This window comes from Haemophilus sp. HMSC066A11 (assembly GCF_001811665.1).
Taxonomy (GTDB): Bacteria; Pseudomonadota; Gammaproteobacteria; order Enterobacterales; family Pasteurellaceae; genus Haemophilus; species Haemophilus influenzae.
On record NZ_KV805878.1, the window covers coordinates 1 to 54977 of the forward strand.

50 protein-coding genes are annotated in these 54977 nt (G+C 38.1%); 12 read left to right on the forward strand and 38 right to left on the reverse strand.

Features of this window, described 5'->3' with window-relative positions:
* Positions 1-120: 120 nt before the first annotated feature.
* From lldD to gmk, 6 genes are all read right to left on the reverse strand, one after another.
* A complete protein-coding gene (lldD, locus tag HMPREF2813_RS06830) occupies positions 121-1266 on the reverse strand; it encodes an FMN-dependent L-lactate dehydrogenase LldD (protein WP_011272772.1) in 1146 nt (381 codons plus the stop codon).
* A 213-nt stretch (positions 1267-1479) separates the two neighbouring features.
* A complete protein-coding gene (gene murI / locus HMPREF2813_RS06835; RefSeq protein WP_014550641.1) occupies positions 1480-2289 on the reverse strand; it encodes a glutamate racemase in 810 nt (269 codons plus the stop codon).
* Positions 2290-2318: 29 nt separating this feature from the next.
* On the reverse strand, positions 2319-4400 hold the full coding sequence (gene recG / locus HMPREF2813_RS06840; RefSeq protein ID WP_014550640.1) for an ATP-dependent DNA helicase RecG: 2082 nt from the start codon (positions 4398-4400) through the stop codon (positions 2319-2321).
* Positions 4397-6511, reverse strand: coding sequence for a bifunctional GTP diphosphokinase/guanosine-3',5'-bis pyrophosphate 3'-pyrophosphohydrolase (gene spoT, locus HMPREF2813_RS06845; RefSeq protein ID WP_014550639.1), 2115 nt, complete (start codon positions 6509-6511; stop codon positions 4397-4399). The genes recG and spoT overlap by 4 nt, the downstream gene beginning before the upstream one ends.
* 72 nt (positions 6512-6583) lie before the next feature.
* Positions 6584-6850: a DNA-directed RNA polymerase subunit omega gene (gene rpoZ / locus HMPREF2813_RS06850; RefSeq protein ID WP_005649900.1), complete on the reverse strand. Its 267-nt coding sequence runs from the start codon at positions 6848-6850 to the stop codon at positions 6584-6586.
* Positions 6851-6912: 62 nt separating this feature from the next.
* Entirely contained in the window at positions 6913-7539 is a 627-nt protein-coding gene (gene gmk / locus HMPREF2813_RS06855) for a guanylate kinase (protein WP_005649899.1), read from the reverse strand.
* A 250-nt stretch (positions 7540-7789) separates the two neighbouring features.
* Here gmk and gap point away from each other — a divergent pair, with 250 nt between their 5' ends.
* Positions 7790-8809, forward strand: coding sequence for a type I glyceraldehyde-3-phosphate dehydrogenase (gap, locus tag HMPREF2813_RS06860; RefSeq protein WP_005649897.1), 1020 nt, complete (start codon positions 7790-7792; stop codon positions 8807-8809).
* A 193-nt stretch (positions 8810-9002) separates the two neighbouring features.
* On the forward strand, positions 9003-10802 hold the full coding sequence (locus HMPREF2813_RS06865; protein WP_041174616.1) for an AMP-dependent synthetase/ligase: 1800 nt from the start codon (positions 9003-9005) through the stop codon (positions 10800-10802).
* 36 nt (positions 10803-10838) lie between these two features.
* Here the strand turns inward: HMPREF2813_RS06865 and HMPREF2813_RS06870 are convergent, their stop codons facing one another.
* The 3 genes from HMPREF2813_RS06870 to fdhD all read right to left on the reverse strand — a co-directional run bounded on the left by HMPREF2813_RS06870 (position 10839) and on the right by fdhD (position 13181).
* Complete coding sequence (locus HMPREF2813_RS06870; RefSeq protein ID WP_038440983.1) at positions 10839-11624, reverse strand: Cof-type HAD-IIB family hydrolase; 786 nt, start codon at positions 11622-11624, stop codon at positions 10839-10841.
* Positions 11625-11642: 18 nt separating this feature from the next.
* Positions 11643-12107 carry an rRNA maturation RNase YbeY gene (ybeY, locus tag HMPREF2813_RS06875; protein WP_011271775.1) on the reverse strand — a complete coding sequence of 155 codons (465 nt, stop codon included), beginning with the start codon at positions 12105-12107 and terminating at the stop codon, positions 11643-11645.
* A gap of 261 nt (positions 12108-12368) precedes the next feature.
* Positions 12369-13181 (reverse strand): formate dehydrogenase accessory sulfurtransferase FdhD, encoded by an 813-nt coding sequence (fdhD, locus tag HMPREF2813_RS06880; RefSeq protein WP_014550637.1) that lies wholly within the window; start codon positions 13179-13181, stop codon positions 12369-12371.
* 270 nt (positions 13182-13451) lie between these two features.
* Here fdhD and fdnG point away from each other — a divergent pair, with 270 nt between their 5' ends.
* The 4 genes from fdnG (at position 13452) to fdhE (ending at position 19170) form a co-directional block, all read left to right on the forward strand.
* Positions 13452-16538 (forward strand): formate dehydrogenase-N subunit alpha, encoded by a 3087-nt coding sequence (fdnG, locus tag HMPREF2813_RS06890; protein WP_014550636.1) that lies wholly within the window; start codon positions 13452-13454, stop codon positions 16536-16538.
* 1 nt (position 16539) lies between these two features.
* Complete coding sequence (fdxH, locus tag HMPREF2813_RS06895; RefSeq protein ID WP_005687445.1) at positions 16540-17478, forward strand: formate dehydrogenase subunit beta; 939 nt, start codon at positions 16540-16542, stop codon at positions 17476-17478.
* Entirely contained in the window at positions 17471-18190 is a 720-nt protein-coding gene (locus HMPREF2813_RS06900) for a formate dehydrogenase subunit gamma (protein WP_005630324.1), read from the forward strand. The genes fdxH and HMPREF2813_RS06900 overlap by 8 nt, the downstream gene beginning before the upstream one ends.
* 71 nt (positions 18191-18261) lie before the next feature.
* A complete protein-coding gene (fdhE, locus tag HMPREF2813_RS06905) occupies positions 18262-19170 on the forward strand; it encodes a formate dehydrogenase accessory protein FdhE (RefSeq protein ID WP_014550635.1) in 909 nt (302 codons plus the stop codon).
* 45 nt (positions 19171-19215) lie between these two features.
* Here the strand turns inward: fdhE and rimI are convergent, their stop codons facing one another.
* Together rimI and holD are read right to left on the reverse strand one after the other, a co-directional pair.
* The gene (gene rimI, locus HMPREF2813_RS06910; protein ID WP_014550634.1) at positions 19216-19656 is read right to left on the reverse strand and encodes a ribosomal protein S18-alanine N-acetyltransferase; all 441 of its coding nucleotides are present in this window, start codon (positions 19654-19656) and stop codon (positions 19216-19218) included.
* Positions 19657-19658: 2 nt separating this feature from the next.
* The gene (holD, locus tag HMPREF2813_RS06915; protein WP_014550633.1) at positions 19659-20063 is read right to left on the reverse strand and encodes a DNA polymerase III subunit psi; all 405 of its coding nucleotides are present in this window, start codon (positions 20061-20063) and stop codon (positions 19659-19661) included.
* 105 nt (positions 20064-20168) lie between these two features.
* Between holD and rsmC the strand changes: the two genes are divergently transcribed.
* Positions 20169-21161, forward strand: a complete 993-nt coding sequence (gene rsmC, locus HMPREF2813_RS06920; protein WP_014550632.1) for a 16S rRNA (guanine(1207)-N(2))-methyltransferase RsmC — start codon at positions 20169-20171, stop codon at positions 21159-21161.
* A 67-nt stretch (positions 21162-21228) separates the two neighbouring features.
* Here rsmC and era read toward each other — a convergent pair whose 3' ends face one another.
* The 5 genes from era to grcA form a co-directional block, all read right to left on the reverse strand.
* The gene (gene era / locus HMPREF2813_RS06925; protein WP_014550631.1) at positions 21229-22137 is read right to left on the reverse strand and encodes a GTPase Era; all 909 of its coding nucleotides are present in this window, start codon (positions 22135-22137) and stop codon (positions 21229-21231) included.
* Positions 22134-22817, reverse strand: a complete 684-nt coding sequence (rnc, locus tag HMPREF2813_RS06930) for a ribonuclease III (RefSeq protein ID WP_014550630.1) — start codon at positions 22815-22817, stop codon at positions 22134-22136. Before rnc ends, era begins: the two co-directional genes overlap by 4 nt.
* Before the next feature lies 1 nt (position 22818).
* Positions 22819-23868, reverse strand: coding sequence for a signal peptidase I (gene lepB, locus HMPREF2813_RS06935; protein WP_014550629.1), 1050 nt, complete (start codon positions 23866-23868; stop codon positions 22819-22821).
* 8 nt (positions 23869-23876) lie between these two features.
* On the reverse strand, positions 23877-25673 hold the full coding sequence (lepA, locus tag HMPREF2813_RS06940) for a translation elongation factor 4 (protein ID WP_014550628.1): 1797 nt from the start codon (positions 25671-25673) through the stop codon (positions 23877-23879).
* A 167-nt stretch (positions 25674-25840) separates the two neighbouring features.
* On the reverse strand, positions 25841-26224 hold the full coding sequence (gene grcA, locus HMPREF2813_RS06945) for an autonomous glycyl radical cofactor GrcA (RefSeq protein ID WP_005628746.1): 384 nt from the start codon (positions 26222-26224) through the stop codon (positions 25841-25843).
* A 254-nt stretch (positions 26225-26478) separates the two neighbouring features.
* On the opposite strand from grcA, the gene ung reads away from it, so the two are divergent.
* Positions 26479-27138, forward strand: a complete 660-nt coding sequence (gene ung, locus HMPREF2813_RS06950; RefSeq protein WP_014550627.1) for a uracil-DNA glycosylase — start codon at positions 26479-26481, stop codon at positions 27136-27138.
* A 69-nt stretch (positions 27139-27207) separates the two neighbouring features.
* On the opposite strand, the gene miaB is transcribed toward ung, so the two are convergent.
* The 17 genes from miaB to HMPREF2813_RS07035 form a co-directional block, all read right to left on the reverse strand.
* Positions 27208-28632, reverse strand: a complete 1425-nt coding sequence (miaB, locus tag HMPREF2813_RS06955; RefSeq protein WP_014550626.1) for a tRNA (N6-isopentenyl adenosine(37)-C2)-methylthiotransferase MiaB — start codon at positions 28630-28632, stop codon at positions 27208-27210.
* 419 nt (positions 28633-29051) lie between these two features.
* Positions 29052-30491, reverse strand: coding sequence for an anion permease (locus HMPREF2813_RS06960; RefSeq protein WP_005652640.1), 1440 nt, complete (start codon positions 30489-30491; stop codon positions 29052-29054).
* Position 30492: 1 nt separating this feature from the next.
* The gene (gene citG / locus HMPREF2813_RS06965) at positions 30493-31890 is read right to left on the reverse strand and encodes a triphosphoribosyl-dephospho-CoA synthase CitG (RefSeq protein WP_005663296.1); all 1398 of its coding nucleotides are present in this window, start codon (positions 31888-31890) and stop codon (positions 30493-30495) included.
* A 180-nt stretch (positions 31891-32070) separates the two neighbouring features.
* The gene (citF, locus tag HMPREF2813_RS06970) at positions 32071-33573 is read right to left on the reverse strand and encodes a citrate lyase subunit alpha (RefSeq protein ID WP_014550625.1); all 1503 of its coding nucleotides are present in this window, start codon (positions 33571-33573) and stop codon (positions 32071-32073) included.
* 14 nt (positions 33574-33587) lie between these two features.
* A complete protein-coding gene (gene citE, locus HMPREF2813_RS06975) occupies positions 33588-34463 on the reverse strand; it encodes a citrate (pro-3S)-lyase subunit beta (RefSeq protein WP_011961846.1) in 876 nt (291 codons plus the stop codon).
* A complete protein-coding gene (gene citD / locus HMPREF2813_RS06980; protein ID WP_011961845.1) occupies positions 34460-34747 on the reverse strand; it encodes a citrate lyase acyl carrier protein in 288 nt (95 codons plus the stop codon). Before citD ends, citE begins: the two co-directional genes overlap by 4 nt.
* A gap of 37 nt (positions 34748-34784) precedes the next feature.
* A complete protein-coding gene (gene citC, locus HMPREF2813_RS06985; RefSeq protein WP_011961844.1) occupies positions 34785-35792 on the reverse strand; it encodes a [citrate (pro-3S)-lyase] ligase in 1008 nt (335 codons plus the stop codon).
* A gap of 250 nt (positions 35793-36042) precedes the next feature.
* Positions 36043-37005 carry a lipoyl synthase gene (gene lipA / locus HMPREF2813_RS06990; protein WP_011961843.1) on the reverse strand — a complete coding sequence of 321 codons (963 nt, stop codon included), beginning with the start codon at positions 37003-37005 and terminating at the stop codon, positions 36043-36045.
* 53 nt (positions 37006-37058) lie between these two features.
* Positions 37059-37697: a lipoyl(octanoyl) transferase LipB gene (lipB, locus tag HMPREF2813_RS06995; protein ID WP_005649858.1), complete on the reverse strand. Its 639-nt coding sequence runs from the start codon at positions 37695-37697 to the stop codon at positions 37059-37061.
* A gap of 1 nt (position 37698) precedes the next feature.
* Positions 37699-37977, reverse strand: a complete 279-nt coding sequence (ybeD, locus tag HMPREF2813_RS07000; RefSeq protein ID WP_005649857.1) for a DUF493 family protein YbeD — start codon at positions 37975-37977, stop codon at positions 37699-37701.
* Between the two features lie 55 nt (positions 37978-38032).
* The gene (locus HMPREF2813_RS07005; protein ID WP_014550623.1) at positions 38033-39214 is read right to left on the reverse strand and encodes a D-alanyl-D-alanine carboxypeptidase family protein; all 1182 of its coding nucleotides are present in this window, start codon (positions 39212-39214) and stop codon (positions 38033-38035) included.
* A gap of 15 nt (positions 39215-39229) precedes the next feature.
* Entirely contained in the window at positions 39230-40093 is an 864-nt protein-coding gene (locus tag HMPREF2813_RS07010) for a septal ring lytic transglycosylase RlpA family protein (protein WP_014550622.1), read from the reverse strand.
* 52 nt (positions 40094-40145) lie between these two features.
* On the reverse strand, positions 40146-41261 hold the full coding sequence (rodA, locus tag HMPREF2813_RS07015) for a rod shape-determining protein RodA (RefSeq protein ID WP_005687466.1): 1116 nt from the start codon (positions 41259-41261) through the stop codon (positions 40146-40148).
* Entirely contained in the window at positions 41251-43206 is a 1956-nt protein-coding gene (mrdA, locus tag HMPREF2813_RS07020) for a penicillin-binding protein 2 (RefSeq protein ID WP_005649850.1), read from the reverse strand. The genes rodA and mrdA overlap by 11 nt, the downstream gene beginning before the upstream one ends.
* 20 nt (positions 43207-43226) lie before the next feature.
* Entirely contained in the window at positions 43227-43694 is a 468-nt protein-coding gene (gene rlmH / locus HMPREF2813_RS07025; RefSeq protein WP_005649848.1) for a 23S rRNA (pseudouridine(1915)-N(3))-methyltransferase RlmH, read from the reverse strand.
* A gap of 53 nt (positions 43695-43747) precedes the next feature.
* Positions 43748-44056, reverse strand: a complete 309-nt coding sequence (rsfS, locus tag HMPREF2813_RS07030) for a ribosome silencing factor (RefSeq protein ID WP_005635481.1) — start codon at positions 44054-44056, stop codon at positions 43748-43750.
* Between the two features lie 124 nt (positions 44057-44180).
* The gene (locus HMPREF2813_RS07035; protein WP_014550621.1) at positions 44181-45836 is read right to left on the reverse strand and encodes a putative transporter; all 1656 of its coding nucleotides are present in this window, start codon (positions 45834-45836) and stop codon (positions 44181-44183) included.
* A gap of 205 nt (positions 45837-46041) precedes the next feature.
* Between HMPREF2813_RS07035 and HMPREF2813_RS07040 the strand changes: the two genes are divergently transcribed.
* From HMPREF2813_RS07040 to mreD, 4 genes are all read left to right on the forward strand, one after another.
* Positions 46042-47820, forward strand: coding sequence for an ABC transporter ATP-binding protein/permease (locus HMPREF2813_RS07040; protein ID WP_011961840.1), 1779 nt, complete (start codon positions 46042-46044; stop codon positions 47818-47820).
* Between the two features lie 129 nt (positions 47821-47949).
* Complete coding sequence (locus HMPREF2813_RS07045) at positions 47950-49005, forward strand: rod shape-determining protein (protein WP_005657804.1); 1056 nt, start codon at positions 47950-47952, stop codon at positions 49003-49005.
* 79 nt (positions 49006-49084) lie between these two features.
* On the forward strand, positions 49085-50140 hold the full coding sequence (gene mreC, locus HMPREF2813_RS07050; RefSeq protein WP_014550620.1) for a rod shape-determining protein MreC: 1056 nt from the start codon (positions 49085-49087) through the stop codon (positions 50138-50140).
* Complete coding sequence (mreD, locus tag HMPREF2813_RS07055; protein WP_005657800.1) at positions 50140-50628, forward strand: rod shape-determining protein MreD; 489 nt, start codon at positions 50140-50142, stop codon at positions 50626-50628. The genes mreC and mreD overlap by 1 nt, the downstream gene beginning before the upstream one ends.
* 50 nt (positions 50629-50678) lie before the next feature.
* Here mreD and HMPREF2813_RS07060 read toward each other — a convergent pair whose 3' ends face one another.
* From HMPREF2813_RS07060 to HMPREF2813_RS07080, 5 genes are read right to left on the reverse strand one after another with little or no spacing between them, the layout of a single operon-like run.
* Entirely contained in the window at positions 50679-51455 is a 777-nt protein-coding gene (locus HMPREF2813_RS07060; RefSeq protein ID WP_005649835.1) for a TIGR01619 family protein, read from the reverse strand.
* 9 nt (positions 51456-51464) lie between these two features.
* Positions 51465-52268 carry an exodeoxyribonuclease III gene (gene xthA, locus HMPREF2813_RS07065; protein WP_005657796.1) on the reverse strand — a complete coding sequence of 268 codons (804 nt, stop codon included), beginning with the start codon at positions 52266-52268 and terminating at the stop codon, positions 51465-51467.
* A gap of 47 nt (positions 52269-52315) precedes the next feature.
* The gene (locus HMPREF2813_RS07070; RefSeq protein ID WP_005687482.1) at positions 52316-52990 is read right to left on the reverse strand and encodes a TIGR01621 family pseudouridine synthase; all 675 of its coding nucleotides are present in this window, start codon (positions 52988-52990) and stop codon (positions 52316-52318) included.
* Positions 52990-54051 (reverse strand): YcjF family protein, encoded by a 1062-nt coding sequence (locus HMPREF2813_RS07075; RefSeq protein WP_014550619.1) that lies wholly within the window; start codon positions 54049-54051, stop codon positions 52990-52992. Before HMPREF2813_RS07075 ends, HMPREF2813_RS07070 begins: the two co-directional genes overlap by 1 nt.
* A 59-nt stretch (positions 54052-54110) precedes the next feature.
* On the reverse strand, positions 54111-54773 hold the full coding sequence (locus HMPREF2813_RS07080) for a Bax inhibitor-1 family protein (protein WP_005687486.1): 663 nt from the start codon (positions 54771-54773) through the stop codon (positions 54111-54113).
* Between the last annotated feature and the right edge of the window lie 204 nt (positions 54774-54977).

Consider the following 54977-nt stretch of genomic DNA (forward strand, 5'->3'; position numbering starts at 1 on the left):
AAATCCCTTGCAAGTACTTTTTGCAAAAATTTTTGAAAAGCTCGACCGTTTGTTGAAAATACATACGTAAAATACATAATTCCGCCAACAAACGGTTGATTTTTGATCTCAATTTATAAATTAAAGTTTACTTAGATCAACCAAAGCCTCTGGTTTAATATCGACAATAGTACGATTGCTGGTTAATGTCATCGCTACGCGCATCTCTTTTTTGAAAATGTCGAGCATATTTTCAACACCTTGACGACCTGCTGCCCCTAAAGCATAAACAAATGCTCGACCTAACATTGTTGCATCTGCCCCTAATGCCAACATACGGACTATATCTAAACCATTGCGAATACCTGAATCGGCAATAATTTTAATATCCCCTTTCACTGCATCGGCAATCGGTGGCAACGCTCTTGCACTTGAAAGCACGCCATCTAACTGACGGCCACCGTGATTTGAAACGACAATTCCATCAGCACCGAAACGCACCGCATCTTTCGCATCTTCAGGGTCGAGAATGCCTTTAATGACCATTGGACCTTCCCAAAACTCACGGATCCACTCTAAATCTTTCCACGAAATTGATGGATCAAAGTTTTCTGTTAGCCAGCCAATATAGTCATCTAAACCTATTTGTCTACCCATATAAGTTGAAACATTACCCAAGGTGTGCGGTTTGCCTTTGATACCCACATCATACGCCCAGAATGGGTGTGTAAAGCCTTGTAATACACGGCGAATTTCTTTGTAAGGCCCACTCATACCTGAGTGCATATCACGATAACGCGCACCTGGAGTAGGCATATCGACCGTAAACACTAAAGTAGAACAGCCTGCTGCTTTCGCACGCTCAAGCGCGTTTTTCATAAAACCACGATCTTTTAACACATAAAGCTGAAACCACATTGGACGCTTAATCGCAGGGGCGACTTCTTCAATTGGACAGATCGATACTGTTGAAAGAGTAAACGGCACACCTTTATTGTCCGCCGCTTGTGCTGCTTGCACTTCTCCACGACGCGCATACATTCCGCACGCCCCAACTGGTGCAAGAATAGTTGGCATTGAAAGTTTTTCACCAAATAATTCTATACTAGTATCCAATTCAGACATATCTTTTAAGACACGTTGTCTTAAAGCAATATTTTCCAAATCACTCACATTACGCGCAAGTGTTTGCTCGGCATAAGAACCGCCATCGGCATAATGGAACATAAAGGGAGGAACACGGCGGCGCGCCGCTTCACGATAATCGCTAGCTGATGAAATAATCATTTTTACCTCTTTTATTCAATAAAATAGTGAGAAACCTGAGAGGCATTATAACACTATTTTAACAAATTCAATAAAAATCATAATTATTTTGAGAACTAGATCACAATTTATTTTAAAAAAGTGACATATAGAAATGATATAAGTAGAAAAATCACCTATAAAATTAGGAAAAATTGTGAATTTATCAATATCACACAATTAATCTATTAACTTTTAATCTATTTTGATTACTTCCAAAGATTCAAATCCCCATAGATGTAAAGCTTTTTTAAATTGAGATTCTTCGGGAAAATGTGCGGTGCAAAACATTTGATTATATTTTTCATTTTGCACTTGTAGATTTTTATCATCAAGTAAATATTTGATCCGTTTAGCAATTGCTGCACTCGGATCCATAAAATATTTAACTTGTGGCAAGCACAACTGAATTTCATCTTTGATGAGAGGAAAGTGAGTACAACCTAAAACTAATGTATCCAAATCTGCCATGCCTGCCCACGGAGATAATTCATCTTTTAAGCTAATTAGATCAACGGAATGACCACGAATTTTTTGCTCCGCAATTTCGACTAATTTTGTCGTTCCCAGTCTCTCAACAATACAATCTTGCGCAAATTTATCAATCAACTCATCGATATAATGACGTTTTACAGTCCCCTTTGTAGCTAATAAACCAATATGTTTTGTCTTTGTTATTTCTGATGCAGGTTTAATAGCGGGTACAGTCCCAATGATAGGAATATCAAAAGCAGCTCGCAAAGGCGGAAGCACAACTGTACTCGCTGTATTGCAAGCTATCACGATTGCATCTAATGGATAACGTTGATTAATAATCTGACACGCCGCTAAAGTGCGGTGAATAATACTTTCTTCTTTGCGTTCTGAATAAGGGAAACCGGCATTATCAAAACAATAGAGATAACGCCAATTTGGTAATAGTTTTTTGGCTTCACGGTATACGCTAAACCCACCCACTCCAGAGTCAAAAAAAAGTACAGTTGGGCGTTTTTCTTTTTTATCCATTTAAAACTCTTTGAAAATTGACCGCACTTTTAAGCGTTCGAGTAGATTTCTTTATTATTGAGCCAGCGACGGATTAGGCTTTCTGCCACATCAGGGTATTTTTGGATAAGTGATTTCGCATAATGTTGCACCGTTGGTATCATTTTTCTATCTCGCATTAAATTTGCTACTCGCAATTCAGCAATTCCCGTTTGTTTCGTTCCAAGTACTTCACCTGGCCCACGAATTTCTAAATCTTTTTCCGAAATAACAAACCCATCTTGGCTATCTCGTAGCACTTGCAAACGTTTTTGCGAAACTTTGCCGAGCGGAGGTTTATACATTAGTACACAAAAAGAAGCCGTGCTGCCTCGACCAACGCGCCCTCGTAACTGATGAAGCTGCGATAAACCTAAACGTTCTGCATTTTCGATAATCATCAAACTTGCATTCGGAACATCAACCCCCACTTCGATAACTGTCGTCGCCACCAATAAATCCAATTCTGCATTTTTAAAACGCATCATGACATCTTGTTTTTCTTGGGGTTTCATGCGCCCGTGCACTAAACCAATATTTAACATCGGTAACGCTTTCGTTAAATCTTCCCAAATCGCTTCAGCTGCTTGAGCTTCTAACACCTCTGATTCATCAATTAACGTACACACCCAATAGGCTTGACGTTTTTCATTAACACAAGCGTTTTTTACACGCATCACAATTTCAGTGCGACGTTCTTCAGAAACCACTACGGTTGTTATCGGCGTACGGCCTGGAGGCAATTCATCAATAATTGATGTATCCAAATCTGCATAGACGGTCATTGCCAACGTTCTTGGAATCGGTGTTGCCGTCATAATTAACTGATGGGGATAAAATCCTGCTTTTTCGCCTTTTTTACGCAACATTAATCGTTGATGCACCCCAAAACGATGTTGTTCATCAATAATCACTAATGCTAAGTCGGAAAACTCGACTTCTTCTTGGAATAAAGCATGCGTCCCCACCACCATTTGCACCGCACCAGTTTTGATTTTTTCAAGCTCTGCTTGTCTTGATTTTCCTTTTACTTTACCTGCCAACCAGCCAACTTCAATACCGAAAGGCTCAAACCACCGTCTAAAATTATTCGCATGCTGTTCTGCAAGAATTTCTGTTGGCGCCATTAAGGCGACTTGTTTGCCGTTATCAATTGCAGTTAAAGCAGCCAATGCGGCAACCAATGTTTTTCCCGAGCCCACATCCCCTTGCACTAAGCGCATCATCGGATAATCTTTGATAAGATCTTGTTCAATATCGGACACTACTCGCTTTTGCGCATTAGTGGGTTGAAATGGCAAGGTGGCTAAAAATCGCTGTTTTAAATCTGTTTGATAATGTAGCGGTAAGGCAGAAAATTGTTGCGTTCCTAACCGCACTTTTTGCATAGCTAAATTATGTGCTAGAAGCTCTTCAAAAATTAATCGTTGTTGTGCAGGATGCTTACCTTGCTCTAACATTTCTAATGAAATATCTGGCGGCGGACGATGCAATAATCCCAATGCCTCTTTTAAGCTATATTGATGTGGATTAAATTCATTAGGCAAAATTTCTGCAATCTGAACTTTGTCGAGTAATGCCAAAGCCTGATCCGTTAATTTTCGTAATGAATTTTGTTTTAGCCCTTCCGTTGTGGAATAAATCGGCGTTAGGGTTTCTTCCAATACTATGGGCGCATTATCTCGCACAATTTGATATTCTGGATGATGAATTTCTGGCATGTGACGCCCACGTTTTACCTCTCCAAAGGCCTTTACTCGCACGCCAACTTGAAAACTATTACGCATTCCCACATTAAAATTGAAAAAACGTAACATAATTTTCGATGTGCCGTCTGACAAACTTACCGATAAAATCGGGCGGCGGCCAAAAGCGACTTCACAGGTTTGTACAATTCCCTCTATAGTAAAATATTGTTCAGGGCGAAGATTAGCGATTGGCGTAATTCGCGTACGATCTTCATAGCGAATAGGTAAATGAAAGAGTAAATCCTGCAGGTTATGAATGCCGATTTTAGCCAGTTTATTAGAAATGGCAGCCCCCACACCAGAAAGGCTGGTCAAAGGCACGGCATCGAGAAGTTCAAGGCTCATAGCTCATTAATATTGCGTTTGACATTAACGACGCCAGTGATACCTTTAATGCGATGAACGATATTGGCAAGGTGTTTGATATCTTTTACACAAACCTGCAAAATCACAAGCAATAAATTGTTCTCTAATTCTTCCGTCCAAATATTTTGGAGACTGCTTTCGCTAGCTGAAATTGCGGTCATTAAACTAAGCAAGGCATTCTGCTCATTCAATATTTCTATTTGTAATTCAGCCTCAAAATTCACCGCACTTTGAACGTTATCCCATTTAGCCAACGATTGACGACAAGCATTTTTCAAACTTGCACAATGTTGATGGTGTACCACAACTGTATTTTTTTCTGTACAACATCCCACAATAGGATCGCCTAGGATTGGATGGCAACATTGCGCAAATTGTGTTTTACCCACTTGCATTGGTGCAATAGTGAGTATTTTTGATTCAAATTCGAGATTCTTAGTATTAGCAGATTCTAACGGCACGCCCACAAATTGATGCGCAATCATGGAGGCTGACTGATTACCTAAACCAATTTCTCGTAATAATTCATCTAAAGAAGAAAGGGCTAAAGCATCTAATACAGTGCTAATTTGTTGAATAGAAAAATCACCTAAATTATGCGGCTGTAATGCTACATTAAGCTCAACTTCGCCTAATTTCACCGCATCCTCTTCACAACGCTGTTTGAGATAATGGCGAATCCGTGTTTTCGCACGAGCCGTTACCACAAAATTTAACCATGCGACTTCAGGATGCGCATTTGGATCAGTAATGATATTGACTGTTTGCCCTGATTCAAGGGCTTTTGAAAGTGGATAAGGTTTATGCTCAACAGTCACGCCAACACAAGTATTCCCCACATCTGAATGCACAGCATAAGCGAAATCTACTGCTGTTGCGCCCATTGGTAATTCAACAATTCGACCTTTTGGCGTAAAAACATAAATTTCTTTCGGGAAAAACTCTGATTTTACATTCTCAATAAACTCAAACGAATTACCTACACTTTGTTGAATTTCGACCAAACTTTGCAACCAGCGTTGTACGCGGATTTGTGCGGTTGTACTGTCGTTTTTACCATTTTCTTTATAAACCCAATGCGCAGTAATGCCCATTTCAGCGACTTGTTCCATATCCTCAGTATGGATATGAACTTCTACGGGAACTCCTTTCGGCCCAATCATTGAAGTTTGCAAAGATTGATAGCCATTTGCTTTAGGTACCGCGATATAATCCTTAACTCGGCCTGGACGTGGCTTATAAAGATTATGCATTTGCCCCAAAACGCGATAACAATCATCAACATTTTTCACAATCACACGGAACGCATAAATATCCATAATAGAGTGGAATTCTTGATCCTTTATGCGCATTTTTTGATAGATCTTGTAAAGATGTTTTTCACGTCCCCACACTCGGGCAAAAATGCCTGCGTTTTCTAACCGCACTTTAATCTCTTGTGAAATACGTTCGATTAAATCTTGTCGATTACTCCGCGCCACATCAACGAGTTTTTTTAATACCTCATAACGATGTGGATGCATTGCTTGAAAAGATAAGTCTTCTAATTCATTTTTGATATGCTCAATACCTAAACGATGAGCAAGCGGACAATAGATTTCAAGCGTTTCTTTCGCAATACGGCGACGTTTATCTGGTCGTAACGAACCAAGCGTGCGCATATTATGCGTGCGGTCAGCAAGCTTGATTAACACAACGCGAATATCACGCGTCATCGCCAAAATCATTTTGCGAAAATTCTCGACTTGTGCTTCTTGGCGAGTACGAAATTTCAACTTATCGAGTTTTGATACACCGTCCACAATTTCAGCTACACTGGCACCGAACTCTTCTTTCAGTTGTTCTTCCGTATAAGGTGTATCTTCAATAACATCGTGCAAAAGCGCAGCCATTACCGCTTCGTGATCTAAGTGAAGTTGAGCAATAATGGAGGCTACCGCCACAGGATGGGTAATGTAAGGTTCGCCGCTGGAGCGAAATTGTCCTTCGTGCGCATCTCTTGCAATCAAAAACGCACGCTTGATGAGTTCAATTTTATCTGCGGGCAAATACCCTTGAATAATTCGATCTAAATCCGCAAACAGTTCCAAAGGAGACCTACTTATCGTTGAAAGAGAAAGTGCAGTTAAAATATCGTGATTTTTTACCGCACTTTTAAAATATTATTCTGTAATTAATGCAACAGCTGCTTCTTCCGTTTCTTGCACTTTCGCCATTTTTTGGAATTCTTGTGCATCCATAATATCTTGATTAATCAAACCTTTTTCGATTTCACGTAATGCGATTACTGTTGGTTTGTCATTATCTTCTGGCACTAACGGCACACTTTGGTTAAGTTGTAATTGTCTTGCACGACGTGCAGCCGTTAAAATTAAATCAAAACGGTTACCAATTTTTTCTACTGCATCTTGCACAGTAACACGAGCCATAATTTACTCCGATTTGTCAAAAATTACTCTATTGAAAGGGCGTTATAATACTCAATTTCGCCCTATTTTGCTAGTAGCTGTTGAATTAACATTGCATTTTGTTTTTGTTGATAATCTTTAGTTAAGCGTTCCGATTGCAAAATACTTTGTAAATCTTTTAATGTTTTCTCAAAATCATCATTCACAATGACATAATCATATTCGTCATAATGCGAAATTTCACTTATCGCTTTTGACATTCGTTCGGCAATAACCTCTTCACTATCTTGCCCACGACCAATTAAACGACGCTCTAATTCAGGCAATGAAGGCGGTAAAATAAAAATGCTTTTTACTGAAGGCACTTTTTTACGGATTTGTTGGGCACCCTGCCAATCAATATCTAAAAATACATCAATGCCTTTTGCTAAATTTTCTTCAATCGCAGGTAAAGAGGTTCCATAATAATTGCCACCAAAAACTTTGGCATATTCTAGAAATAAATCTTGTTCAATGAGTGATTCAAACTCTTCTTTTGATACAAAATAATAGTGTACGCCTTCAACTTCACCTGGGCGTGGGGCACGGGTCGTATGTGACACAGAAACCATTTTTTGAGTTGAACTATCTGATGCCAATAACGCAGAAATTAATGAAGATTTTCCTGCGCCACTTGGTGCAGATAAAATATAAAGATTACCTTGAGACATAGAATATTTAACCTTCTCTAACAACTTCAGTCTATTATGCAGATTTCTCTATAAAAAATCATCAAAAGTGCGGTGATTTTTTACGGTACTTTTTCATTCTAATGATGATTTGATATAGATCACAAAAAAGTAGTAGGGTTTATAGTTTTATAAAAATGCTCGTGCTATACTCTGTGCGTTGTCTTACTGAGTGAGCAGTATTACTCAAAGCAAACAGATTTGTTTAACTTAAATAAAAGGTGAAAATCTTATGGCAATTAAAATTGGTATCAATGGTTTTGGTCGTATCGGCCGTATCGTATTCCGTGCAGCACAACATCGTGATGACATTGAAGTTGTAGGTATTAACGACTTAATCGACGTTGAATACATGGCTTATATGTTGAAATATGATTCAACTCACGGTCGTTTCGACGGCACTGTTGAAGTGAAAGATGGTAACTTAGTGGTTAATGGTAAAACTATCCGTGTCACTGCAGAACGTGATCCAGCAAACTTAAACTGGGGTGCAATCGGTGTTGATATCGCTGTTGAAGCGACTGGTTTATTCTTAACTGATGAAACTGCTCGTAAACATATCACTGCAGGCGCAAAAAAAGTTGTATTAACTGGCCCATCTAAAGATGCAACCCCTATGTTCGTTCGTGGTGTAAACTTCAACGCATACGCAGGTCAAGATATCGTTTCTAACGCATCTTGTACAACAAACTGTTTAGCTCCTTTAGCACGTGTTGTTCATGAAACTTTCGGTATCAAAGATGGTTTAATGACCACTGTTCACGCAACGACTGCAACTCAAAAAACTGTGGATGGTCCATCAGCTAAAGACTGGCGCGGCGGCCGCGGTGCATCACAAAACATCATTCCATCTTCAACAGGTGCAGCGAAAGCAGTAGGTAAAGTATTACCTGCATTAAACGGTAAATTAACTGGTATGGCTTTCCGTGTTCCAACGCCAAACGTATCTGTTGTTGATTTAACAGTTAATCTTGAAAAACCAGCTTCTTATGATGCAATCAAACAAGCAATCAAAGATGCAGCGGAAGGTAAAACGTTCAATGGCGAATTAAAAGGCGTATTAGGTTACACTGAAGATGCTGTTGTTTCTACTGACTTCAACGGTTGTGCTTTAACTTCTGTATTTGATGCAGAAGCAGGTATCGCATTAACAGATTCTTTCGTTAAATTGGTATCTTGGTACGATAACGAAACGGGTTACTCAAACAAAGTATTAGACTTAGTAGCTCATATCTACAACTACAAAGGCTAGTTAAAACTTTGAAAAAATTAACCGCTCTTCAGAGCGGTTTTTTATTATCTAGAATTTAGTTTACGCTCTAAAAATGAACAAGGGATCACTAAAAATAATTTAAAACAATCAATATTCTTCTAGCTTTTATTCCTATTTAAGATTATATTAGCGCACAACTGTTCGCTCAATGAAATCAAAAAATAGGGTTAATATGAATCTCGATCTCCATTTTGTTCATCGTATTCAACAACAAGCCAAGACTCGTGCAAATATGACCGCACTTCGCTATAAAGAACACGGCTTGTGGCGAGACATTTCTTGGAAAAATTTTCAAGAGCAACTCAATCAACTTTCTCGAGCATTGCTTACTCACAATATTGACGTACAAGATAAAATCGCCATTTTTGCCCATAATATGGAACGTTGGACAATCGCTGACATTGCAACCTTACAAATTCGAGCAATCACAGTGCCTATTTACTCAACCAATACAGCCCAGCAAGCAGAATTTATCCTAAATCACGCCGATGTAAAAATTCTCTTCGTCGGCGATCAAGAGCAATACGATCAAGCATTGGAAATTGCTCATCATTATCCAAAATTACAAAAAATTGTGGCAATGAAATCTACAATTCAATTACAACAAGATCCTCTTTCTTGCACTTGGGAAAGTTTTATTGAAACAGGTTCAAACGCCCAACAAGATGAACTGACTCAACGCTTAAACCAAAAACAATTATCGGATTTATTTACGATTATTTATACCTCAGGCACAACGGGAGAGCCTAAAGGTGTCATGTTAGATTACGCTAATCTCGCGCATCAATTAGAAACGCACGATCTTTCACTTAATGTGACAGATCAGGATATTTCACTTTCTTTTTTACCATTCTCTCATATTTTTGAACGGGCATGGGCGGCTTATATTCTTCATAGAGGCGCAATACTTTGCTATTTAGAAGACACCAATCAAGTACGGTCAGCTTTAACGGAAATTCGCCCAACTTTAATGTGTGCCGTCCCACGTTTTTACGAAAAAATTTATGCAGCCGTGCTGGATAAAGTTCAAAAAGCACCAAAACTTCGCCAAATAATGTTCCATTGGACAATTTCTGTAGGACAAAAACATTTTGATTTACGTGCGAATAACAAAGCTATTCCGTTCTTATTGAAGAAACAATTTGCTTTAGCGGATAAATTAGTACTCTCAAAACTTCGCCAATTATTGGGTGGGCGTATAAAAATGATGCCTTGCGGAGGAGCAAAATTAGAACCGGCTATTGGGTTATTTTTCCACGCCATTGGTATCAACATCAAATTAGGCTATGGCATGACAGAAACAACCGCAACCGTTTCTTGCTGGCATGATTTCCAATTTAACCCAAATTCAATCGGCACACTCATGCCAAAAGCGGAAGTTAAAATTGGGGAAAATAATGAAATCCTCGTGCGTGGCAAAATGGTAATGAAAGGCTATTACAAGAAGCCAGAAGAAACGGCTCAAGCCTTCACAAAAGATGGTTTCTTAAAAACTGGCGATGCGGGAGAGTTTGACGAACAAGGAAATTTATTTATTACCGATCGTATCAAAGAATTAATGAAAACCTCAAACGGTAAATATATCGCGCCACAATATATCGAAAGCAAAATCGGTAAAGATAAATTTATCGAACAAATTGCAATCATCGCAGATGCGAAAAAATATGTGTCCGCACTGATTGTGCCTTGCTTTGATAGTTTGGAAGAGTACGCTAAACAGATCAATATTAAATATCATGACCGTTTAGAATTATTAAAAAATTCTGACATTCTGAAAATGTTTGAGCAACGTATTAATGCGGTGCAAAAAGAATTGGCTCACTTTGAGCAAGTAAAGAAATTCACGCTACTCTCTCAAGCATTCAGCATTAAATTAGGCGAAATTACACCAACATTAAAATTGCGTAGAAAAGTGATTTTGGAACGTTATCGCAAGCAAATTGAAGCAATGTATCATTCACAAGAAGCATAACCAAAAGGCTCTCAATTGAGAGCCTTTCTTTTCTAATTATTCAGGAAACTTTTCTTCTAAAATCAATGCAAGTCCATCTTCATTATTGGTTGCCGTAATCACATTTGCCGCTTGTTTAATTTCATCTGGCGCATTTCCCATTGCCACCCCAAGTCCTGCGTGTTGTAGCATATCCAAATCATTAAAATTATCGCCAAATGCAATCACTTCATTGGTTTGTACGCCAAAATAATCTTCCAAAAAACGCACCGCACTTCCTTTGGTTGCATTCTTGTGCATTACCTCTAAAAAATTAGCGTGGGAACGGCAAATACTTAAATGTGGAAATTTTTTCTTTAAAAGAACTTCAATCTCAATGATTTCTTCTGCTTCCCCAATAATTTGAATTTTATGTGGCGAACTTGTCGCTACTTCATCAAAAGGATGAATCTCAATTTTGGTCACGCTGCATTCATAAATCACCCATTTATTTTCTACGTCACGAGCATGGCAATCATTATTTGTATAATAATTCACGCCAAGCAAAGGATGTTCCGCCAAAACGGTATTAATCTCTAAAATATCTTTTGGATCGATTTGTACGCTATAAATTGGTTCGAGATTTTGGTTCAAAATAAGCGCGCCACTAAATGCAACAAGCACATTATTCGTTTCAAGCTGTTTCCAATAAGGCAAAATACCTAGAGGAGAACGCGCCGAAATTGGCACAAAAGGAATGCCATTCGCCGTTAAACGCTTAATTACCGCAACAGTTCGAGGGGAAATGGTATGTTGAGAGGTTAATAAGGTGCCATCAAAATCACTAAATACTGCTTTATACATCATTACTCCGAATAAAGATTATTTCTCTGCTAAATAAGGATCATCAAAGCCTAATCCTTGCATAATTTGGGTTTCTAAACTTTCCATTTCTTCCGCTTCATCGTCTTCAATATGATCATAACCGAGTAAATGTAAACAACCATGCACGACCATATGCGCCCAATGCGCCATTAATGGTTTCTCTTGTTCTGCAGCTTCTCGCTCCACGACTTGACGACAAATAACGAGATCCCCTAACAATGGCAACTCCACCTCATCGGGGCATTCAAATGGAAATGAAAGCACGTTAGTCGGGCGATCCTTTCCACGATAAGTTAAATTTAATTCATGGCTTTCGGCTTCATCCACAATACGCACCGTCATTTCGACTTCATTCCCTTCTGGTTGAACAGCACCTGTTGCCCACTGCACAATCTGCTCTTCTGTTGGCAAACCCTCTATATTTTCTGTGGCAATTTGCAAATCAACCAATACACTTCCCATTCTATTCTCCTAAATTCTTTTCAATTTCTAACCGCACTTTTGCACTTATTGAATACATATAACAAACGGGTGGGCTTATGACCACTTTTGTATGTATAAAAATGAGGGGAATTATACAATAATAAACCCACCAATCCCCTAAATTTAGATTACATAATTTATGTTTACCGCTAATTTACTCTATTTTTAACATACAAAGAGACAAATCACGCTATTTCCTTAATCAACACAAAACCTCAAATCTCTCGCTCTTAGTTGGGGTTAATTGTGAAGTCGTGGATGTCCGCTATAAATATTTCCTTTTCCTTCCCTAGCAAAACCAATTAAAGTCAAATTATGTTTTTCTGCCATTGTTACTGCTAAATCCGTTGCGGCGGAAATCGTGACTAACATTTCCACCCCGCAAGCCACTGTTTTTTGCACCATTTCATAACTCGCTCGACTGGAGGCTAAAATAAAACCTCTAGGCTTACCCGATTTTGCGTGCCAACCAAGCAATTTATCTAACGCAACGTGGCGACCTACATCTTCGTAAATAGCTAACATATTTCCATATAAATCGAAAAATGCACAAGCATGGGTAGCACCAGTTTTACATCCAAGTAATTGATTTTTTTGAAGATCAATAAGACAACTATCTAGCAAATCTAAATCAAATTGAAAAGTACAGTCTAATTTTGGAAAAGTTTTATATACTTGATTCAATTGTTCTGTACCACAAATACCACAGCCTGTACGCCCCGTAAGATTACGACGATGCTCTTTTAATGCCATAAATTTACGGCTGGAAAGTTCAATTTGCACTTCAATACCATTGCAAACTTCTACAACATCAATGCCATAAATATCTTCTGGTTTATCAATAATTCCCTCTGTTATAGAAAAGCCTAAAGCAAAATCCTCTAAATTGTTTGGGGAACACATCATAACTGCGTGAGAAATCCCGTTATATACTAAAGAAACTGGCATCTCAACAGCCAGTATGTCCTCTTTTTGTTGCAAAAGTGCGGTCAATTTTTCTGTATTTTTTGTCTTTCTAAAAAAGTTGATAGTTTGTAGAACCCAGCACTGCATTTATTACCCGTCCATTAGTTAAATGTGAAAAATCTGTTAAATTATTTTTATATTTATGATCTAGATCACAATATTTGTTGAAGCTAATGTCATTTGATTATGGATTTATCGTTAAAAAATCATTATCCTAGCTACCCAATAAATCAGCGTTTTTTCGATGATTTATATACTAGAGAGTGTTATTTTAACGAAATCAACATAATCTAGCTACTAAACGAATTTTATTACTATCTATAATATCTCAACAACTTGTTGTTGAAAGGAGTGATTATGCAGGTCTCAAGAAGAAAATTCTTCAAGATCTGTGCAGGAGGTATGGCGGGAACGTCAGCTGCAATGTTGGGCTTTGCTCCAGCAAATGTATTAGCTGCACCACGCGAATATAAATTATTACGTGCGTTTGAATCCCGTAACACCTGTACATACTGCGCTGTAAGTTGCGGTATGTTGTTATATAGCACAGGCAAACCTTACAATTCATTAAGCAGCCATACTGGCACAAATACTCGTTCAAAACTCTTTCATATTGAAGGCGATCCAGATCACCCAGTCAGTCGAGGTGCACTTTGCCCGAAAGGTGCTGGCGCACTCGATTATGTCAATAGTGAAAGCCGTTCTTTATATCCTCAATATCGTGCGCCCGGTTCTGATAAATGGGAACGAATTTCTTGGAAAGATGCCATTAAACGTATTGCTCGTTTAATGAAAGATGACCGAGATGCCAACTTTGTTGAAAAAGATGCAAGTGGAAAAACGGTTAATCGTTGGGCAACGACAGGAATTATGACTGCATCAGCAATGAGCAATGAAGCTGCGTTATTAACGCAAAAGTGGATTCGAATGCTCGGTATGGTGCCAGTATGTAACCAAGCGAATACTTGACACGGACCAACGGTAGCAAGTCTTGCTCCATCATTTGGTCGCGGTGCCATGACAAATAACTGGGTTGATATTAAAAATGCCAACTTAATCATCGTTCAAGGCGGTAACCCTGCTGAAGCCCATCCTGTTGGCTTCCGTTGGGCAATTGAAGCGAAGAAAAACGGTGCGAAAATCATCGTTATTGATCCGCGTTTTAACCGTACAGCATCCGTTGCAGATTTACACGCGCCAATTCGTTCTGGTTCTGATATTACGTTCTTAATGGGCGTGATCCGTTACCTATTGGAAACAAATCAAATTCAACACGAATATGTTAAACACTATACCAATGCTTCATTCTTAATTGATGAAGGTTTCAAATTTGAAGACGGTTTATTTGTAGGTTACAACGAAGAAAAACGTAACTACGATAAATCTAAATGGAACTACCAATTTGATGAAAATGGTCACGCTAAACGTGATATGACATTACAACATCCTCGTTGTGTCATTAACATCTTAAAAGAGCACGTTTCTCGTTATACCCCAGAAATGGTTGAGCGTATTACAGGTGTAAAACAAAAACTCTTCTTACAAATCTGTGAAGAAATTGGTAAAACCTCAGTACCAAATAAAACGATGACGCATCTATATGCATTAGGTTTTACAGAGCATTCAATCGGTACACAAAATATTCGCTCAATGGCGATAATCCAATTACTTTTAGGTAATATGGGGATGCCAGGTGGCGGTATTAACGCATTACGTGGACACTCCAATGTTCAAGGTACGACAGATATGGGCTTATTGCCAATGTCTTTACCAGGTTATATGCGTTTGCCAAACGATAAAGATACCTCTTACGATCAATACATTAACGCAATTACACCAAAAGATATCGTTCCAAACCAAGTGAACTATTATCGTCATACTTCAAAATTCTTTGTCAGTATGATGAAAACTTTCTACGGAGATAATGCCACTAAGGAAAATGGCTGGGGATTCGATTTCTTACCAAAAGCAGATCGCTTATATGATCCGATTACTCACGTTAAATTGATGAATGAAGGCAAATTACACGGTTGGATTTTACAAGGTTTTAACGTATTAAATGCACTGCCAAATAAAAATAAAACGTTATCTAGTATGAGTAAACTGAAATACTTAGTCGTTATGGATCCATTACAAACTGAATCATCAGAATTTTGGAGAAATTTTGGTGAGTCAAATGATGTAAATCCTGCGGAAATTCAAACAGAAGTTTTCCGTTTACCAACTACTTGTTTCGCAGAAGAAGACGGATCAATCGTTAATTCTGGTCGCTGGGCTCAATGGCACTGGAAAGGTTGCGATCAACCGGGAGAAGCCTTACCTGATGTTGATATTCTTTCTATGCTACGCGAAGAAATGCACGAACTTTATAAAAAAGAGGGTGGTCAAGGCATTAAATCTTTTGAAGCAATGACTTGGAATTATGCTCAACCACACTCACCAAGTGCGGTTGAATTAGCCAAAGAATTAAATGGTTATGCACTTGAAGATCTTTATGATCCAAACGGTAACTTGATGTACAAGAAAGGTCAATTACTCAATGGATTTGCACATTTACGTGATGATGGTACAACAACATCAGGTAACTGGTTATATGTTGGTCAATGGACTGAAAAAGGCAACCAAACTGCTAATCGCGATAATTCAGATCCATCGGGTTTAGGTTGTACTATTGGCTGGGGCTTTGCATGGCCTGCAAACCGCCGCGTACTTTATAGCCGTGCATCATTAGATATCAATGGTAATCCTTGGGATAAAAACCGCCAATTAATCAAATGGAACGGTAAAAACTGGAACTGGTTTGATATTGCTGACTACGGTACGCAACCACCAGGTTCTGATACTGGGCCGTTCATTATGTCCGCAGAAGGCGTAGGACGTTTATTTGCCGTTGATAAAATTGCAAATGGCCCAATGCCAGAACACTATGAACCAGTTGAAAGCCCAATTGATACAAACCCATTTCATCCAAATGTAGTAACCGATCCAACTTTACGTATCTATAAAGAAGATCGTGAATTTATTGGTTCAAATAAAGAGTATCCATTTGTAGCAACAACTTATCGTTTAACCGAGCATTTCCACAGCTGGACTGCACAATCTGCATTAAATATCGTCGCACAACCACAACAATTTGTGGAAATTGGCGAAAAATTAGCGGCAGAAAAAGGCATCCAAAAAGGCGATATGGTAAAAATTACTTCTCGTCGTGGCTATATTAAAGCGGTCGCCGTGGTTACAAAACGTCTTAAAGATCTCGAAATTGATGGACGTGTCGTACACCATATAGGTCTTCCAATTCACTGGAATATGAAGGCATTAAATGGCAAAGGTAACCGTGGATTCTCTACGAATACCTTAACACCATCTTGGGGTGAGGCAATCACGCAAACACCAGAATACAAAACATTCTTGGTAAATATTGAAAAAGTTGGGGAGGCATAATATGGCTGGAACTGCTCAAGGCGTTCAAACGCAAGACGTTATTAAAATCTCCGCAACATCTGGTTTAACACCAGCACCACAAGCGAGAGCTCATAAAGTTGAAGTCGCAAAATTAATTGATGTTTCAACTTGTATAGGATGTAAAGCCTGTCAAGTGGGTTGTTCAGAGTGGAATGATATTCGCTCTGATATCAATGCACAATGTGTTGGGGTTTATGACAATCCAGTTGATCTTGATGCAAAAGCATGGACGGTGATGCGTTTTAACGAAGTTGAAGAAAACGATCGTTTAGAATGGCTGATTCGTAAAGATGGCTGTATGCACTGCACAGAACCTGGTTGTTTAAAGGCTTGTCCTGCACCCGGTGCAATCATTCAATATGCTAACGGTATTGTAGATTTCCAATCCGATAAATGTATTGGTTGTGGTTATTGTATTGCAGGCTGTCCATTCAATATTCCACGAATGAATCCTGAAGACAATCGTGTATACAAATGTACTCTTTGTGTGGATCGTGTTTCTGTGGGACAAGAGCCAGCTTGCGTGAAAACCTGTCCAACAGGTGCTATTCGTTTCGGCTCTAAAGAAGAAATGAAAATTTACGCAGAACAACGCGTGGCAGATTTAAAATCCCGTGGTTATGAAAACGCAGGACTTTACGATCCTCCAGGTGTAGGCGGTACACACGTAATGTATGTGTTGCATCACGCAGATAAACCTGAGCTTTACAATGGTCTTCCAAAAGATCCTCAAATTGATTTGAGTGTGACCTTATGGAAAGATGTATTGAAACCAGTCGCTGCAGTTGCAATGGGTGGTCTAGCTCTAGCAGAAGTTGCGCACTACTTAACCGTTGGCCCAAATGTAGAAGAAGATGTGGAAGATCATCATCACGAATTTGAAGAAAATAAACCATCCAAGGGGGAAAATAATGAGTAAAATTGAAATTAGCAACGATACTCGCGTTATCCGCCATAGAACCCCAGCACGTATCAGTCACTGGATGTTGGTTATTTGCTTTTTTATGACGATGTTCACTGGTGTTGCATTTTTCTTCCCTGACTTTGCTTGGCTCACAGAAATTTTGGGTACACCACAAATTGCACGCGCCATTCATCCATTTACAGGGATTTTAATGTTCTTCGCTTTCATCTACTTAGCGTTATTGTACTGGGATCACAATATTCCAGAAAAAAACGATATTCGCTGGGCAAAAGGTGTTATTGAAGTTCTTAAAGGGAATGAACACGCGGTTGCTGATAATGGCAAATATAACCTTGGTCAAAAAATGCTCTTTTGGACATTAAACTTGGCAATGGTAACGTTATTAGTCACTGGCATCATTATGTGGCGTCAATATTTTTCACATTACTTCTCAATCCCAGTATTGCGAATTGCTATTTTACTCCACTCTGCAAGTGCTTTTATGTTATTCACTGGTATCTTAGTGCATATATATATGGCATTTTGGGTTAAAGGATCAATTCGCGGTATTGTTGAAGGTTGGGTTACTGTTCGTTGGGCGAAAAAACATCACCCAAGATGGTATCGTGAAGAAGTTTTATCAAAACTTGAAGAAGATTTACTCAACGAGCAATCTGGCAAAAAAGTAGGTAAAACCAAAGTCTTATTTAAAGGATTTGGCAAATAAGCTCAAATCCTGAAAAAGAAAAAAGTGCGGTTAAAATTGACCGCACTTTTTATTATAAAAGTGAGAAGAATATGAGTATCAAAATCTTATCTGAATCAGAAATTAAACAAGTGGCAAATACATATCAAGCCCCAGCGATTTTATTTGCCAATCCTAAAAATCTTTACCTACGCAGAGCAAAACGTTTAAGAGACTTAGCACAAAATCATCCTCTATCTGATTATTTATTATTTGCCGCAGACATAGTTGAAAGCCAACTTTCCACGTTAGAAAAAAATCCTTTACCGCCACAACAGTTTGAACAGCTAAATGATATCAAGCCACTAAATGCAAAAACCTTTAAAAGAAACAGCATCTGGCGTGAATACTTAACTGAAATTCTTGATGAAATTAAACCAAAGGCTAATGAGCAAGTCGCTGCGACAATTGAATTTCTTGAAAAAGCATCCTCTGCCGACTTAGAAGAAATGGCAAATAAACTCTTAGCACAAGAATTTAATTTAGTTAGCAGTGATAAAGCCGTCTTTATTTGGGCTGCACTTTCTCTTTATTGGCTACAGCTCGCCCAGCAAATTCCCCATAATAGCCAAGTTGAGAACGCCGAAAATTTACATCACTGCCCTGTTTGTGGTTCTTTACCTGTGGCAAGTATGGTACAAATTGGTACATCACAAGGGTTACGCTACTTACATTGTAATTTATGTGAAAGTGAATGGAATTTAGTACGCGCACAATGCACCAATTGTAATAGCCACGACAAACTCGAAATGTGGTCGTTAGATGAAGAACTTGCACTTGTTCGTGCTGAAACCTGTGGTAGCTGTGAAAGTTACTTAAAAATGATGTTCCAGGAAAAAGATCCTTACGTAGAAGCTGTAGCCGATGATTTGGCCTCCATTTTCTTAGATATTGAAATGGAAGAAAAGGGTTTCGCACGCAGCGGATTAAATCCATTTGTTTTTCCTGCAGAAGAAGCATAAAAAAATATAGCCTAGGATAAACATTCTAGGCTATATCATTTGTATCTATAAATAACAGGCCATTACTACAGCATTTTCTCGTCCACCACTGGGTTTCGGATAATAATTTTTTCGAATATCGACTTCATTAAAACCAATTTTTTCATACAAGAAACGAGCAGGGTTAGACTCTCTGACTTCTAGCCATAAAGTCTGTACACCTCTTTCCTTTAATTGAAAGATTAATTCGCCTAACAATAATTTGCCAAATCCACAACCTTGATAATTAGGCAAAATCGCAATATTAAACAAATTCGCTTCATCTAATACGGTTTGGCAAATCGCAAAACCGATAATCTGATTATTCTCAATTAATTTTAAATTGAGATAACGCTCCCCTTGATTATTTTTTAACGTCCCCAGCGACCAAGGCACCAGATGTGCTTGCTGTTCGATTTCATACAATCGCTCGAAATCACAGGCTTCAATTTGAGAAATAATAGACATAATTAAGACTGCTGAATTTGTTGCCATAACGCTCGTTTGGCTTGATGATTAGATTGAAATTGCTGCCAACTTGGCGAGCGATAAACCTGCTCTGCCTGCACACAAAATGCTAAAGTGCGGTCAATTTGGTCGCTATTTTCTGATAGTAACCAATAACGAATAGGCTGCTTACATTCCATATGCTGGATTTGATCGTAATTCAAACATAAGCAATTTTCTTTTTTAAGATCAAGGCTTAACAGCACATCAGCCAACAAAGGCGAGCTACTGATATTCTCATCGGAAACAGTGATAAAGCGAATATTCTCTGCCACACTAATTCCTACGGAACCTTGCAGCACCTCGGGGCGATATAATGTCCACTGGGAAATCCCCATTTCTTGTAAAAGAAGATCGCGTCTGTTCATAAGTGAATTTTTAAAAACGTTGCTTGAAAAATAGTGTTAATTTCTTTTATTAATCTTTGCTAAAATGACGCATAATTTTAACTAATAACCCACAGGATTCAAAGCGTGATTTATCTAGAGAGCCAAGTTTTAGAACGCCATCTTTCATTTTTTGATGGTAAATCGGTATTATTTGCTGGCGGTATTTCTGATAATTTTCCTCAAACATTAGCCTCTAAATGCTCATCAATCCAAATTTGGAGTTGCTATTTTGACTATGCAAGAACACAAAGTGCGGTCAATTTTTCCGTTGAATTTCAAGGTCAAGCCGATTTAATCGTTTATTATTGGACTAAAAACAAACAAGAAGTCAATTTCCAACTGATTCAACTATTAGCTCAAGCATCTATTGGTCAAGAAATATTAATTATTGGTGAAAACCGTTGTGGCGTGCGTTCAGTAGAAAAAACATTAGCACCCTATGGAGAAATAGCAAAAATTGACTCTGCTCGTCGTTGCGGTTTATATCATTTTTCACTCCAAAATAAACCGCACTTTGAACTTAAAAATTTCTGGAAAACCTACCAACATCCTACGATACAAGACTTAACTATATATAGTTTACCTGGTGTATTTAGTGCAGCGGAATTAGATACGGGCACAGAACTGTTACTTTCAACCATTGATAATAAAATAAAAGGAAAAGTACTCGATCTTGGCTGTGGGGCGGGAGTAATTGGCTCTGTGATAAAAAAAAGCTCTACTAACGCACAAATTACCATGACTGATATTCATGCGATGGCGTTAGAATCAGCGCATAAAACACTTTCTGAAAATCAATTACAAGGCGAGGTTTACGCCAGTGATGTCTTTTCTGATATAGAAGGAAAATTTGATTTGATCATTTCAAATCCACCATTCCATGATGGTATTGATACTGCCTACCGAGCAGTGACAGAACTCATCACTCAAGCAAAATGGCACCTCAATCAAGGTGGAGAATTACGCATTGTCGCCAATGCATTTTTGCCTTATCCCGAATTACTTAGACAACATTTCGGTGATTACGAAATTCTTGCTCAAACAGGAAAATTTAAAGTGTATTCAGTGAAAAATTAGAAACAAAAAAATCCCCATCGCAATAATGGGGATTTTTCTATTTATTACTTATGGATTTCACCGCACTTTATTCATCCATATATCCTAAACTACGCAATGCACGTTCATCATCTGCCCAACCTGACTTCACTTTCACCCAAAGTTCGAGGTGAACTTTGTTATCAAATAAACGTTCCATATCAGCACGCGCTTCCATACCAATAGTTTTAATTTTTTGACCGCCCGCACCAATTACCATTTTTTTCTGACCTTCACGTTCAACGAGAATTAAGCCATTGATTTCATAAGTGCCACGTTCATTCACTTTAAATTGTTCAATTTCAACAGTAACAGAGTAAGGCAATTCTTCACCGGTAAAACGCATTAATTTTTCACGGATTATTTCCGATGCCATAAAACGTTGCGAACGGTCTGTGACATAATCTTCTGGAAAATGATGCACACCTTCGCGTAAAGATTGGCGTACAATTTTCTCTAATTCATGAATATTATTACCACGCTGTGCAGAAATTGGCACAATGTGAGCAAAGTTAAATTTACCGCTAAGATCTGTAATAAACGGTAACAAATCATCTTTATTTTTGATGTTATCTACTTTGTTGATAGCAAGCACAACGGGTGCTTTTGCATTACGTAGTTTGTTTAGCACCATCTCATCATCTGCATTCCAATGTGTACCATCTACGACAAAAATAATTAAATCAACATCGCCGATAGCACTACTTGCTGCACGGTTCATTAAACGGTTAATCGCACGCTTCTCTTCAATATGAAGTCCTGGAGTATCCACATAGATTTCTTGATACGCACCTTCAGTTTTAATCCCAACAATGCGGTGACGGGTGGTTTGTGCTTTACGTGATGTAATTGAAATTTTTTGTCCTAAAATTTTATTTAAGAGCGTTGATTTACCCACATTTGGGCGACCTACGATAGCAATAAAGCCGCAATAGGTTTTGTCGAATTGTTCGGTCATTTGATGTCCAGTTCTTTTAAAATTTGTTCTGCTGCCGCTTGTTCAGCTTTACGACGGCTAGATCCTTTTGCCACAAAAGTGCGGTCAATTTTCTCCGCACTTTTCACTTTGCATTCAACAGTGAAAATTTGGCAATGGGCTTCCCCTTGAATATTTACCACTTCATAAGTTGGCAATGGCAAATGTTTGCCTTGTAAATATTCTTGTAAACGCGTTTTCGCATCTTTTTGATTATCGCCTGGTTTAATTTCTGCCAATAACTGTTGATACCAATTTCGTATCACTTGGGTCGTCACAGCCAATCCTTGATCCAAAGACATTGCGCCAATAATCGCTTCTACACAATCGGCAAGAATAGATTCACGGCGAAAACCACCGTTCTTTAGCTCGCCAGAACCAAGCGACATATAATCGCCTAATTCAAATTGGCGCGCTAAAATCGCTAAAGTGGGTTCGCGTACCAAAGTAGCACGCATACGGCTCAGTTCTCCTTCATTACAACGTGGAAACTGATGATAAAGTGCTTCAGCGATAGTGAAATTAAGAATGGAATCGCCTAGGAATTCTAGGCGTTCATTATGTTGAGTTGCCGCACTTCGATGCGTAAGTGCCAGCTTTAAGAGCGCAATATCATTAAAACGATAGCCGATTTTACGCTCAAGTCGATCTAAATGATTCATCTTATTTTATTGCTGTAAAGAAACGATCAAAACGGAAACCTGTTGGCCATTCATTCGCTTCTTTTTCTAAGCTCATCCAAATATAAGTGGCTTTCCCCACAATATTTTTTTCAGGCACAAAGCCCCAGAAACGACTATCATCGCTGTGATCGCGATGATCCCCCATCACAAAATACTGCCCCTCTGGCACAAGCCATTCTGCAGTTTGCATTCCCTCTTGTGGGAAAAATTCAGGGCCTGAATAACGACGATATTCACTAATTAGCACGTTATGTGTTACATCGCCTTTTTCAGTCAATTCTAATTCATTAGGAAAAGCAGGATTTGTTGGATTTTGTGAATATTCAAACGCCTTGGTCTCGCAATCAATTTCACAAGGTTTACCTTCTTTACCATATACAATTTTTAATGTTTTTTGTTCCACATCAAAAATTATGCGGTCTCCGCCCTTTCCAACAATACGTTTAATATAATCAACACCAGACATATTATCTTTTGAACTTAACGCTAAATTTTCTGCAAAAGCCGCTCGTGTTGCACCAAGACCAGTACGAATTAACGCTTGTTGTGGTGCTTTAAACACAATCACATCGCCACGTTGTGGTTTTTCGCCTGCAATAATGGTGTTTTGGAAAATCGGATCTTTCACACCATAAGCATATTTATTCACAACTAAAAAATCGCCAACACGTAAGGTGGATTCCATTGAGCCAGAGGGAATTTGAAACGGTTCAAACAAAAAAGAACGAACCAAAAATACCACTGCAAGCACAGGAAAGAGTGAAGATAAAAATTCTGAAGCCTCAGAAATCGGCTCAATTTTGGCTTTATCTTCCTCACTTAAGGTTTTACCAGAACGTTGTTCTGCACGTGCGACTTGACGATGACGTTTTGGCAGCACCACAAAACGATGATAACACCATAATACGCCAGAAAGTGCGGTCAAAATTAGTAACAAAATACTAAAAGTATTTGGCAGCTGAAAATAATCTAATACTTTCCACACACCAAAACCCACAGCCAATAAAATCACAAAAAATAAATTTGACATAATTTTCCTTATTTATCTTTTCCTACGTGTAAAATTGCTAAAAACGCCTCTTGCGGCACTTCTACGTTACCTAAAGACTTCATACGTTTTTTCCCTTCTTTCTGCTTCTGTAAGAGTTTTTTCTTACGGCTCACGTCACCACCATAACATTTTGCTAATACGTTTTTACGTAATTGTTTTACGGTTGAACGCACAATAATGTGGTTACCAATCGCTGCTTGAATCGCGATATCAAATTGCTGACGAGGAATTAATTCACGCATTTTTTCAACCAATTCACGACCACGATATTGTGCATTATCTTTATGAACGATTAAAGCCAACGCATCCACTCGCTCGCTGTTAATCATAATATCCACGCGAACCATATCTGCCGCTTGGAAACGTTTAAAACCGTAATCTAACGAAGCATAACCACGCGATGTTGATTTTAAACGGTCAAAGAAGTCTAAAACCACTTCGCCCATTGGAATTTCATAAGTCAGTGCGATCTGATTACCGTGATATACCATATTGGTTTGCACGCCACGTTTTTCAACGCAAAGGGTAATAACGTTACCTAAATATTCTTGCGGCACCAGCATATTACATTCTGCGATTGGCTCGCGAATTTCAGCAATATTATTAAGTGGAGGCAATTTTGCAGGACTATCCACATAAACAACCTCGCCATTCGTTAATTGCACTTCGTAAATTACCGTTGGCGCAGTTGTGATAAGATCTAAATCATACTCACGCTCTAGACGCTCTTGAATGATTTCCATATGTAGAAGTCCAAGGAAACCACAACGGAAACCAAAACCAAGTGCGGTCGAAGTTTCTGGTTCATAGAAAAGTGATGCATCGTTTAAACTTAATTTGCCAAGCGCATCACGAAACGCTTCATAATCATCAGAACTTACAGGAAAAAGCCCAGCATAAACCTGTGGTTTTACTTTTTTAAAGCCCGGCAACACTTCAGTTGCAGAATTATGTTGATGGGTTAAGGTATCGCCCACTGGCGCACCTAGAATATCTTTAATTGCACAGACAACCCAACCTACTTCGCCAGTATTTAATACTGTCGTATCCACTTGTTTTGGCGTGAAAATCCCTAAACGATCTACATTGTAAGCTTGTCCTGTGGACATCACTTTAATTTTATCGCCTTTACGTAATACCCCGTTTTTAATACGCACTAAAGATACCACGCCCAAATAGTTATCGAACCAAGAATCAATAATCAATGCTTGTAATGGCGCATTAGGATCGCCTTCTGGTGCAGGAATTTTTGCCACGATTTCTTCTAATACATCTTCGATACCGACACCTGTTTTAGCAGAGCATCGAACCGCTTCCATCGCATCAATTCCAACAATATCTTCAATTTCTTCCGCTACGCGTTCAGGATCTGCAGCAGGCAAGTCGATTTTATTTAAAATCGGTACTACTTCTAAATCCATTTCGATTGCAGTATAACAGTTTGCCAGAGTTTGGGCTTCGACTCCTTGTCCTGCATCCACAACTAACAATGCCCCTTCACAAGCAGCAAGAGAGCGAGACACTTCATAAGAAAAGTCCACGTGTCCTGGGGTATCGATAAAGTTTAATTGATAAGTTTCGCCATCTTTGGCTTTATAATTTAAGGTAACACTTTGTGCTTTGATGGTAATTCCACGCTCACGCTCAAGATCCATTGAATCTAGCACTTGCGCTTCCATTTCACGATCCGAAAGGCCACCACAAGTTTGAATCAAACGGTCAGAAAGGGTCGATTTACCGTGGTCAATATGGGCAATAATAGAAAAGTTACGAATATTCTTCATAAAAGATAGTTTTTCTCAAAAATCATTAAATTTAACTGGCGGATTCTACCTGAAAAGCATGTAAATCGCTATAGATGAAAAGGAAAAGTGCGGTCAAATTTTCAAACTTTTTAGATAAAACAAAACCCCGAATGACTTCGGGGTTTCTTTTTTCATTCAAAATGAAATTATAAGCTTTCAGTAAAAGTACGAGTGATAACGTCGCGTTGTTGTTCTGGCGTTAAAGAGTTGAAACGTACTGCGTAACCAGAAACACGGATAGTTAATTGTGGATATTTATCTGGATTGTTTACCGCATCTTCTAACGTTTCACGACGTAATACGTTCACGTTTAAATGTTGGCCACCTTCAACTTTAACAGTTGGTGCGACGTTTACTGGTAATTCACGATATTCGATTTGACCTAATTCGCTCACTGCAACAACTTGGTCTTCAGCAAATTCGCCTTTTGCACATAAGCAACGCGCTTCATTTTTTTCGCTGTCTAATAACCAGAATGAATTAAGCAAATTGTCATTTGCCGCTTGAGTAATTTGAATACCTTTAATCATAATAGCCTCCTAATTGGCACGAAAATAATAAAACTGTACAAATTTTATCAAATCATTTTAATATTTCAAATTATTTTAGATTTATTTGATAAAGAGCAGGTTATTTTTTTAATTAATTTTTATAAATTTGATCTAAATTAAAATTTATTAATTTTTAAATAAAATTTATATCAATAATTTAACATTAATTTAACTTTTTATTGAATGAGTGTTTTTGTTTATAATGAATAAAAACTTATTAATAGGATAGAATAATGAAAAACTGGACAGACGTTATCGGAAAAGAAAAAGAACAACCTTACTTTCAACACGCTCTACAACAAGTTCATCTTGCAAGAGCAAACGGGAAAACAATTTATCCACCACAAGAAGAGGTATTTAATGCATTCAAATATACCGCTTTTGAAGATGTAAAAGTGGTGATTTTAGGTCAGGATCCTTATCATGGACCAAACCAAGCTCATGGATTGGCTTTTTCAGTAAAACCTGAAGTAGCAATTCCCCCTTCCCTATTAAATATGTATAAAGAACTCACACAAGATATTTCGGGATTCCAAATGCCATCAAATGGTTATTTAGTCAAATGGGCAGAACAAGGGGTATTGCTACTTAACACAGTGCTTACCGTGGAACGAGGTATGGCACATTCACACGCCAATTTAGGTTGGGAAAGGTTTACAGATAAAGTTATTGCAGTGCTTAATGAACATCGTGAAAAACTGGTGTTTTTACTTTGGGGCAGTCACGCACAAAAAAAAGGACAAATTATTGACCGCACTCGTCACCTTGTTTTAACGGCTCCGCACCCTTCCCCACTTTCAGCCCATCGAGGTTTCTTTGGCTGTCATCATTTTTCCAAAACAAATTCATATTTGAAAAGCAATGGAATGAAACCAATTGATTGGCAAATCTAAACCATATATCTCTAAAAAATAACCGCACTTTAATCTCTCAAAGTGCGGTTGAATATTTCAGCATTTTAATTAGCCGTGATAACGCCCTACGCCTAATTCATCTTCTTTACGCGTGCGATTCATCACTTCTTGTGGCGATTGTGCAATACGTAATCCCATTTCATCTTCAGTACGCACCACTTCGCCGCGTAGAGAATTGGTATAAACATCAGTAATTTTTACATCCACAAACTTACCGATCATTTCTGGAGAACCTTGGAAATTAACAATACGATTTGTTTCAGTGCGTCCTGTTAATTCCATAATATCCTTCTTCGATGGCCCTTCAACTAACACGCGCTGCTCTGTGCCAAGCATACGACGACTAAATTGTGCGGCTTGTTGATTAATACGCTCTTGTAGCACATAAAGACGCTGTTTCTTTTCATCTTCCGTCACATCATCTGGCATATCTGCAGCAGGCGTACCTGGTCGGGCAGAATACACAAAACTGAAGCTCATATCAAAGTTCACTTGTGCAATCAAATTCATAGTTTGCTCAAAATCTTCCGCAGTTTCCCCTGGGAAACCAACAATAAAGTCAGAGCTGATTTGAATATCTGGACGCACAGCACGAAGTTTACGAATAATAGATTTATATTCTAATGCGGTATGACCACGTTTCATCATCGTTAATACACGGTCAGATCCTGCTTGCACTGGAAGATGCAAGAAACTCACTAATTCAGGCGTGTCACGATACACATCAATGATATCATTTGTAAATTCTATTGGATGACTGGTTGTGAAACGTAAACGGTCAATACCATCAATTGATGCAACAAGACGAAGCAGTTCAGCAAAGCTACAAATTTGACCATCGTGCGTTGGGCCACGATAAGCATTCACGTTTTGACCAAGCAAATTAACCTCTCGCACACCTTGATCCGCAAGTTGTGCGATTTCAAATAACACATCATCTACAGGACGACTAACTTCTTCCCCTCGAGTATAAGGCACAACACAGAAAGTACAGTATTTATTACAACCCTCCATAATGGAAACAAATGCCGTTGGGCCTTCTGCGCGAGGTTCAGGTAAGCGGTCAAATTTCTCAATTTCAGGGAAACTCACATCAACCACAGAACTTTTACCACCACGAATTTGATTAATCATTTCAGGCAGACGATGTAAAGTTTGTGGGCCAAAAATAATATCCACATAAGGCGCACGATGGCGAATATGTTCCCCTTCTTGAGAAGCCACACAGCCGCCCACGCCAATCACTAAATTTGGATTATTTTTCTTTAATTCTTTCCAACGTCCAAGTTGATGAAACACTTTTTCTTGTGCTTTTTCACGAATAGAACAGGTATTCAATAATAATACGTCTGCTTCTTCAGGTGCTTCCGTGAGTTCTAATCCGTGGGTGCTTAATAAAAGATCGGCCATTTTAGATGAATCGTATTCGTTCATCTGGCAGCCCCAAGTTTTAATATGTAATTTTTGAGTCATTTTCTACAATATCGTTAGGTGTTATAAATAATTAGTTAAATAAAGCAATGGGCTATTCTACAGGCTTGCGCTAATTCTGGCTAGTGAATATTCGGTGAAAGACACTAAACAGAATATTTTGATAAGCTAGAAAGGCTTGTAAATCATTAAAAAAATAAGATATTCATAAATATACTCAAGATATAATGCAGTATGAGGTAAATATTAGTTCATAAAATTAAAGGAAATACTAGCTTATCGCGATTACAACGATGTGTATATTCAAGGTAAACCAAAAGGATTAAGCCCTGTAGATTACAGGACTTAATCCTTAAATTAAATAGAGCTCACTTTTTAGTGAAAACGCAAGCATATATTTATAATCAACTACTTTGTCTACTACACCGTCAAAATAGCAGTTAAATTTAAAAAAGATTAGCTTATAACCAGCCTAAACTCATTAATAATTTCCACCATGCCATACCGATAGTTAGATGGATAATTAAACTACCAAAAGCAATGATCGCGCCAGTAATCCACCAAGATTTTATATCATTATAACCAGCACCGAATGCAATTGGACCTGGTCCGCCTCCGTAGTGAGTTACTGAACCACCATAAGAATTAGCAAAGACTAAGCCTAGAGCAAGCAATTCAGTAGGAGCGCCTGTTACATGTCCGACTGTTGCAAATACGGGTACCATTGCAGCTACATATGCACCGCCTGATGCGAATAAATAACGTACAGAGACACTTAAGGTAAGAATCACTATTAACGCCATCATACCATGCCCCTCAAACTGAAGTATGGTACTTAAGGTGTTTGCTAACCATTTGAAAAAGCCAGATTTTTCAAGCAAGCCAGACATACCGATGATACCACCATACCATACTAGGGTATTCCATGCGCCTTTGCTTTTTAAGATATCGTCCCAGGTGACGATACTTAATACAATACAAAGCACCATTACAATGATTGCAACAATGGTAGCATTGATATGAAGTGAATTAGAGAAAATCCAGCCGAATAATGCAATTACGAATAACACGCTGAGTGCTTTTTCACGAAAAGACATTGGACCTAATTCTTCTAAGCCTTTTTTCGCAATGGCTTTATTATCCACTTTTTTCAATTCTGGTGGAGATACCCAATAACAAATTAACGGAATTAAGAATAAGCAGAGTAAGCCGGGTACGGATGCAGCTAAGAACCATTTGATCCAAGTGGTTTCAAAACCAAGAATTGGTGCCATTAATGAAAGAGCTAAGGCATTAGGAGCCATTGCGGTTAAGAAAATATAAGAGGTAGTTTTAACCACCATATATACGTTCATCATCAAATAACGCCCTGCTTTTTTCGGGCTTTTTTCTGGATCTGAACCAAGAGCAACCACTACGCTATTAATGATTGGAAAGATAATCCCACCTGAACGCGCGGTGTTAGAGGGCGTTGCTGGCGAGAGTAAAAGATCTAAGAACATGGTAACATAGCCTAAGCGTAGGGTTGTGCTACCCATTGCACCGATCATATGATAGGCGATACGTTTACCTAGACCTGTGATTACAAATGCTGAACTCAAAGTGAATGCGGTAAAAATAAGCCATGTTGTGCCAGATTTATAACCATCCAACATATTGCCGACTTTAACCAATTCTTTCGCCCCTTCAGTATTACCGATGATAACGCCAGAAACTGCAATTGCAGCCAATAAGATAACGGGCTCGCCATAAGGTTTAAGCACAAGCCCAACGATAGTGGCGATATAAACACCAAGTAATCGCCAAGCAATCAAAGAAAGCCCATCAGGAGCAGGTAGTAAGAAAGTGATCAATGGGATAGCCATTAAAATCACCAGTTTTGTATTTTTGGATAATGCCATATTAATTACCTCTAAATGATAAAAAGAAAATTGTTAGTGCTAATAAATCAGCACTACCGCCCGAACTTAAATTACGTTCAATGCAGGCGGTATCAAATTTCATTAATGCTTGTGTCAGTGCTGTTTTATCTGTCACAAGGTGTTGATCTGTAAGCAGATCCTGTGCTGTTTGCTGTATGAAATGCAATCCCGCTAAACCACCTCGATGAACCACGTTAGTGTCGGAGTTAATTGCCATTAAATTCAATAACAAAATCAGTAAACGATGTTCCCATTCTAACTGATGGTACTCATCAAATTGTGGCAACAACGTTTGAATGAGATTAAAACCATTTTCTGCTTCGCCACGGACACCTGTTAAGCCATATTTTTGGAATAAACGCACTCCAGCCGTACTAGGCAAGTGTTCAGGATAATTTTTCAGTTCATCCGTTAAACCTTGAGTAAATTGTGCAACAAGTGAGCAGATTAATTTAACATCAAAATCTACCGCACTTTGAACCAAACTTTTTTGTGCCAATAATCGTCCAATTGCCGTACACACTAAACCAAAAGAAAAAATAGCACCTTTGTGGGTGTTTACGCCATCAGTAACTTTAAACATTGCTTTTTCTGCTAATAAACCTAAAGGACGAATTTCAGCGAGAATTTGATTTTCAGACAAATGCGCGGTCATCATGCCTTTGAGAACAAACTGCGTAAAAAAAGGTTTTAAACTAATCGCACTTTGCTCAAAAGTATGTAGGTTCATATCTTTGTGCGAACCGTTATTGATGGCATCCACTAAACCAGGTTTTGGCGATAAGCGAGCCTCTTGTATTAATGCCAGATAAACTTGTTCACCAATATGTTCTGCGAAATCATGATTCTGTGCGAGAGATTGAATTTTATCTACAATCTCATCAATCTCGTGCTTGCGGGTTCTCGCACAGATTTTTGCATTTTCTCCGCACACTAAACAAGTTCTTGGAGAAAGATCAAAATCTGTACGACTCAGTAGATTGCCTTTAGCATTAAACACATCTAAATCCCACAAACGAGCAAGAGGAATACTTTCTTCCAATTCAATCATCAGCACTTTTAGCGTACGAGCATCTATCGGTAATACAAAATAGGCTTCATGCCCCGTTTCTAACGGACGGACTATTTCTTTTACTGCTGTGATGTTTAACTGAGTAAAAAGTGCGGTCAGATTTTCTAGAGCTTTTGTAAAAACATAATCCAACAAAGCATTTTTTTTTACTCCACCCACAGCAGTTAAAGTGATGCAAAGTAAGGTTTGTCCATATTGTGTTATAAGCTGTTGTTGTAAAATTGCACGTTCCTCTCGAGCATTAAGCAATGCTTCAAGTGAAATTTTTGAACCCTCTGTAGAGAATGTCGTAAAAAAATGCTGCAAAATTTGACCGCTCTTTTGTATAAAAATAAATTTTCTTAACTCTTTCCATTTATATGGTGCTGGCGAAAGCTGAAAGAGCTAATTGAGTCCCTTTCAACTCTTTGGGCTCCTTTCCTGATAATCATGGGAAGACAAGAGTTAATTTTGGCTATTGAAAGTAGATCGCTTGTAATGCTGATTCTAGTCTTTAACTTGATACACCGTATCAATCACCGAACCATCACGATAACGAACAACAGCCACAGGTTTATTAGTAAACTCAATTTCTTTTGGTTTACCAGTAATGCTGTAAGCACGTTCACAAAGTTGTTCAATAGTAAACAATGGAATGTCTGTTTTGCTTAAAGCTTCAATCAAATCTGGACGTTTAGGATTTACTGCTACACCATGATCGGTAACGAGAATATCGACGTTTTCACCAGGTGTTACACAGGTAATCACGTTTTCCACCACGGTTGGAATACGACCACGAACTAATGGTGCCACAATGATTGCTACTTGTGCAGAAGCTGCGGTATCACAATGACCACCAGATGCACCGCGAATCACACCGTCAGAGCCAGTCAATACATTCACGTTAAATTTAGTGTCGATTTCTAAAGCAGAAAGAATCACCATATCTAAACGTTCAACAGATGCGCCTTTGGAACTGTAATTCGCATATTGGTTAGCGGAGACTTCAATATGATTTGGGTTACGGGCAAGTGATTCAGCTGCAACAGAATCAAAGCTTTGTACATCTAATAATTTTTTAATAAGACCAGTCTCATGTAATGCCACCATACTTGCAGTAATTCCGCCAAGTGCGAAATCTGCAGTGATATTTTCACGACGCATTTTTTCTTCTAGAAAGCGTGTAACAGCTAATGCTGCCCCCCCAGAACCAGTTTGTAATGAGAAGCCATCTTTAAAATAACCACTGGCAAAAATTACTTCTGCACATTTACGCGCAATGAGTAATTCGCGTGGATTGGTAGTCATTCGGGTTGCACCACCACCAATTTTTTTCGGGTCACCGACTGCTTCAACTTGCACGATTAAATCTACTTGATCTTGAGCTATGCTGATTGGGTAGTGCGGGTATTCAACAAATTCCTCTGTGAGCAACACAACTTTGTCAGCATATTCAGCATCGACACGCGCATAGCCTAGAGAGCCGCATTTACTTTTTCCAGTAAATCCATTGGCATTACCGAATGTGTCACAGCAAGGCACGCCTAAAAAAGCAACGTCAATTTTTAATTCGCCAGATTTTACTAAGTGAACACGTCCACCATGAGAATGAATATTTACAGGTTCATTCAATAAACCACGAGAGATTTGCTCTGCAAGTTCACCGCGTAAACCAGAAGAATAGATTTTGGTGACCACGCCATTTTTGATATATTCGACAATCGGGAAGTGGCTATCAATTAAAGATGAAGATGCAAGGGTCAGATTTTTGAAACCCATTTCGGCAATTTTATTCATCACCATATTCACCACAAAATCTCCGCCCCGAAAAGCATGATGAAATGAAACAGTCATACCATCTTTTAAGCCAGAGCGTTTAATCGCTTCTTCTAGAGAGGTACAAAGTTTGCGATCTTTCGCTGTACGAGAAAGGGATTCAGATTTAGGCACCGCTTGATAGACTGAGCGATCAGCGTGATATTTTTCAATACGTTGTTCTCTTGTTGTCATCTTTTTATCTCCCTTTACTCTTCACGAATACCTGATTTCGCACGTTCTAATACAAGTTTTGCGCGATCAATAATCGGTGCGTCAATCATTTTACCGTTTAACGAAACAACACCAGCCCCTTGTCGTTCAGCTTCTGCTGCCGCTTCAATAATGCGTTTTGCCTGCTCCACGTCTTTTTGTGTCGGTGCAAATAAGTTGTGTAACAATTCAATTTGGCGTGGGTTGATTAAGGATTTACCGTCAAAACCAAGCTGTTTAATTAACGCAGCCTCTTTTAAGAAGCCTTCTTCATTGTTCGCGTTAGAATATACGGTATCAAAAGCCTGAATGCCAGCCGCACGTGCCGCTTGTAAAATAGAACAACGAGCAAAAAGCAGTTCAATCCCCTCTGGTGAACGCTCGGTTTTTAAGTTACGTACGTAATCCTCTGCACCCAATGCGATACCAATTAAACGTTTAGAAGCGAAAGCGATTTGGTTGGCTTGAGTGATACCTAATGGCGATTCGATGGCTGCTAGCATTTTAGTCGAACCTGCTTCTCGACCGCAGGCTTTCTCAATCTCAGTAATGGCGTGATCCATATCCAACACATCTTGCGCGCTTTCAGTTTTTGGCATACGTACCACATCCACACCCGCACGCACTACCGAATTCAAATCCAATAAACCAAATTCAGAATCTAGCGGATTAACACGAACTACGGTCTCAATTTCTTTATAAAGCGAATGTTGAAGTGCATGAGCGACTAATAAACGAGCAGAATCTTTTTCTTTGAGCGCAACCGCATCTTCTAAGTCAAACATAATGGAATCTGGTTTATAAATAAAGCTATTACTTAACATGGCGGCATTTGAGCCCGGCACAAATAACATACTTCTTCTTAATTTCATAGCACAGCCTCCCAGTTAATCGTTTCATCAGTTGCACGCATTGCAGCAGTTTTTACTCGAGCTTGTAACACGCAATCTAACGCCCCTTTGTCTTCTACAATGACTTGTGCTGCTGTAATGCCTAGTTTTGCTAATACTTCACGAACTGTCGCTTCAATTTGCTCACCAAATTGTTTTGCTACTGAGCTATTGATTTCAATATCGAGTGAATCAAAAGGTTGAACCCGTACTTGAACATCACTGGATTCCAGTGTCCCTGCAACGGCTACTTTTGTTATTTTCATAGATTTTCCTTCCGTATATTGATGAATAAAAATGTATTTAAAAACGACCGCACTTTTGTAAATAATTTAACGTAGTCATAGGCACAAGCTCTGCGAGTTGAGTCCAATTTTTTTCAGCCAAATGCTTTCGTACTGTAGAAGCAGAAATAATGTGGTTGCTTGCTGTTTTTCTAGGTATCTCGATAACATTTATTTTTGGTGCATTCATTTCGGCATCCATTAACCAATAATGCATTTGGCGATTATATTCGGCAGTGACGGGACAATTTAGCTCAGTACCAACAAAGCGATGTGTTATTCCCAAAGCTTGAGCAATATGTAAACGGAATAACTTCAGATCAATCTCAAAATAACTTTCATCTGTAATTAATTGATCTTTTAGGAAATAATTTGGAAATGTTGCACGAGAAATAATATAGTCAGAGCCAGAATGAAGAGTGATATTGGATAAATCGAAAATACCTTGTTTAATCATTTCAAATCGTTCAGTGTAAGAAAATTGCGATGCGTCTTCACCGACAATAAATAAATGCAGATGATCACATTGTTGTAATGCTTGCTCAATTAAATAACGATGACCTAAGGTAAATGGATTCGCGTTCATTACAATCGAGCCAATTCGATTACCATCCACACGCATTTTCTCCCATAATGAGCATTGTTTTTGTAAACGCGTAGCACTATTTTCTAACAATACTACATAAGGATTGGCATCAGAGATGATATAAAAACCACAAGATTTGAACAACGTTGCATATTCGGGTTTTGTATAAATAAAAAGGTGTGGGCGTTTTAGCGTGTAAGCTAAATCAACCAATTCAGTAATTAATTGCAAGGCAACACCGCTACCACGCAAAGACTCATCAATCGCAACACATTTTATGATATTGCCTGCTAAACCGCCACAGACAACGATTTGTTCGTTATCATTATAGCCAACAACAAAATACTCGATTTGTTCATCTAATTTAAGCGCATTTTGATGTAAAAATGTCTGAATGAGAGAAAGTTTTTTTTGTTCAGTAGAAATTCGCTCAAATTGCATCGACTCTCCAAAAAAGAAGAAAACATAACATCACTACCAAGTTAGTAGTGTAGAGCTATTATAAGCGATGAGCAAATTACGATACAAGATAAGCTCATATTTTTCCCAACTTTATAATCTAATATTATCTTCACACTGCATTATACATTGAATAATTTATAGGCAATATTGGCGGTTATTCTGAGTTGTAAAAATAAACCGCACTTTTGTAAGAAGCAAAAAGTGCGGTTTAATTTAGCGGAATTTTAAATTATTTCACTAATCCGCCACTGGCTTGTAAATCAGCGTGATAAGAAGAACGAACAAATGGCCCACAAGCCGCATGTTCAAAGCCCATTTCATTGGCTTTATCACGGAATTCATCAAATTCAGTTGGCGGCACATAACGGGCAACAGGCAAATGATGACGGCTAGGTTGAAGATATTGACCCAACGTGAGCATAGTCACACCGTTATCACGTAAATCTTGCATCACTTGCAAAATTTCCTCGTTGGTTTCGCCTAACCCAACCATTAAACCAGATTTGGTTGGGATATTTGGGAACATTTCTTTGAATTCACGCAATAATTTAAGTGACCATCCGTAATCCGCACCTGGACGAATTTCTTTATATAAGCGCGGTACGTTTTCTAAATTATGGTTAAAAACATCTGGCGGATTATCTTTTAATTTTTCTAAAGCCTGTGTAACGCGACCACGAAAATCAGGCACTAAAATTTCAATCTTAATGTTAGGATTAAGCTCACGCACAGCTTTTACACATTCAGAAAAATGACCAGCACCACGATCAGGCAAGTCATCACGATCCACTGATGTGATTACCACATATTTAAGTTTCATATCTTGAATCGTTTCTGCCAATTTTTGTGGCTCTTCAGGATCTGGCGGTAATGGTTTACCGTGAGCCACATCACAGAATGGGCAACGGCGCGTACAAATTGCACCTAAAATCATAAAAGTGGCTGTGCCATGATTAAAACATTCGTGTAAATTTGGACAAGATGCTTCCTCACAAACAGAATGTAATCCGTGACGGCGCATTCCATTTTTAATGCTTTCAATTTTAGCTGAACTTGCTGGAAGTTTAATTTTCATCCATTCTGGTTTTTTTAATAAATCTTGATTAGGATCGATATTTTTTACGGGAATAATTGAGGTTTTTGCCGCATCGCGATATTTTACACCGCGTTCCATTTTGAAAGGCGTAGACATAGTATTTTCCTAAATAAAAATGCCCAAATTGGGCATTTAGTTTTTATAAAATGTTATAAAGTTGTTATATTATAGCCTAAAAGATCGGCGAAGTGTTTAATTAATTTTGCTGAAACATTATCGCAATCAGCTTCATCTTGATTAACAAAATCCGCTAACTGACACATTTCAAGCCCTGCATACCCACAAGGATTAATATAATGGAAAGGATTAAGATCCATATTAATATTCAATGCTAACCCGTGAAAAGAGCAACCACGACGAATACGTAATCCAAGAGAACAAATCTTTTTTCCATCCACATAAACACCTGGCGCATCAGGCTTTGGATAGCTTTCAATGCCATATTCAGCCAAAGTTTTAACCACCGTTTGTTCAAGTGCGGTAACTAATTGACGTACATTTAAGTTTTTATGGCGTTTAATGTCAATAAGCACATACATCACTTGCTGACCGGGTGCGTGATAGGTAATTTGCCCACCACGATCCGATTGCACCACAGGGATTTCACTACGTTGTAAAAGATGCTCTGGTTTACCTGCTTGCCCTTGTGTAAAAACAGGATAATGTTGTACTAACCAAATTTCGTCTTGCGTTTCAGCATTTCGAGTATCAGTAAAATCCTGCATTTTGTGCCAAATTTCTTGATAATCTTGCAATCCTAACTGACGAACGATAAGGGAATTGTTCATACTAAATAACCATTTTCACGCCTTCAACTTTAGCCAGTTCTTTATAGAGTGTTTCTACCTGATCAAAGTTTTCAGCAATAATATCAATTGAAACTGAATTATAAGTGCCTTTACTACTGCGCTTTTCTTTTGGAATATAATCGCCTTTAATATATTTTTGCACCACTTGTATAAGATCTTGTGCTAACCCTTCTCGATTAATTCCCGCAACTTTAAAAGTCATTTTTGCTGGAAATTCCATTAATTCCTTGAGTTTTGCATAATCGTTTTCTATTGTCATTTTCTTTCCTAAAAATAAAATAAATCAAAAAGTGCGGTCAATTTTCAACTTGTTTTTATGAAAATAACCCTTTCACAGTCAATACTAACCAATCCCATAGTTTACCAAAAATACCCGCTTCTCCCACATCATTCATCACTTGTAAATTGGCACTTGCAATATCCTTACCATCCAGTTGATAAACCACTTTACCAATCACTTGACCTTTTGCTAATGGTGCTTGTAAATTTTTATCTGCTAATTCATAACGAGCTTTAACCTCACTTTGTTTACCTTTAGGTATCGTAATAAAGTGATCCATGAAAGCACCAAGTTTTACTGAATTTTTATCACCATAATAAACCCTTTGTTCTGAAATTTCTTTACCAGCCTCTAAAGTTTTAAATGTTTCGAAATTAGCAAAACCCCATTGTAAAAGTTTCTTACTTTCTACTTCACGACCTTTGTAAGTTGGCACACCCATTACTACAGAAATTAAACGCATATTGTTTGATGTAGTCGCTGAAGCGACTAAGTTATATCCTGCTTGGCTAGTATGCCCTGTCTTCATTCCATCAACATTGATAGTTTTATCCCATAATAGTCCATTACGGTTAGCTTGTTTGATTTTATTAAATGTAAAGTCTTTTTCGGAGTAAATTTTATATTCTTCAGGTAAATCACGAATAATATGTGCACCAATAATTGCCATATCACGCGCGGAAGAATATTGATTTGGATCGTCTAAACCATGGGGCGTGGTGAAATTTGTATTTTTCAAACCAAATTGTTGAACATATTTATTCATTGTTTCTACAAAGTTCGGTACATTGCCAGAAATATGTTCAGCTAATGCAACAGTCGCATCATTACCAGAAACAACAATCACACCTCGATTTAAGTCTGCTACAGATACTTGTGTATTTAAATCTAAAAACATTTTTGATGAATCAGGGAAATTACGCCCCCACGCACTTTCACCAATGGTAACCATATCGGTATTATGGATTTTGCCTTGTTTTAATGCGACACCAACTACATAACTTGTCATCATTTTAGTCAGTGATGCTGGATATTGACGTTGATCTGGATTAAGTGCGGTCAAAATTGCACCTGAATTATAATCCATCAATACATACGTTTGAGCCGTAATTTGTGGTGGAGTTACGCCAAACTGCATATCCTCTGCAAATACCGAAAAAGCACTAAGTGCCACAAAACTTGATAAAAATGCGATTTTTGTTGTTCTTTTCAACATAGTGTGTTCCTACAATTAATTTTTATATGTGTAAACAATTAGTGGCTTGTTTACTGCCATTTTTTGTAATTTGGTTCTCACTTGTGCCATTTGTGCTTTATTATCAAAAGGCCCAATATAAATTTCATATTTATTTCCTGCCCTATTCACTTCAGTCTGAATATTCGCTAACGCAAGTTGCGTAATTAATTTATTTGCTTGGCTACGAGAGGTTAATTCAAGCATTTTCAAACGGTAAAATTCGGTTCCTTTTAGAGCATTTATTGACTTAGATGCGCTATCAAAAAGTGTGTTAGATTTTAATACTAAACGATCGACAGCTTCCTGAGTTTTTGCTTGTTTAGCCAGTGTTTTTGTGGCTGCGCCTGATAAATTCCCATTTTTAGCAACGTGCAACGCCTCAATTCTTACCTGCCCTATGCCACGGGAAATTAAGCCAATTTCTTTTGCCGCAGCGTGTGAAAGATCAATTAAACGTTTATCACTAAAAGGCCCACGATCATTAATACGTACGATAACTTTACGATTGTTATGTAAATTTGTCACTAAAGCATAAGAATTTATTGGCAATGTTTTATGTGCTGCAGTAAATTGTTTTGAGTTATAAACATCGCCACTTGCTGTTTTGCGCCCATCAAATTTAAGATGATAATAACTTGCTAAACCTTCTTTAATATAAGATTTGGCTTCATTCCCACTTTTAGTGGTATAAGTTTGCCCTTTTACTGAATAAGTCCTTGGTGCAGGCATTTGAGTTGCGATAGAAAGATTATCCCCTCGAATACCATACATTTTTTGCGTATCAGCCTGCACAGGAAAAGCTACACTTATCATAAATAGCAAAAGTACGGTCAAATTTAACCCAGTTTTTAATTTCATAAAATATTAACGCTTTTCATTTATTCTTTCTTTAAGAAAGAAAAAAATGAAATTAGCTCCTTTTCATAAATTGACTTTTATGCGTATGAATAGACATCAGTAAACCAAAACTTGCCATAATCGCAACATAAGAGGTACCACCATAACTAAATAAAGGTAATGGCACACCCACAACAGGCAAAATTCCGCTTACCATTCCAATATTCACAAATACATAAACAAAGAAAATTAATGTTGTTGCACCAGCAAGAATACGCCCAAAAGAAGTTTGAGCATTTACGGCAATCATTAAACCTCGCACAATAATAAACAAGTAAATCGCCATTAAAATCAAAAAACCAATCATTCCGTGCTCTTCACCCATTACCGCAAAAATAAAATCTGTATGAGGTTCGGGCAAAAATTCTAATTGTGATTGAGTCCCCTGCATCCAGCCTTTTCCGCTTAATCCACCAGAACCAATCGCAATCTTTGATTGTAAAATATGATAGCCAGCACCGAGAGGATCTTTTTCTGGGTCCAATAATGTGAGAACGCGAGTGCGTTGATAATCGTGCATTAGATATAACCACATGATCGGAATAAATCCAGCTAAGCCAATCACTGCAGCTAAAATAAGCCACCAGCTCATTCCTGCTAAAAACACGACAAATAAACCTGACGCACTGACCAAAATTGCTGTGCCTAAATCAGGCTGAATCGCCACAAGCAATGTTGGCAGTAGAATCATTGCAATCGCTATAAATGTTTCACTTAATTTAGGTGGAAGCGGACGATTACCTAAATACACCGCCACCATTAATGGCACAGCAAGTTTTACAATTTCAGAGGGTTGAAAACGAATAAATCCAAGATCAAGCCAACGCTGTGCACCTTTACTTGTCGTACCAATAACATCTACCAAGATCAATAACACAAAACCAATTAAATAAAGATAAGGTGCGATGCGTTGGTAAAATCTTGGTGGAAATTGAGCCATTAACAGCATAACAATAAATCCAAGTAAGACCTGAATAATTCGGCTATTAAACATCGTTTCGCTGGCACCTGATGCACTATATAACACCAGCATACCATAAGCAGTTATTGCAAGAAGTCCGATAAACAGCCAAAAATCAATATGCAAACGTTGCCAAACACGCAACCAAAAAGGGATTTTATCTTCCATTTATTTGTTCGCTCTCTTGTGACAAATCTTTTTTTTGCTGAATAGGTACATTATATTTTTCAACTTGTGGTAAACGCTGATTTAAATAGTAATCCATCACTTTACGTGCTAAGGGTGCGGCATTACTTGAACCACCACCTGCATTTTCTAAAATCACTGTTACAACTAATTTAGGATTATCATAAGGGGCGTAAGCGGTAAACCAAGCGTGATCATGCAATTCTTTTTTTAAGCCTGCCGTATTATATTTTTCATTTTCCTTTAAACTAAACACTTGTGCAGTGCCAGATTTCCCTGCAACACGATAATTTGCATCTGCAAAGGCTTTTCGCCCAGTTCCATTTGCAGCATTAACAACATTGTACATACCGCGTTTCGCTGCCTCCCAAGCTGCCACTTTAGGTGTGTTAATATCAGGATAAAGTAACGGATCTTCATAAGGCTCTAATACTGCACCTTCAATTGCTTTCATCAAATGCGGTGTATTTACTTTGCCATTATTGACCAATATTGTCGTCGCTTTTGCTACTTGTAGTGGTGTTGCCGTCCAATAACCTTGACCAATCCCAACCGAAATCGTATCGCCTTGCACCCAAGGGCGTTTATAACGTTTTTGTTTCCATTCTCGAGTTGGTATATTGGCAGCCGTTTCTTCTTGAATTTCAATCCCCGTTGGCATACCAAAACCAAAATCCTTCATCCAATTAGAAAGGCGATCAATACCCATATTATAAGCCACTTGATAAAAATAAGTATCAGAGGATTCAGTAATCGCTTTATTCAAATCCGTATCCCCGTGGCCTGTTTTTTTCCAATCACGAAAACGTTTTGTGGAATTAGGTAATACCCAATATCCCGGATCAAAAATCGTTGTGTTTGGTGTAATCACATTTTCAGTTTGTGCGGCTACTGCAATAAAAGGTTTGACTGTCGAAGCAGGCGGATACGCACCTTGTGTCGCACGACTATAAAGTGGACGAGCAAGATCATTTAATAAACGTTTATAATCTTCGGAGGAAATACCATCAACAAATAAATTATTATCATAACTTGGTGTAGATACCATCGCTAATACACTACTATCCTTCGGATCAAGCACAACTACAGCACCTTTTAGTCCCGATAAAAGTTCAGTAATATAACGCTGTAATGCCAAATCAATGGTTAAATGAATACTTTTTCCCGCCACAGCAGGTCGGCTACGCAAAGTGCGGATTACTTTGCCGCGATTATTAATTTCTACTTCTTCAAAACCCGTGGTACCTTGCAGTATATCCTCGTAATAACGTTCAATACCCAATTTTCCAATATCGTTCGTTCCCGCATAATTCGCGAATTTATCCTCTCGTTTCAAACGTTCTACATCTTTATCATTCATTTTACCTACATAGCCCAAAATATGCGCCATTGTTTCGCCATATAAATAATGGCGTTTGAAATAAGGACGTACCTCTAAGCTCGGGTATTGGTAGCCATTTACCGCAAAGCGTGAAATTTGTTCTTCTGTTAAATTCGGCTTTAATAAAATCGGTGTATAACGCGTTCCGCGGCGACGTTCCTTTTTAAAATTTTCAATATCGTTATCCGTCAATCCCACAATATAGCGTAATTCATCTAAAGTGCGGTCTAAATTTTCAGTTTTTTCTGGCACAATGTATAAACCAAAAAAAGTAAGATTTTCGGCTAATAATTTGCCGTAACGATCATAGATTAAGCCACGTGTTGGCGGTAAAGGTAATAATTTAATTCGGTTACCATTAGAACGCGTTTGGTAAGTATCGAAATTAACAATCTGTAGCTGATAAATATTGGTGAATAACACGCCTGTTAAGAGCAGAATCCCCAAAAAAGCCACTAACGTTCGGCGTGCAAAAAGGTTACGCTCCGCTTTTTTATCGCGGAACGGTTCGTGCGTTGGTGTATTGAAGAATTTTTTTAAATTCATCTGACTAAAATAAGGATGTATTATTCTCGATGATAAGGATGATTAGTGGTTAGCGACCACGCACGATACAAACTTTCAGCCACCACGACACGAACAAGCGGGTGAGGTAATGTCAAGGGAGAAAGCGACCAACTTTGCTCTGCAGCAGCTTTGCATTCTGGCGAAAGCCCCTCAGGCCCACCAATCAATAAACAAACATCGCGACCATCATTTTTCCACGCTTCTAGTTGCTCAGCTAGCTGCGGCGTCGTCCAAGGTTTACCAGGAATATCTAACGTCACGACTTTGCCTTTTCCACAGGCCGCTAACATCGCTTTACCTTCTTGTTCTAAAATGCGTTTAATATCAGCATTTTTTCCACGCTTGCCTGCTGGGATTTCAATTAGTTCAAAAGGCATATCTTTTGGGAAACGGCGTTGATATTCCTCAAAACCCGTTGTAACCCAAGAAGGCATTTTTGTTCCGACGGCAATTAACGTGATTTTCACAAGTCATCCTTATCTAAAAAGTGCGGTTATTTTTTACCGCACTTTACTAAAATTTACGCCCAAAGTTTCTCTAATTGATACATTTCACGGGCGTCACGTTGCATGATATGTACGATAGCTTGACCAAGATCCACCACAATCCAATCTGCAGTATTTTTACCTTCTTCGCCAAAGGTTTCAAAACCTGCTTTTTTACATTCTGTAATTAAATTATCTGCCATTGCAGAAACTTGGCGACTCGACGTCCCCGTGCAAATAATCATATTATCCGTAATCGAGGATTTTCCACGTACATCAAAATGTACAATATCTGTTCCCTTTAACCCATCTAAGGTTTCCATCAAAAATTCAACTAACGCCATTTTGTTCTCACTTAGCAATAAAGGTGCGGAATTCTATCATTGAATACCCTCTTGCGCAAAATCCACGCAAAAAATAAGCGCGAAATTAACCGCGCTTTTTATGTCTAAATTGAAATTATTTTTACTATGCTGCCCATAATAACACTGCCAATAACTGTGGCGACATTATTCGCAAGAACATCACCAATGGATACACAGTTGCATAAGAAAGTGCTGCAGCACCGTTATCTTCTTTAATTTCATTCGCAAATGCTAAAGCGGGAGGATCCGTCATTGAACCTGCAAGTAAACCGCATATTGTGAGGTAATTAAGTTTTCCATATAAGCGTGCTATAGTCCCAACAATAATCAACGGCACAAAAGTGATAAAAATACCGTATCCCATCCATTCAAGTCCCGAACCATTCACTAAAGTATCAAAGAAACTTCCACCTGATTTTAAACCAACAACCGCCAAGAAAAGAACAATCCCAATTTCGCGCAATGCCAAGTTAGCACTTGGTGGCATAAACCAGTAAAGTTTACCAATCGTGCCAATTCTCGCTAAAATCAACGCAACCACCAATGGCCCGCCAGCAAGCCCTAATTTTAACGCAACAGGGAAACCTGGAATATAGAATGGAATCGAACCAACGAGTACCCCTAAACCAATACCGATAAACACTGGTAACATTTGCACTTGAAGTAATTTCTGTTGTGCGTTACCAATAACTGAAATGGCCTGATTTAGTACATCACTGCGTCCAACCATATGTAGCACATCGCCAAATTGCAGTGTGGTATTTCCCGTTGGAACTAACTCAATCCCTGCACGATTTAAACGTGAAATTACAACCCCATATTTTTGATGAATGCCTAACGCACGGATCTTTTTGCCTAATACTTTTTCATTCGTTACCACCACACGCTCGGAACGAATTTCGCCACTATAGGCAACGGTTGGTGCATCAACTTCGTGTCCGATAATTAAACGCATTTTAGCAAGCGAATTATCATCACCCACTAATTGTAAAATATCGTTGGTACGAATCTCAGTACTTGCCTTTGGAACAATTTCCATATCATCGTGTTTTAAACGTGAACATACGACTTCTTCATCGCTAAATCCCGGAATTTGAATTAACGTCAGACCATCTAGATTTTGGTTCGTCACTTTTAAAGAAATATTATGTAAACTTTCTTTATCTTGGCTGCTCTCCGCATTAAAACGAGCAGCTTCATCGTCCACTTTGACGTTAAAAAACAAGCGGATTAACCACATTGCAAGCAAAATACCGCAAATCCCGAATGGATAAGCCATTGCATAAGACACCCCCATAGTTACAGTGGTTTGAGGCACCCCTAATTCTGCTAAAATTTGCTGCCCTGCCCCCAACGCAGGCGTATTAGTAACAGCACCAGAATAAATACCTAAGGCAATATCCAGTGGAACATCCGCAATTTTATGTACAAGAACCACGGCAATTGACCCCAGCACAATAATCAAAATGGCAAAGGCATTTAGCTTTAAACCAGATTTTCGTAAAGAAGAAAAAAAGCCAGGCCCAACCTGAATACCAATAGTATAAACAAATAAAATCAAACCAAATTCTTGCACAAAATGCAGCGTATGCGCATCCAGTTTCAAGCCATATTGATCAGTGAAATGGGCAACAATAATGCCGCCAAACAGCACGCCACCAATGCCAAGCCCAACCCCGCGGATCTTCCAATGCCCGATCCATAAGCCGATTACGGCGACGAGGGCAAGAAGACTAATCGTGATCGCAATATCACTCATATTGACCCCTTAAAAATGAAATTTAACTCCTTTGGATTATATCCAAGTTGTTTTTTGAAAACCTTAACCAAACTCAAAAAATGATACGTTCGTCACATTTTTTCTTGCGAAATTGAGCATAGACTCTACAATACCGAAAATTTTTGACCCTTTTACAAAAAGTGCGGTTATTTTTCACCGCACTTTTATCTCGGATGGAATATTTATGGATTACAGCCAAGAAGCCATTACTTCTCTTATTTGGATTTTACAAACTCTAGCCATCACCTCAGTCGTCTTTAGTTTTGGCATTTTTCTTTTGGTGCGTTTTACCCAATGGGGAAAACAATTTTGGATGTTTGCAGGCGGTTATCTTTCGCCTAAACGTAGCATTAAACCTATCTTATTCTTTCTGCTTATTGTTGCAATGACATTACTTAGCGTACGTATCAGCCTTGTACATTCTGAGTGGTACAAAAATATGTATACCTCATTGCAAGAATTTAATGAACATGTATTTTGGCAACAAATGGGCTTATTCTGCGTCATTGCCGCAAGTTCTGTTTCAGCAGCATTAGTAAGCTATTATTTAGAGCAACGTTTCGTCATCAACTGGATTGAGTGGCTTAACGAACAGCTTGTTGATAAATGGATGGCACACCGCACCTATTACAAAACACAGTATTTATCAGAAAACCTAGATAACCCCGATCAACGTATTCAACAAGATGTGCAATCTTATGTAAAAACCACGCTTTCTTTAAGCACTGGCGTCATTGATGCGGTCACCTCGATGATCTCTTACACGATTTTGTTATGGGGATTAGCAGGACCAATGATAGTACTTGGCGTAGAAATTCCGCATATGATGGTATTTTTAGTGTTTGGTTATGTCATTTTCACAACCCTCATCGCATTCTGGCTCGGTCGCCCATTAATCTCATTGAATTTTATTAATGAACGCCTAAACGCAAACTATCGTTATTCTTTAATTCGCATTAAAGAATATGCTGAAAGCATTGCTTTTTATGCGGGCGAAAAAGTCGAAAAAAATCAGCTTTATCAGCAGTTCAACGCCGTCATTCACAATATGTGGGTCATTATATTTAGAACACTAAAATTTTCAGGATTTAACCTAGTCGTAAGCCAAATTTCTGTTGTTTTTCCATTGTTAATTCAAGTTGGACGTTACTTTGAAAAACAAATAAAACTAGGCGATCTAATGCAAACCTTGCAAGTATTTGGTCAGTTACACGCAAATCTTTCATTCTTCCGTAATACTTATGATAATTTTGCAAGCTATAAAGCAACGCTAGATCGTTTAACTGGGTTCAGTTATGCCATTGAAAAAGTAAATAATAAATCACAAACACAGATCCACAATCATCCAACAGATGTGATTTTCAAAAATTTAAGTATTCAAAATCCATTAGGTCATACACTAATTAAACATCTAAACATTACCTTACCGCAAGGAACAAGTTTGCTTATTCAAGGAAAATCTGGGGCAGGAAAAACCACGCTTTTACGCACCATTGCGGGGCTTTGGAGCTACGCCGAGGGGGAAATAAATTACCCTACTCACAATCAGCTTTTCTTGTCACAAAAGCCGTATGTGCCACAAGGAAATTTAATGTCAGCATTAGCTTATCCAAATAACTCTGACAATATTTCACATACACAAGCTGTAGAAATATTAAATAAAGTACAACTAGGACATTTGGCTGAACAATTAGAAAAAGAACAAGACTGGACGCGTATTCTTTCTCTTGGCGAACAACAGCGTTTGGCGTTTGCACGATTAATTCTACACAAACCAGCGGTGGCATTTTTAGATGAAGCCACAGCTAGTATGGATGAAGGTTTAGAATTTTCGATGTATCAATTGTTACAACAAGAACTACCACAAACGACAATCATCAGTGTGGGACACCGTTCAACCCTTAAAACCTTACATCAACAACAGTTAATTCTGCAAGACAAAGGGCAATGGCAAGTGCTATAAAAAACGCTAAAAAACACTGTAATCGCAACGCTTTTTTTGATACATTTAGTGCAATTTTTTGTATGTTTGACAAAGTCATTTTCTACTTTTTGTCAAACAAAACTAACTTTCATTTTAAACGGTATAATTATGTTATTTAAAAAAATTCGTGGGTTGTTTTCAAACGATCTTTCTATTGATTTAGGCACAGCTAATACTTTAATTTATGTCAAAAGACAAGGTATTGTACTTGATGAACCCTCTGTTGTTGCGATTCGTCAAGATCGCGTAGGCACATTAAAAAGCATTGCAGCTGTGGGTAAAGAAGCTAAATTAATGTTAGGTCGTACTCCCAAAAGTATTGTAGCAATTCGTCCGATGAAAGATGGCGTTATTGCAGACTTTTTTGTGACAGAAAAAATGTTGCAATACTTTATCAAACAAGTTCATAGCGGTAATTTTATGCGTCCAAGCCCGCGTGTATTAGTATGTGTGCCAGCTGGTGCAACACAAGTAGAACGCCGCGCAATTAAAGAATCAGCAATCGGTGCTGGTGCGCGTGAAGTATATTTAATTGAAGAACCAATGGCAGCTGCAATTGGGGCTAAATTACCCGTTTCTACTGCAGTTGGTTCTATGGTAATTGATATCGGTGGTGGTACGACAGAAGTGGCTGTAATTTCCTTAAATGGTATCGTATATTCTTCTTCCGTGCGTATCGGTGGAGACCGTTTCGACGAGGCGATTATTTCTTATGTTCGCCGCACTTTTGGCTCGGTTATCGGAGAACCTACCGCCGAACGCATCAAACAAGAAATTGGTTCTGCTTATATTCAAGAAGGTGATGAAATTAAAGAAATGGAAGTACACGGACATAATTTAGCCGAAGGTGCGCCACGTTCATTTACTTTAACATCACGTGATGTCCTAGAAGCCATTCAACAACCATTAAACGGTATTGTAGCAGCGGTTCGAACCGCACTTGAAGAATGCCAACCAGAACACGCAGCAGACATTTTCGAACGTGGTATGGTATTAACTGGTGGCGGTGCTTTATTACGTAATATTGATATTTTACTTTCTAAAGAATCTGGTGTCCCTGTTATCATCGCAGAAGATCCATTAACCTGTGTTGCTCGTGGTGGTGGCGAAGCATTAGAAATGATCGATATGCACGGCGGCGATATTTTTAGTGATGAAATTTAATTAGAATATGAACAAAAAGTGCGGTTAAAAATAGCCGCACTTTTCCTTTCATTTTTTTCATTCAACAAGAGAAAGTTTAATGAAACCCATTTTCGGCAAAGCCCCTCCCCTAGGTATTCGTCTGCTTATCGCTATCTTTGCATCTATTGCCTTAATTTTAGCTGATGGACGTAATAGCTCAATAACGAAAGCACGTAGTGCAATGGAAACAGCAATAGGCGGTTTATATTATCTTGCAAATAGCCCTAGAAGCATCTTAGATGGCATTTCAGAAAATCTTGTTGATACCAATAAATTACAAATTGAAAACAAAATACTACGCCAACAGCTTTTGGAAAAAAATGCAGATTTACTTTTACTTGATCAACTCAAAGTTGAAAATCAGCGATTACGTCTTTTATTAAATTCTCCGTTAAGAACCGATGAATACAAAAAAATTGCCGAAGTTCTTACTGCAGAAACAGATATTTATCGCCAACAAATTGTTATTAATCAAGGCAAAAAAGACGGTGCTTATGTAGGTCAGCCTGTCATTGATGAAAAAGGCGTCATTGGACAAATTATTTCCGTGGGCGAAAATACTAGCCGAGTACTGCTACTCACAGACGTAACACACTCAATTCCAGTGCAAGTTCTACGCAATGATGTTCGTGTTATTGCGAGTGGGACTGGGCATACCGATGAACTAAGCCTCGATAACGTGCCTCGTTCCGTTGATATAGAAAAAGGCGATCTTCTCGTAACCTCTGGGCTTGGTGGACGTTTTCTTGAAGGCTATCCCGTAGCTGTTGTACAAAGCGTTTCGCGTGATAGCTCTAATTACTTTGCAATAGTTAAAGCTAAACCTTTAGCTTTATTAGAACGTTTACGTTATGTACTTTTACTTTGGCCAAGTAACCTAGATATATCAAAAGTAAAATCAATATCGCCAGAAGAAGTTCGCAATCTGGTGCAAAAACGTTTAGAAAGCCAAGCTAATGAAGCAAATTATAGAGTGAAAAAAACACCCTTAACAGAAAAAGACTTTCTAGAAAATGAAGAAAAAACCATTATTGAACCAGATATTCCAACAGATTTTCTTCAAAATGAAGAAGATCTTCCCATAGAACAGCAAGAAGAAAGGATAGAAGACTAATGCAAACACGATTTATTTTACAATGGTTCACTATTTTAAGCTTCTTTGTTATTGCCTTTGTATTAGAACTTGCACCTTGGCCAGTTGGTTTCCAAATGCTAAAGCCTGCGTGGCTTGTACTTGTATTACTTTATTGGGTATTAGCTATTCCCAATAAAGTAAGTATAGGCTGGTCATTTTTACTCGGATTAACTTGGGATTTAATATTAGGCTCTACATTAGGCGTTCACGCTCTCGTACTTTCTACGAGTATGTACATCATTGCCAAAAACTATTTAATTCTGCGAAATTTATCACTTTGGTTCCAAAGTTTATTGGTTGTACTTTTCGTCTTCATTATAAGATTACTTATTTTCTTAGTTGAATTTTCACTCCATACTGCCTTTTTTCATTGGCAAGCCATCTTGGGCGCATTCGCTTCTGGTTTACTATGGCCGTGGGTATTTTTATTAATGCGCAAAATACGCAGAAAAGTTAAATTACATTAAAAAAGAGAGATAACTCTCTCTTTTTTATGATTTATGAATGTTTCAAACACCTAATTCAATGGCTTATTGCTATCCAGTAAAGAATCACATTCCCAACCGATATACTCTCCCGAAAATTGTTCAGCCAATTTTTCAAAACGTTCTACTTGTTCAAAAATTTCGCCATTTTCTAATGAAATTTCTTGCTCTAATTTTACCAAGAAATAAGGTTCGTCATCTTCATTAAACTGAATCGCTTGTGCAGAATATTGTAATGTCGTGAAAGAATAATCCCCTAAACTAAGCTCATCCATAAAAGGGAACATTTTCTGCTCTTCATCAAAATGAAAACTATGCTCTACTAAATAGGTATCACTTAAATTACGACCTTTACTTTTTAATAAATCAAGCAATTCTTCCGTTGCATTTAACTTAATCTCCAATGGAGAAGCGAGCAAAAAGTCAAAATAAGTATCCCAAATTAAATCCTTTTGCACATTAATATCTTTAACAAAATCAATTTGTTGTAAAGTTTCTACAATAAGATTTTCGTGCTTACAATAAAAATGTATTTTTATTTGAGAATTACAAATAAAATGCCCCGCAAAAAATACATTTGGAAGTGCGGTTAGTTGTGTCAAAATTTTAAATACACGGTTAATTAGCTTATCGTATTCAACTTCTGAGGGTAAACCCGTTTCATCATCAGCCTGATAATCAATAGTAAACTGCACTATTTTATCGAGACCTTTACCGTGATATTTTTCAACATCTTCAATATTTGCGGTAAACACGGCAGGCATACCATTCACAGTAGAACGATAATTCTGCCAATTTGCCATATCCATTTCGCTTTCCTATTTAAATTCAGCCCAAATCGGTGCGTGATCAGACGGTTTTTCCATTGCTCGAATATCTAATGCAATGCCCACATCGACACATCGTTCAGCTAATTTTTGGCTTACCAAAATATGATCAATGCGTAAACCTCGATTATCATCAAAACCTTTAGAACGGTAATCAAACCACGAGAATTTATCATTTGCTGTTGGGTTCAGCTTACGGAAACTGTCTTCTAATCCGTAATCATACAAACGTTGATACCACGCTCGTTCTTCCGGTAGGAAAGAACATTTACCTGTGCGTAACCAACGTTTACGATTTTCATCTCCGATACCAATATCTAAATCACTTGGACTAATATTCATATCGCCCATAATTAAAATCGGATTAGATTTGTCGTGTTCTTTTTCTAAATACTGTTGAAGATCTGCATAAAATTTCTCTTTAGCTGGAAATTTAGTCTCGTGCGCACGGCTTTCCCCTTGAGGGAAATAGCCATTAATGACAGTCAATAAACCAAATTCAGTTTCCAGATCAGCCATAATAATGCGTTTTTGCGCATCTTCATTGTCAGTTGGAAAACCACGACGAACCACTTTAGGTTCTTGTTTAGTCAATAATGCTACTCCATAATGACCTTTCTGACCGTGATGAAATACGTGATAACCTAAGTTTTCTGTAATTTCATAGGGAAAAGCCTCGTCAGCAACTTTAATTTCCTGTAAGCCAATCACATCTGGCTGATATTTTTCAATAATGGCTTCAAGTTGATGTGGGCGAGCACGTAAACCATTTATATTGAAAGAAATAAATTTCATTTTTGTTCCTATTAAAGAGTGAAATTGGCTTTATTATACAGAGATTTCTATTTTGATAAAAACGGCTTTGTCAGATAAACCTGAATTTGCTCAAATACTGTAGGCTTAATCCAAAATTGACCTTGAGAAGGTAAACAAGTGACCGAAATAAAATTATTTAGATAATCAAATTCCAATTGAGTAGCGTGCAAATAAGTGCGGTCAATTTTTTCTGTGTTTTTACCATAAAGCCCATCGCCTAAAATCGGGCTACCTAAACTTTTCATCGCAACACGTAATTGATGCGTTTTCCCCGTTTGTGGTTTTAAAATAAATAAACGTAAATTAGGCTCACAGCTTACACTTGCAAAACGCGTAATTGCTGGATTTTCTTTGGTTTGACAAAGTTTCCATGCGCCCTCTCGAGCTTTCTTCATATCCCCGATGATCAATCCTTGTTTCTTTTTAGGCTTTTGGTTACTTAATGCCAAATAAGTTTTATGAATTTTGTGTTCAGAAAAAAGTCGTGAAAATTCAGCCGCACTTTCAGCATTTAACGCCAGAATTAACAAACCCGAAGTTACTTTATCTAAGCGATGAACCAACCATACTTTAGGCACATTCAGTTGTTTTGCAACAAGTTCTGTTAAGCCTTGTTCTTCTTGATCTTTATGAACGCTAATGCCTTCAGGCTTGTTGATAATAATAAAATCGCTATGTTGATAAACAACCTCGATTTCCATCAGATTTGCTCCTTTTTGTAAATTTTATTTTTACCGAGAACAATATCTTTTACCGAACTAAGTAATTCCTGTTGAATATGTGACAGTTTTGGTTTTTCGTTTAATTGAAATGCTAACGGACGACAAAGTTCCATTGCTTTCACGCCTAATCTAGCAGTGAGTAATCCCACACCAATTCCTTGAGCGATACGTGTAGATAATTTTGCTGTCACATCTTGAGAAAGCCAATCCATTCCAATATCTTGTGCCACTTCGGTTGCTCCAGCAAAAGCGATATTGACCAATACCATTCTTAACAATCTAATACGTGAAAAATACCCTAATTCAATCCCATAAATTTCAGCAATCTTATTCATCAATCGAAGATTGCGCCACGCGATAAAAAACATATCCACTACAGCAAGTGGACTAATCGCGACAATCACAGCTGATTCAGCTGCCATTTTACTAATCAATTTTTTAGCTTGTGCATCAAAAGAAGACAAAACATGACGACTGAATAAATGAGCAATTTCTTGCGCCGAATAAGCTTCATTTAATTGGTGTTGCCATTGAATTACCGCTGGAGAATCATTTTCCAAACCTAAAGATTTTGCAATATCTAAGCAAAGAATTTTACTTTTTTCTGCGTTATGAACGGAAAAAACATCGCCATTTTTTACCGCACTTTCTAACCAAATCTGCTGACTTTGTTGCCATTGCTCACGTTTTTTTAAACGAACTAAACGTCGCCACTCGCCAATAATCTCTTTAATCCCCAATAAAATGATAATCAAACTAACTAAAGCAAAAGCAAGATAAATCCATTGATGTTGTTGATAGCTATCCCAAATCCACTGCACGGATTGTGCAACCGTCGCCAAGCCAAATAAAAGTGCGGTAAATTTTAATAAAGTTTTTCTAAAACTGGATTTTGGTTTCAATGCTTGTCCAAGTTGAGCATCAAGTAACTCTCCGTCCAACGCTTCATCTAGCTTTGCTTCCATATTATGGAATTCTTGCTTGGGCTGATAGTGTTCTTCCTCTACATTAACTGAATGTTCAAAAATTTGTTTTTCCATTGCCTATTCCAAAAAATAACCCCACTAAATAGTGGGGTCATAAAGTCAAAATTCAATCATTATTCATCACTTGAAAAGATAGAAAGTAATCTTAATAAACTCAAGAATAAATTGTAGATTGAAACATAGATGTTCACGGTTGCGCGAATGTAATTTGTTTCTCCACCGTGAATAATATTACTGGTTTCATACAAAATGGTCATTGTTGAGAACACAACAAATAATGCACTAATTGCGACCGATAACGCAGGAATTTGGAAGAAGAAACTCGCCACCATACCAAGCAATAACACAATAAATAATGCGAACATTGCGCTTGATAAGAATGACATATCTTTTTTCATAGTCAATACATAAGCGGAACACGCAAAAAACACGATAGCAGTTCCTGCGAATGCAAGCATAATCAAATCTTCCATTCCACGTGCCACATACATATTTAAAATTGGCCCGATGGTGTATCCCATAAATCCAGTGAAAGCAAAAGCCGCCAAAATACCAGCAGGGCGATCAGCTAATTTATTGGTTAAGAAAAGTAAGCCATAAAAGCCAACCAATAACACAATAATATTTGGATAGGGCAAGTTTAAGCTCATTGAAATAAACGCAACAACCGCTGAAAAAGCCATTGTTAATCCCAGTAAAAAATACGTGTTACGCAACACTTTATGTGTGCTGAGTAACGATTCTTTTTGAGCATCCACAATAAGACGTGATTGCATAAAAGCTCCTTGTAAAATAAATAAAAAGTCTTCTGTAAAGTAAGGGCTAGGGATAAAAAAGTCAATGGTATTAATGGAATTAATTTCATCAAAATGAATAAATTATCATCATCTAAAGTTAAATCATCAAATTTCTATTTACATCAATAAAATATTCATTATACTACGCCCATCAATCACGGAGGAATGGTCGAGTGGTTGAAG

What these genes read in the sequence shown, in the direction of transcription:
- lldD (WP_011272772.1), bottom strand. Translation starts at nt 1,266, where the DNA reads ATGATTATTTCATCAGCTAGCGATTATCGTGAAGCGGCGCGCCGCCGT.
- murI (WP_014550641.1), bottom strand. Translation starts at nt 2,289, where the DNA reads ATGGATAAAAAAGAAAAACGCCCAACTGTACTTTTTTTTGACTCTGGA.
- recG (WP_014550640.1), bottom strand. Translation starts at nt 4,400, where the DNA reads ATGAGCCTTGAACTTCTCGATGCCGTGCCTTTGACCAGCCTTTCTGGT.
- rpoZ (WP_005649900.1), bottom strand. Translation starts at nt 6,850, where the DNA reads ATGGCTCGTGTTACTGTGCAAGATGCAGTAGAAAAAATTGGTAACCGT.
- gmk (WP_005649899.1), bottom strand. Translation starts at nt 7,539, where the DNA reads ATGTCTCAAGGTAATCTTTATATTTTATCTGCACCAAGTGGCGCAGGA.
- gap (WP_005649897.1), top strand. Translation starts at nt 7,790, where the DNA reads ATGGCAATTAAAATTGGTATCAATGGTTTTGGTCGTATCGGCCGTATC.
- HMPREF2813_RS06865 (WP_041174616.1), top strand. Translation starts at nt 9,003, where the DNA reads ATGAATCTCGATCTCCATTTTGTTCATCGTATTCAACAACAAGCCAAG.
- HMPREF2813_RS06870 (WP_038440983.1), bottom strand. Translation starts at nt 11,624, where the DNA reads ATGTATAAAGCAGTATTTAGTGATTTTGATGGCACCTTATTAACCTCT.
- ybeY (WP_011271775.1), bottom strand. Translation starts at nt 12,107, where the DNA reads ATGGGAAGTGTATTGGTTGATTTGCAAATTGCCACAGAAAATATAGAG.
- fdhD (WP_014550637.1), bottom strand. Translation starts at nt 13,181, where the DNA reads ATGCAGTGCTGGGTTCTACAAACTATCAACTTTTTTAGAAAGACAAAA.
- fdxH (WP_005687445.1), top strand. Translation starts at nt 16,540, where the DNA reads ATGGCTGGAACTGCTCAAGGCGTTCAAACGCAAGACGTTATTAAAATC.
- HMPREF2813_RS06900 (WP_005630324.1), top strand. Translation starts at nt 17,471, where the DNA reads ATGAGTAAAATTGAAATTAGCAACGATACTCGCGTTATCCGCCATAGA.
- fdhE (WP_014550635.1), top strand. Translation starts at nt 18,262, where the DNA reads ATGAGTATCAAAATCTTATCTGAATCAGAAATTAAACAAGTGGCAAAT.
- rimI (WP_014550634.1), bottom strand. Translation starts at nt 19,656, where the DNA reads ATGTCTATTATTTCTCAAATTGAAGCCTGTGATTTCGAGCGATTGTAT.
- holD (WP_014550633.1), bottom strand. Translation starts at nt 20,063, where the DNA reads ATGAACAGACGCGATCTTCTTTTACAAGAAATGGGGATTTCCCAGTGG.
- era (WP_014550631.1), bottom strand. Translation starts at nt 22,137, where the DNA reads ATGACCGAACAATTCGACAAAACCTATTGCGGCTTTATTGCTATCGTA.
- rnc (WP_014550630.1), bottom strand. Translation starts at nt 22,817, where the DNA reads ATGAATCATTTAGATCGACTTGAGCGTAAAATCGGCTATCGTTTTAAT.
- lepB (WP_014550629.1), bottom strand. Translation starts at nt 23,868, where the DNA reads ATGTCAAATTTATTTTTTGTGATTTTATTGGCTGTGGGTTTTGGTGTG.
- lepA (WP_014550628.1), bottom strand. Translation starts at nt 25,673, where the DNA reads ATGAAGAATATTCGTAACTTTTCTATTATTGCCCATATTGACCACGGT.
- grcA (WP_005628746.1), bottom strand. Translation starts at nt 26,224, where the DNA reads ATGATTAAAGGTATTCAAATTACTCAAGCGGCAAATGACAATTTGCTT.
- ung (WP_014550627.1), top strand. Translation starts at nt 26,479, where the DNA reads ATGAAAAACTGGACAGACGTTATCGGAAAAGAAAAAGAACAACCTTAC.
- miaB (WP_014550626.1), bottom strand. Translation starts at nt 28,632, where the DNA reads ATGACTCAAAAATTACATATTAAAACTTGGGGCTGCCAGATGAACGAA.
- HMPREF2813_RS06960 (WP_005652640.1), bottom strand. Translation starts at nt 30,491, where the DNA reads ATGGCATTATCCAAAAATACAAAACTGGTGATTTTAATGGCTATCCCA.
- citF (WP_014550625.1), bottom strand. Translation starts at nt 33,573, where the DNA reads ATGACAACAAGAGAACAACGTATTGAAAAATATCACGCTGATCGCTCA.
- citE (WP_011961846.1), bottom strand. Translation starts at nt 34,463, where the DNA reads ATGAAATTAAGAAGAAGTATGTTATTTGTGCCGGGCTCAAATGCCGCC.
- citD (WP_011961845.1), bottom strand. Translation starts at nt 34,747, where the DNA reads ATGAAAATAACAAAAGTAGCCGTTGCAGGGACACTGGAATCCAGTGAT.
- citC (WP_011961844.1), bottom strand. Translation starts at nt 35,792, where the DNA reads ATGCAATTTGAGCGAATTTCTACTGAACAAAAAAAACTTTCTCTCATT.
- lipA (WP_011961843.1), bottom strand. Translation starts at nt 37,005, where the DNA reads ATGTCTACGCCTTTCAAAATGGAACGCGGTGTAAAATATCGCGATGCG.
- lipB (WP_005649858.1), bottom strand. Translation starts at nt 37,697, where the DNA reads ATGAACAATTCCCTTATCGTTCGTCAGTTAGGATTGCAAGATTATCAA.
- ybeD (WP_005649857.1), bottom strand. Translation starts at nt 37,977, where the DNA reads ATGACAATAGAAAACGATTATGCAAAACTCAAGGAATTAATGGAATTT.
- HMPREF2813_RS07005 (WP_014550623.1), bottom strand. Translation starts at nt 39,214, where the DNA reads ATGTTGAAAAGAACAACAAAAATCGCATTTTTATCAAGTTTTGTGGCA.
- HMPREF2813_RS07010 (WP_014550622.1), bottom strand. Translation starts at nt 40,093, where the DNA reads ATGAAATTAAAAACTGGGTTAAATTTGACCGTACTTTTGCTATTTATG.
- rodA (WP_005687466.1), bottom strand. Translation starts at nt 41,261, where the DNA reads ATGGAAGATAAAATCCCTTTTTGGTTGCGTGTTTGGCAACGTTTGCAT.
- mrdA (WP_005649850.1), bottom strand. Translation starts at nt 43,206, where the DNA reads ATGAATTTAAAAAAATTCTTCAATACACCAACGCACGAACCGTTCCGC.
- rsfS (WP_005635481.1), bottom strand. Translation starts at nt 44,056, where the DNA reads ATGGCGTTAGTTGAATTTTTGATGGAAACCTTAGATGGGTTAAAGGGA.
- HMPREF2813_RS07035 (WP_014550621.1), bottom strand. Translation starts at nt 45,836, where the DNA reads ATGAGTGATATTGCGATCACGATTAGTCTTCTTGCCCTCGTCGCCGTA.
- HMPREF2813_RS07040 (WP_011961840.1), top strand. Translation starts at nt 46,042, where the DNA reads ATGGATTACAGCCAAGAAGCCATTACTTCTCTTATTTGGATTTTACAA.
- HMPREF2813_RS07045 (WP_005657804.1), top strand. Translation starts at nt 47,950, where the DNA reads ATGTTATTTAAAAAAATTCGTGGGTTGTTTTCAAACGATCTTTCTATT.
- mreC (WP_014550620.1), top strand. Translation starts at nt 49,085, where the DNA reads ATGAAACCCATTTTCGGCAAAGCCCCTCCCCTAGGTATTCGTCTGCTT.
- mreD (WP_005657800.1), top strand. Translation starts at nt 50,140, where the DNA reads ATGCAAACACGATTTATTTTACAATGGTTCACTATTTTAAGCTTCTTT.
- HMPREF2813_RS07060 (WP_005649835.1), bottom strand. Translation starts at nt 51,455, where the DNA reads ATGGATATGGCAAATTGGCAGAATTATCGTTCTACTGTGAATGGTATG.
- xthA (WP_005657796.1), bottom strand. Translation starts at nt 52,268, where the DNA reads ATGAAATTTATTTCTTTCAATATAAATGGTTTACGTGCTCGCCCACAT.
- HMPREF2813_RS07070 (WP_005687482.1), bottom strand. Translation starts at nt 52,990, where the DNA reads ATGGAAATCGAGGTTGTTTATCAACATAGCGATTTTATTATTATCAAC.
- HMPREF2813_RS07075 (WP_014550619.1), bottom strand. Translation starts at nt 54,051, where the DNA reads ATGGAAAAACAAATTTTTGAACATTCAGTTAATGTAGAGGAAGAACAC.
- HMPREF2813_RS07080 (WP_005687486.1), bottom strand. Translation starts at nt 54,773, where the DNA reads ATGCAATCACGTCTTATTGTGGATGCTCAAAAAGAATCGTTACTCAGC.